Annotated in this window: 52 protein-coding genes (1 of these 52 cut by a window edge); 17 read left to right on the plus strand and 35 right to left on the minus strand. The window is 61.8% G+C overall.

Going from position 1 to position 57,385, the window contains the following annotated elements:
- Together CSQ91_RS26260 and CSQ91_RS26265 are read left to right on the plus strand one after the other, a co-directional pair.
- Positions 1–121, plus strand: the 3' portion of a protein-coding gene (locus CSQ91_RS26260; RefSeq protein WP_225317182.1) for an ice-binding family protein. 1,655 nt of this gene lie to the left of the window's left edge; the window shows 121 of its 1,776 coding nt (coding positions 1,656–1,776); its start codon lies off the left edge, out of view; it ends in the stop codon at positions 119–121.
- A 13-nt stretch (positions 122–134) separates the two neighbouring features.
- Positions 135–1,274: an OmpA family protein gene (locus tag CSQ91_RS26265; protein WP_099390092.1), complete on the plus strand. Its 1,140-nt coding sequence runs from the start codon at positions 135–137 to the stop codon at positions 1,272–1,274.
- 70 nt (positions 1,275–1,344) lie between these two features.
- Here CSQ91_RS26265 and CSQ91_RS26270 read toward each other — a convergent pair whose 3' ends face one another.
- The 11 genes from CSQ91_RS26270 to tyrS all read right to left on the minus strand — a co-directional run bounded on the left by CSQ91_RS26270 (position 1,345) and on the right by tyrS (position 10,607).
- The gene (locus CSQ91_RS26270; protein ID WP_099390093.1) at positions 1,345–1,809 is read right to left on the minus strand and encodes a YaiI/YqxD family protein; all 465 of its coding nucleotides are present in this window, start codon (positions 1,807–1,809) and stop codon (positions 1,345–1,347) included.
- Positions 1,810–1,841: 32 nt separating this feature from the next.
- Positions 1,842–2,897 carry a Holliday junction branch migration DNA helicase RuvB gene (ruvB, locus tag CSQ91_RS26275; RefSeq protein ID WP_034749202.1) on the minus strand — a complete coding sequence of 352 codons (1,056 nt, stop codon included), beginning with the start codon at positions 2,895–2,897 and terminating at the stop codon, positions 1,842–1,844.
- 6 nt (positions 2,898–2,903) lie between these two features.
- Positions 2,904–3,482: a Holliday junction branch migration protein RuvA gene (gene ruvA / locus CSQ91_RS26280; RefSeq protein WP_070278272.1), complete on the minus strand. Its 579-nt coding sequence runs from the start codon at positions 3,480–3,482 to the stop codon at positions 2,904–2,906.
- A 42-nt stretch (positions 3,483–3,524) separates the two neighbouring features.
- Positions 3,525–4,064, minus strand: coding sequence for a crossover junction endodeoxyribonuclease RuvC (gene ruvC, locus CSQ91_RS26285; RefSeq protein WP_099390050.1), 540 nt, complete (start codon positions 4,062–4,064; stop codon positions 3,525–3,527).
- Positions 4,065–4,254: 190 nt separating this feature from the next.
- Positions 4,255–5,841: a bifunctional phosphoribosylaminoimidazolecarboxamide formyltransferase/IMP cyclohydrolase gene (gene purH, locus CSQ91_RS26290; RefSeq protein WP_070253820.1), complete on the minus strand. Its 1,587-nt coding sequence runs from the start codon at positions 5,839–5,841 to the stop codon at positions 4,255–4,257.
- A gap of 96 nt (positions 5,842–5,937) precedes the next feature.
- A complete protein-coding gene (locus tag CSQ91_RS26295; RefSeq protein WP_008445162.1) occupies positions 5,938–6,171 on the minus strand; it encodes a helix-turn-helix domain-containing protein in 234 nt (77 codons plus the stop codon).
- A 191-nt stretch (positions 6,172–6,362) separates the two neighbouring features.
- Positions 6,363–7,415 carry a tRNA dihydrouridine synthase DusB gene (dusB, locus tag CSQ91_RS26300; RefSeq protein WP_099390051.1) on the minus strand — a complete coding sequence of 351 codons (1,053 nt, stop codon included), beginning with the start codon at positions 7,413–7,415 and terminating at the stop codon, positions 6,363–6,365.
- A 161-nt stretch (positions 7,416–7,576) separates the two neighbouring features.
- Entirely contained in the window at positions 7,577–8,221 is a 645-nt protein-coding gene (locus CSQ91_RS26305; RefSeq protein ID WP_034784771.1) for a histidine phosphatase family protein, read from the minus strand.
- A 3-nt stretch (positions 8,222–8,224) separates the two neighbouring features.
- Positions 8,225–8,869, minus strand: a complete 645-nt coding sequence (locus CSQ91_RS26310) for a YbhB/YbcL family Raf kinase inhibitor-like protein (protein ID WP_099390052.1) — start codon at positions 8,867–8,869, stop codon at positions 8,225–8,227.
- A gap of 26 nt (positions 8,870–8,895) precedes the next feature.
- The gene (gene dtd, locus CSQ91_RS26315; protein WP_034784767.1) at positions 8,896–9,345 is read right to left on the minus strand and encodes a D-aminoacyl-tRNA deacylase; all 450 of its coding nucleotides are present in this window, start codon (positions 9,343–9,345) and stop codon (positions 8,896–8,898) included.
- On the minus strand, positions 9,342–10,607 hold the full coding sequence (gene tyrS / locus CSQ91_RS26320) for a tyrosine--tRNA ligase (RefSeq protein ID WP_099390053.1): 1,266 nt from the start codon (positions 10,605–10,607) through the stop codon (positions 9,342–9,344). Before tyrS ends, dtd begins: the two co-directional genes overlap by 4 nt.
- Before the next feature lie 154 nt (positions 10,608–10,761).
- Between tyrS and CSQ91_RS26325 the strand changes: the two genes are divergently transcribed.
- Both CSQ91_RS26325 and CSQ91_RS26330 read left to right on the plus strand, forming a co-directional pair.
- Entirely contained in the window at positions 10,762–12,129 is a 1,368-nt protein-coding gene (locus CSQ91_RS26325) for a M23 family metallopeptidase (RefSeq protein WP_034784764.1), read from the plus strand.
- Between the two features lie 138 nt (positions 12,130–12,267).
- Positions 12,268–13,359, plus strand: coding sequence for an anhydro-N-acetylmuramic acid kinase (locus CSQ91_RS26330; RefSeq protein ID WP_099390094.1), 1,092 nt, complete (start codon positions 12,268–12,270; stop codon positions 13,357–13,359).
- A 169-nt stretch (positions 13,360–13,528) separates the two neighbouring features.
- Here the strand turns inward: CSQ91_RS26330 and erpA are convergent, their stop codons facing one another.
- The 5 genes from erpA to rplM all read right to left on the minus strand — a co-directional run bounded on the left by erpA (position 13,529) and on the right by rplM (position 16,517).
- A complete protein-coding gene (gene erpA / locus CSQ91_RS26335) occupies positions 13,529–13,891 on the minus strand; it encodes an iron-sulfur cluster insertion protein ErpA (RefSeq protein ID WP_029496047.1) in 363 nt (120 codons plus the stop codon).
- A 98-nt stretch (positions 13,892–13,989) separates the two neighbouring features.
- Positions 13,990–14,379 carry a bactofilin family protein gene (locus tag CSQ91_RS26340; protein ID WP_034785332.1) on the minus strand — a complete coding sequence of 130 codons (390 nt, stop codon included), beginning with the start codon at positions 14,377–14,379 and terminating at the stop codon, positions 13,990–13,992.
- A gap of 90 nt (positions 14,380–14,469) precedes the next feature.
- A complete protein-coding gene (gene argC, locus CSQ91_RS26345; protein WP_034784759.1) occupies positions 14,470–15,507 on the minus strand; it encodes an N-acetyl-gamma-glutamyl-phosphate reductase in 1,038 nt (345 codons plus the stop codon).
- Positions 15,508–15,686: 179 nt separating this feature from the next.
- Positions 15,687–16,079 (minus strand): 30S ribosomal protein S9, encoded by a 393-nt coding sequence (rpsI, locus tag CSQ91_RS26350; protein WP_010393285.1) that lies wholly within the window; start codon positions 16,077–16,079, stop codon positions 15,687–15,689.
- 9 nt (positions 16,080–16,088) lie between these two features.
- Positions 16,089–16,517 (minus strand): 50S ribosomal protein L13, encoded by a 429-nt coding sequence (gene rplM, locus CSQ91_RS26355; protein ID WP_010393282.1) that lies wholly within the window; start codon positions 16,515–16,517, stop codon positions 16,089–16,091.
- 225 nt (positions 16,518–16,742) lie between these two features.
- On the opposite strand from rplM, the gene CSQ91_RS26360 reads away from it, so the two are divergent.
- Positions 16,743–17,165: an OsmC family protein gene (locus tag CSQ91_RS26360; protein ID WP_034749235.1), complete on the plus strand. Its 423-nt coding sequence runs from the start codon at positions 16,743–16,745 to the stop codon at positions 17,163–17,165.
- A gap of 90 nt (positions 17,166–17,255) precedes the next feature.
- Here the strand turns inward: CSQ91_RS26360 and coq7 are convergent, their stop codons facing one another.
- On the minus strand, positions 17,256–17,900 hold the full coding sequence (gene coq7 / locus CSQ91_RS26365; RefSeq protein ID WP_099390054.1) for a 2-polyprenyl-3-methyl-6-methoxy-1,4-benzoquinone monooxygenase: 645 nt from the start codon (positions 17,898–17,900) through the stop codon (positions 17,256–17,258).
- A gap of 85 nt (positions 17,901–17,985) precedes the next feature.
- Positions 17,986–18,417, minus strand: a complete 432-nt coding sequence (locus CSQ91_RS26370; RefSeq protein WP_034784755.1) for a hypothetical protein — start codon at positions 18,415–18,417, stop codon at positions 17,986–17,988.
- Positions 18,418–18,565: 148 nt separating this feature from the next.
- On the opposite strand from CSQ91_RS26370, the gene CSQ91_RS26375 reads away from it, so the two are divergent.
- The 4 genes from CSQ91_RS26375 (at position 18,566) to CSQ91_RS26390 (ending at position 25,198) form a co-directional block, all read left to right on the plus strand.
- On the plus strand, positions 18,566–19,345 hold the full coding sequence (locus CSQ91_RS26375; RefSeq protein ID WP_070253857.1) for an ABC transporter ATP-binding protein: 780 nt from the start codon (positions 18,566–18,568) through the stop codon (positions 19,343–19,345).
- A 3-nt stretch (positions 19,346–19,348) separates the two neighbouring features.
- On the plus strand, positions 19,349–20,545 hold the full coding sequence (locus tag CSQ91_RS26380; RefSeq protein ID WP_034784752.1) for an ABC transporter permease: 1,197 nt from the start codon (positions 19,349–19,351) through the stop codon (positions 20,543–20,545).
- 170 nt (positions 20,546–20,715) lie between these two features.
- Positions 20,716–21,609 (plus strand): ABC transporter ATP-binding protein, encoded by an 894-nt coding sequence (locus CSQ91_RS26385; protein WP_099390055.1) that lies wholly within the window; start codon positions 20,716–20,718, stop codon positions 21,607–21,609.
- Between the two features lie 10 nt (positions 21,610–21,619).
- On the plus strand, positions 21,620–25,198 hold the full coding sequence (locus CSQ91_RS26390) for an ABC transporter permease/M1 family aminopeptidase (protein ID WP_099390095.1): 3,579 nt from the start codon (positions 21,620–21,622) through the stop codon (positions 25,196–25,198).
- A gap of 52 nt (positions 25,199–25,250) precedes the next feature.
- Here the strand turns inward: CSQ91_RS26390 and CSQ91_RS26395 are convergent, their stop codons facing one another.
- The 5 genes from CSQ91_RS26395 to CSQ91_RS26415 form a co-directional block, all read right to left on the minus strand.
- The gene (locus tag CSQ91_RS26395; RefSeq protein ID WP_070253828.1) at positions 25,251–25,634 is read right to left on the minus strand and encodes a hypothetical protein; all 384 of its coding nucleotides are present in this window, start codon (positions 25,632–25,634) and stop codon (positions 25,251–25,253) included.
- Between the two features lie 170 nt (positions 25,635–25,804).
- Positions 25,805–27,268, minus strand: a complete 1,464-nt coding sequence (locus CSQ91_RS26400) for a catalase (protein ID WP_099390056.1) — start codon at positions 27,266–27,268, stop codon at positions 25,805–25,807.
- A 92-nt stretch (positions 27,269–27,360) separates the two neighbouring features.
- Positions 27,361–28,008 carry a DsbA family protein gene (locus tag CSQ91_RS26405; protein ID WP_099390057.1) on the minus strand — a complete coding sequence of 216 codons (648 nt, stop codon included), beginning with the start codon at positions 28,006–28,008 and terminating at the stop codon, positions 27,361–27,363.
- Positions 28,009–28,028: 20 nt separating this feature from the next.
- On the minus strand, positions 28,029–28,898 hold the full coding sequence (locus tag CSQ91_RS26410; protein ID WP_180278523.1) for an MBL fold metallo-hydrolase: 870 nt from the start codon (positions 28,896–28,898) through the stop codon (positions 28,029–28,031).
- 88 nt (positions 28,899–28,986) lie between these two features.
- A complete protein-coding gene (locus CSQ91_RS26415) occupies positions 28,987–29,904 on the minus strand; it encodes a LysR family transcriptional regulator (RefSeq protein ID WP_099390058.1) in 918 nt (305 codons plus the stop codon).
- 99 nt (positions 29,905–30,003) lie between these two features.
- Between CSQ91_RS26415 and CSQ91_RS26420 the strand changes: the two genes are divergently transcribed.
- From CSQ91_RS26420 to CSQ91_RS26435, 4 genes are all read left to right on the plus strand, one after another.
- Positions 30,004–30,693, plus strand: coding sequence for a hypothetical protein (locus CSQ91_RS26420; RefSeq protein WP_257217486.1), 690 nt, complete (start codon positions 30,004–30,006; stop codon positions 30,691–30,693).
- A gap of 114 nt (positions 30,694–30,807) precedes the next feature.
- Positions 30,808–32,259, plus strand: a complete 1,452-nt coding sequence (locus CSQ91_RS26425; protein WP_099390097.1) for an alkaline phosphatase — start codon at positions 30,808–30,810, stop codon at positions 32,257–32,259.
- Positions 32,260–32,288: 29 nt separating this feature from the next.
- Positions 32,289–33,713 (plus strand): alkaline phosphatase, encoded by a 1,425-nt coding sequence (locus CSQ91_RS26430; RefSeq protein WP_099390059.1) that lies wholly within the window; start codon positions 32,289–32,291, stop codon positions 33,711–33,713.
- A 74-nt stretch (positions 33,714–33,787) separates the two neighbouring features.
- Entirely contained in the window at positions 33,788–34,513 is a 726-nt protein-coding gene (locus tag CSQ91_RS26435; RefSeq protein WP_099390060.1) for a hypothetical protein, read from the plus strand.
- Between the two features lie 223 nt (positions 34,514–34,736).
- Here CSQ91_RS26435 and CSQ91_RS26440 read toward each other — a convergent pair whose 3' ends face one another.
- From CSQ91_RS26440 to dprA, 3 genes are all read right to left on the minus strand, one after another.
- Complete coding sequence (locus CSQ91_RS26440) at positions 34,737–37,403, minus strand: DNA topoisomerase III (protein ID WP_092612769.1); 2,667 nt, start codon at positions 37,401–37,403, stop codon at positions 34,737–34,739.
- Between the two features lie 283 nt (positions 37,404–37,686).
- On the minus strand, positions 37,687–38,151 hold the full coding sequence (locus tag CSQ91_RS26445; protein WP_034749287.1) for a DUF494 family protein: 465 nt from the start codon (positions 38,149–38,151) through the stop codon (positions 37,687–37,689).
- 94 nt (positions 38,152–38,245) lie between these two features.
- Positions 38,246–39,349, minus strand: coding sequence for a DNA-processing protein DprA (gene dprA / locus CSQ91_RS26450; RefSeq protein WP_034784737.1), 1,104 nt, complete (start codon positions 39,347–39,349; stop codon positions 38,246–38,248).
- Between the two features lie 304 nt (positions 39,350–39,653).
- Here dprA and def point away from each other — a divergent pair, with 304 nt between their 5' ends.
- Positions 39,654–40,196 carry a peptide deformylase gene (gene def / locus CSQ91_RS26455; protein WP_034784735.1) on the plus strand — a complete coding sequence of 181 codons (543 nt, stop codon included), beginning with the start codon at positions 39,654–39,656 and terminating at the stop codon, positions 40,194–40,196.
- A gap of 97 nt (positions 40,197–40,293) precedes the next feature.
- On the plus strand, positions 40,294–41,250 hold the full coding sequence (gene fmt / locus CSQ91_RS26460) for a methionyl-tRNA formyltransferase (RefSeq protein WP_099390061.1): 957 nt from the start codon (positions 40,294–40,296) through the stop codon (positions 41,248–41,250).
- Between the two features lie 86 nt (positions 41,251–41,336).
- Here the strand turns inward: fmt and CSQ91_RS26465 are convergent, their stop codons facing one another.
- Positions 41,337–43,814, minus strand: a complete 2,478-nt coding sequence (locus tag CSQ91_RS26465) for an IPT/TIG domain-containing protein (RefSeq protein WP_099390062.1) — start codon at positions 43,812–43,814, stop codon at positions 41,337–41,339.
- Between the two features lie 640 nt (positions 43,815–44,454).
- Between CSQ91_RS26465 and metH the strand changes: the two genes are divergently transcribed.
- Both metH and CSQ91_RS26475 read left to right on the plus strand, forming a co-directional pair.
- Positions 44,455–48,249 carry a methionine synthase gene (gene metH / locus CSQ91_RS26470; RefSeq protein ID WP_170846497.1) on the plus strand — a complete coding sequence of 1,265 codons (3,795 nt, stop codon included), beginning with the start codon at positions 44,455–44,457 and terminating at the stop codon, positions 48,247–48,249.
- Between the two features lie 112 nt (positions 48,250–48,361).
- Entirely contained in the window at positions 48,362–48,733 is a 372-nt protein-coding gene (locus tag CSQ91_RS26475) for an SPW repeat protein (protein WP_034784732.1), read from the plus strand.
- Positions 48,734–48,890: 157 nt separating this feature from the next.
- Here the strand turns inward: CSQ91_RS26475 and CSQ91_RS26480 are convergent, their stop codons facing one another.
- The 8 genes from CSQ91_RS26480 to rsmB form a co-directional block, all read right to left on the minus strand.
- Entirely contained in the window at positions 48,891–50,171 is a 1,281-nt protein-coding gene (locus CSQ91_RS26480) for an EAL and HDOD domain-containing protein (RefSeq protein WP_034784728.1), read from the minus strand.
- Between the two features lie 137 nt (positions 50,172–50,308).
- Complete coding sequence (locus CSQ91_RS26485) at positions 50,309–51,088, minus strand: class II glutamine amidotransferase (protein WP_071653284.1); 780 nt, start codon at positions 51,086–51,088, stop codon at positions 50,309–50,311.
- Between the two features lie 77 nt (positions 51,089–51,165).
- The gene (locus tag CSQ91_RS26490; protein ID WP_070253841.1) at positions 51,166–51,423 is read right to left on the minus strand and encodes a BTH_I0359 family protein; all 258 of its coding nucleotides are present in this window, start codon (positions 51,421–51,423) and stop codon (positions 51,166–51,168) included.
- A gap of 152 nt (positions 51,424–51,575) precedes the next feature.
- A complete protein-coding gene (locus CSQ91_RS26495) occupies positions 51,576–51,977 on the minus strand; it encodes a hypothetical protein (RefSeq protein WP_052140360.1) in 402 nt (133 codons plus the stop codon).
- A complete protein-coding gene (locus tag CSQ91_RS26500) occupies positions 51,974–52,693 on the minus strand; it encodes a response regulator (RefSeq protein ID WP_034784724.1) in 720 nt (239 codons plus the stop codon). The genes CSQ91_RS26495 and CSQ91_RS26500 overlap by 4 nt, the downstream gene beginning before the upstream one ends.
- Positions 52,694–52,791: 98 nt before the next feature.
- Positions 52,792–55,089, minus strand: coding sequence for a sensor histidine kinase (locus CSQ91_RS26505; protein ID WP_070253843.1), 2,298 nt, complete (start codon positions 55,087–55,089; stop codon positions 52,792–52,794).
- The gene (locus tag CSQ91_RS26510) at positions 55,089–55,595 is read right to left on the minus strand and encodes a DUF4390 domain-containing protein (protein WP_225317180.1); all 507 of its coding nucleotides are present in this window, start codon (positions 55,593–55,595) and stop codon (positions 55,089–55,091) included. The genes CSQ91_RS26505 and CSQ91_RS26510 overlap by 1 nt, the downstream gene beginning before the upstream one ends.
- Positions 55,596–55,692: 97 nt before the next feature.
- Positions 55,693–57,114 carry a 16S rRNA (cytosine(967)-C(5))-methyltransferase RsmB gene (gene rsmB / locus CSQ91_RS26515; protein WP_034784714.1) on the minus strand — a complete coding sequence of 474 codons (1,422 nt, stop codon included), beginning with the start codon at positions 57,112–57,114 and terminating at the stop codon, positions 55,693–55,695.
- Positions 57,115–57,385 lie beyond the last annotated feature (271 nt).

Raw genomic sequence — 57,385 nt, forward strand, 5'->3', positions numbered from 1 at the left:
CAAGGGCAATATCCTGGGCCAGTCGGCTGCCATCACGGTGGGCGACAACACGACCCTGCTCAATGGCCGCGTGCTGACGGCTGCCGCCGTTACCCTGCGCAACAACCAGATCACCAAATAATCGGGACATGACGATGACTATCGCACACACACTGGGCGCCCTGAGACTCATGGCCGGCGCCTTGCTGGCGGCGCAATCGGCGCAGGCGCAGGACAACACTTTCATCAACCCGGACTGGGCCAACAGCGCCTGGTACATCGGCGCGGGCGTGGGCCAGTCGCGCGCCACCATCGACGAACCGCGCCTGCGCGCCAGCCTGGCCGCCAACGGCGAAACCGTCACCGGCTTCAGCAAGGACCAGCGCGACACCGGCTATAAGCTGTTTGTCGGCCGCCAACTGAACCAGTATGTCGCCGTGGAAGCGGGCTACTTTGACCTGGGCAAGTTCGATTTCAAGTCGACCACCAGCGGCAACGGCGTGCTCAACGGACAAGCGGCGTTTCGCGGCGTGAACCTGGACCTGCTGGGCCAGCTGCCGCTGTCGCAGCGCCTGTCGTTGCTGGGCCGTGTCGGCATGCACTACACCAAGACCAACACGGAGTTCAGCGGTAACCGCCTGCTGGGTTCGACCAATACCCATGCCAGCGAGCGCAAACTCAATGCCAAGCTGGGCCTCGGCCTGGAATACAAGTTCAGCGAAGCGCTGGCCCTGCGCGGCGAAGTCGAGCGTTATCGCCTGAACGATGCCGTCGGCAACCGCGGCGATGCGGACCTGTATTCCGTCAGCCTCGTGTATAAACTGGGCCGCCCGGCCAGCGCCACGCCCGCCTACCAGCCGGCGCCCGAAGTCGCCCCTGTCGTCGCCATGCCGGCACCTGTCATCGTGGCCGCACCGGCGCCTGTCCCCGTAGCGGAAAAAGTGTCGTTTGCCTCCGAAGCGCTGTTTGATTTCGATCAATCGACACTCAAGCCGCAAGGCAAGGCGGCACTGGACCAGCTGCTCGGTCAATTGACGGGCATGGATCTGGAAGTCATCGTCACGGTCGGCCATACGGATGCCGTCGGTTCCGACGCCTACAACCAGAAACTGTCGCAGCGCCGCGCCGAAGCCGTCAAGGCCTATCTGGTGGCGCAAGGCGTGGAAACGAGCCGCGTCTATACGGAAGGCAAGGGAGAAACGCAACCGGTGGCCGACAACACGAGTGCCGCCGGCCGCGCCAAGAACCGCCGCGTGACGGTGGAAGTGGTAGGCACGCGCAAAGTTGCACGCTAAGTTGCATGCACATAAAAAAACCGGCTGACGCCGGTTTTTTTTCGTCCACGTTTTTTTCGTCCACCGCTTACTACGCCGGGGCCGGCTTGCGGTGGTGCTTGCTCAGATGCCGGTCCAGGCTATTGGCAAACTGTTGCCGGTCGGACTGACTAAAGGCGGCCGGACCGCCCGTGTCGACGCCGCCGCTGCGCAACTCTTCCATGAAAGCGCGCATCGTCAGTTGCTGGGCGATATTGTCCTTCGTGTAAAACTCGCCGCGCGGGTTCAGCGCAAAACCGCCCTTGCTCAGCACGTCGGCGGCCAGCGGGATGTCGCCCGTGATGACGAGGTCGCCGGGATTCAACAGGCGCACGATTTCCTGGTCAGCCACGTCCGCGCCGGACGGCACTTGCACGGTGCGGATAAAACGCGAGGGCGGCACGCGCAAGCCCTGGTTGGCGACCAGGGTGAGCGGCAATTCCAGGCGGTCGGCCACGCGATACAAGATTTCCTTGATGACGACGGGACAGGCATCGGCGTCGATCCATATCTGCATGCCCGGCGTGGTCTGCTGGCTGCCTTCCGCCATCACAGTTCCCACGCTTCGCCGCCCGGACCCATGCGCGGGGCGCTGACGCCAAAGTGCAGGTAGGCGGCCGGCGTGGCGACACGGCCACGGGGCGTGCGCTGCAGGAAACCTTGCTGTATCAGATACGGTTCCAGCACATCTTCGATGGTATCGGCAGCTTCGCCGATGGCCGCAGCCAGGTTCCCGATGCCGACGGGGCCGCCGCCGAACTTGAACAGCACGGCTTCGAGCAGCTTGCGGTCCATCACATCAAAGCCGGCGGAATCGACGTCGAGCATGGCCAGCGCGCGGTCAGCCACCACCTTGGTGATCTCGCCATTGCTTTTGACTTCCGCGAAATCGCGCACGCGGCGCAGCAGGCGGTTGGCGATGCGGGGCGTGCCGCGCGCGCGCTGGGCGATCTCGTGCGCGCCTTCCGGGTCGATCGGCGCTTTCAGCAAGGCCGCGCTGCGCGTAACGATCTTCGTCAATTCGCCCGTGTTATAAAACTCCAGGCGCGCGACGATGCCGAAGCGGTCGCGCAGCGGATTGGTCAGCATACCGGCGCGCGTAGTGGCGCCCACCAATGTAAACGGTTGCAGATCGAGCTTTACGGAACGGGCGGCCGGGCCTTCGCCGATCATGATATCGATCTGATAATCCTCAAGCGCCGGATACAAAATCTCTTCCACGACGGGCGACAGCCGGTGGATTTCATCGATGAACAGGACGTCGTTCGCTTCCAGGTTGGTCAGGATCGCGGCCAGGTCGCCCGGGCGCTCCAGCACGGGGCCGGAGGTCTGGCGCAAATTGACGCCCATTTCGCGCGCGATGATGTGCGCCAGGGTCGTCTTGCCCAGGCCCGGCGGGCCGAACAGCAGGGTGTGGTCGAGCGCTTCCTTGCGCTGGCGCGCGGCCGTGATGAAGATTTCCAGCTGGTCGCGGATCTTTTCCTGCCCCACATACTCGTCGAGCTGCTTGGGGCGCAAGGCCCGTTCGATGGCCTCTTCGTTGTGCGAAATGGGCGCCGCGTCGATGATGCGCTGTTCCGTGAAGCTGTCGGTCTGGATGCTCATGCGTTATCAGCCTTTCGACAGCGCTTTCAGCGCCAGTTTGATGCCTTCCGACACGCCGCTGCCAGCCGGCACGTTTTTCACGGCGGCCAGCGCTTCCTTGTCCGAATAGCCGAGCGCCACCAGTGCGTTCAAAATGTCCGATTGGGCGTCCGGCGCCGCATGCGCGCCCAGCGGGCCAAGATCGGCACCGATCTTGCCCTTCAATTCCAGCAGCAGGCGCTCGGCCGTTTTCTTGCCGATGCCCGGCACTTTCACGAGGCGCCCGGAATCCTGCAGGGTGATGGCTTGCGCCAGGTCGGCGATCGTCATGCCCGAGAGGATCGACAAGGCCATGCGCGCGCCCACGCCCGTGATCTTGATCAACTGGCGGAACACGGCACGCTCGGCCGCATTGCCGAAACCAAACAGCAAATGCGCATCTTCGCGGATGGCCTGGTGCGTGAACAGCACGACTTTTTCGCCCACGTGGGGCAGGTTGTAAAACGTGCTCATCGGCACGTCGACTTCATAGCCGACGCCCTGGCAATCGACCAGCAATTGTGGTGGATTCTTTTCAAGCAAAATACCGGAGAGACGGCCTATCATCGCGTGTTCCTAATGTTGTGTATATATATGAGGGCCATGCAGCTATCCCACTAAACGGCCGCGCTTCATGCGCAGCCCCTGCAGCTGGGGCGCCAGCGCGCCGAGCATGGCCAGCGCATCGATGCTGTTGGCGTGGCAAATGGCCACGCCCAGGGCATCGGCCGCATCCGTGCCGGGCAAGCCGGGCAAGGACAGCAGCCGCGACACCATTTCCTGCACCTGCTCCTTGGCCGCCTTGCCGTGGCCCGTAACGGCCTGTTTCACTTGCAGCGCCGTGTACTCGGCCACCGACAGGTCGGCATGGACCAGCGCGCAAATGGCCGCGCCGCGCGCCTGGCCCAGCAGCAAGGTCGATTGGGGATTGACGTTGACAAACACTTTCTCGATGGCCGCGCAATCGGGCTGGTAGGTGCCGACGATTTCGCTCACGCCCTGCAGGATGACCTTCAGGCGCGGCGGCAATTCCCCTTCGGAACCTGTCTTGACGGTACCCGACGCGATATAGCGCAGCTTGTTGCCGTGTTTTTCAATGACCCCAAAGCCGGTCGTGCGCAGGCCAGGATCGATGCCAAGAATAATCATCGCCAGATTCTATAATGAATACGGCAGGCACCGGTGAATAACCGGTGCCTGCCGTTTAACCACCTTCAAAGAAGGTGGGATAAACCGTAGCGAGCGGCGATGCGGCGTGGCCGAGAAGCGCAACTGTGCTGTAGCACAGTGAGCATCGCAGGCCGCGCCCCGCGCCGCGCAGTAGGTTTAGACCGCCTTCTTAATGACGGAAGTGACGCGTGCCCGTGTAAAGCATCACGACGCCGCGCTCGTCCGCCGCATCGATCACTTCCTGGTCGCGCATGGAGCCGCCCGGGTGGATGACGCAGGTGGCGCCCGCGTCGACGACAACGTCGAGGCCGTCGCGGAACGGGAAGAAGGCGTCCGACGCCACGACGGAACCCGTCAGCGACAGGCCGGCGTTGTGCGCCTTGATGGAAGCGATGCGGGCCGAGTCGATACGGCTCATCTGGCCAGCGCCCACGCCCAGGGTCATGTTATTGCCGCAGAAGACGATGGCGTTCGACTTGACGAATTTCGCCACTTTCCAGGCGAACATCAGGTCGGCCAGTTGCTGCGGCGTAGGCTGCAGCTTGCTGACCACGCGCAAGTCGCCGATACCGACGTTTTTTGCGTCCGGCGATTGCACCAGCAAGCCGCCACCGACGCGCTTGAAGTCCATGGCGTGCACGCCGCTGCCCAGCGGGATTTCCAGCATGCGCACGTTTTGCTTGCTCGACAGAATCTGTTTCGCTTCTGCGGAGAACGACGGGGCGATCAGCACTTCGACGAACAGCTTGGCGATTTCGCCGGCCGTGGCGCCATCCAGTTCGGTATTAAACGCGATGATGCCGCCGAATGCCGAGGTCGGGTCCGTCTGCAGGGCGCGCGCATACGCTTCCGCCGCATTTTTGCCCAGGGCGACGCCGCATGGATTCGCGTGCTTGACGATGACGCAGGCGGCGCTTTGCTCGAAACCGCCCATGCTCTTCACACATTCCCAGGCAGCATCGGCGTCGGCGATGTTGTTATACGACAATTCCTTGCCTTGCAGCTGGCGGTAGTTGGCCAGCGCGCCATCGGTGGCGACCAGGTCGCGGTAGAAGGCGGCGCTCTGGTGCGGGTTTTCACCGTAGCGCATGTCTTGCACTTTTTCAAAGGCAACGTTCAAGATTTGCGGATAGGCGCCGCGCTCGGCGTGCACTTTCGTCGGACCCAGGCTGGTCAGGTAGTTGGTGATGGCGCCATCGTATTGCGCCGTGTGCGCAAAGACTTTTTTCGCCAGCATGAATTTGGTGTCGTAGCTGACGTCGCCTGCCTTGCCGTCGGCCGCACGCATTTCCGCCAGCACCACGTCATAGTCGGTCGGGTCGCAGATGACAACCACGTCCTTGTGGTTCTTGGCTGCCGAACGTAGCATGGTCGGGCCACCGATATCGATATTTTCGATCGCATCTTCCAGGGTGCAATCGGCCTTGGCGACCGTGCCCTGGAACGGGTACAGGTTGACCACCACCATGTCGATGGTCGGCATGTCGTGCTCGACCAGTTTCGACATGTGCTCAGGGAAATCGCGGCGCGCCAGGATACCGCCGTGCACTTTCGGGTGCAGGGTCTTCACACGGCCATCGAGCATCTCCGGGAAACCCGTGTAATCGGCAACTTCCGTGACGGGAACACCGTTGTCAGCCAGCAATTTGGCAGTGCCGCCGGTGGACAGGAGGTTAACGCCGAGGGCGGACAGGGCGCGGGCGAATTCGAGAACGCCGGTCTTGTCGGAAACGGAGAGGAGAGCTTGTTTGATCATGGCTGTGGCTAGGTGGTTAAGTGTTCTTGGCGAATGGCGCAGGCCCGGTGCCGGGCTGCGGCGGATTCAAATCTTGGCGTCACTTGCATGCCGGCATTACAGCAAACCGTGCTCCTGCAATTTCTTGCGCAGGGTATTGCGGTTGATGCCCAGCATCTGCGCGGCGTGCGACTGATTGCCATCGGCGCGTGTCATCACGACTTCCAGGATGGGCTTTTCCACGGTCAGCACGACCATGTCATAGATATTCGATGCTTGCTGTTCGCCCAGGTCATTGAAGTAATCTTCTAGACTTTTCTGTACGACTTCCTGAATGCTTTCTTTGCTCATTTTTATGCTTCAACCGGCTGAACACCTGGCAATCCGGCGCCGCGCCGCCCATGCGGTCCGCGTGCTGCCCCCTTGCCTCGATGTTGTAATTAATATTGCATGACGCTCTGTATAGGCGCTCGCCCTTGTACTGCTGATCACTCTTGCTTGTCACTATTGCTTATAACTTATATCACTGCCTTGCTATCTGCTCATGCTGCCGTGGCCACAGATTTGATCACATCGATCAGGCCACTTTCACTGGATTCGGAGAGGCGGTATTGTAACCGTTCGCCAAATTTCCATTGCGACTCAAAAAATTGATCGACGGCCAGCAATTGCGCGTCCGTCGATTCCAGCAAGTTCATTTGCTGGCGGAACGCTTCGCCGCCTTCCAGATCCTTGACATACCATCCGATGTGCTTGCGTGCCGTGCGCACGCCGAGGAATTCGCCATAAAATGCGTAATGGGCGCGCAAATGCTCGTCCATCAGGGTACGCACTTCATCCACGTACGGCGCCGGCAGCAAGGTGCCGGTGCCCAGGAAATGGTCGATTTCACGGCAAATCCACGGCCGGCCCTGCGCCGCGCGGCCGATCATGACGGCATCGGCGCCCGTTTGATCCAGCACAAAGCGGGCCTTTTCAGGGCTGGTAATGTCGCCGTTGGCCACCACGGGGATGCCCACCGATGCTTTCACGGCGGCAATCGTTTCATATTCGGCATCGCCCTTGTAGCCATCGGCGCGCGTACGGCCGTGCAAAGTCAGCATCTGGATGCCGGCTTGCTCGGCGATGCGGGCGATGGTCAGGGCATTCTTGTTGGAACGGTTCCAGCCCGTGCGGAATTTCAGGGTGACGGGCACATCGACGGCATTGACGACGGCGTGCAAGATCTTTTCGACGAGGCTTTCATCTTGCAACAGGGCCGAACCGCACCAGCTGTTGCACACTTTTTTGACGGGGCAACCCATGTTGATGTCGATGATCTGCGCGCCCCGGTCCACATTGAACTTGGCGCAGTCGGCCAGGTCTTGCGGATCGGCGCCGGCGATCTGCACGGCCTTCGGCTCCATTTCGCCTTCGTGGTCCGTGCGGCGCGAGCTTTTTTCCGTCGCCCACAGGCGCGGATTCGACGCCGCCATTTCCGACACGGCGTAGCCGGCACCCAACTGCTTGCACAACTGGCGGAAAGGCCGATCCGTCACACCCGCCATGGGAGCGACGAAAACGTTGTTGCGCAGAATGTGAGGGCCGATTTGCACTGAAGAACCTGGAATGGACGGAGGAACCTGCTATTTTAACCGATTCCCTGCCTAATTAATAAGCACTATTTTTTTGCTTCAGTGCGCTTGGGCGGGCGCCGCGCTTGTGCAGCACAGCAAAACAGGGGCTCGGCGAGCCCGTCCGTCGGTTCGCCCGGCTCTTAGCCCAGCTCGTCCATCGCGGGCGCGCTCAAGTGTTCGATATTTCCCCAATGCACCAAATGCAGCTTGCCGTCCGCGTAAGAAAAGCGGTTGACGCTGGCATTTTTGACCTGGAAGTCGCGCGGACTGTCGAGCGTCATGCCGACCGCCTCGCGGTAGGCGCATTCGAGCACGCCGCCGTGGGCGACGATGGCGATCGTCTGGCCGTCATATTTCCCGGCCCAGCGGGCGATGGCACCGTTCGCGCGCGCATAGAACTGGCGGAAACTTTCGGCCTGGCGCTCGCCCGACGGCATCACGGCATCGATCTGGCGCGATTGCCACTGTGCATATTCGTGCGGATAGCGCGCGGCAATGTCCGCATACAGCAAGCCTTCGAAGGCGCCATAGCAGCGCTCGCGCAGCAAGGAATCCGTTTGCACGGGTAAATCTTTCACGTCGGCCACGGCTTGCGCCGTCTGCTGCGCGCGCTGCAGATCGCTGGCGATAATGGCGGCCAGCGGTTCGTCCGCCAGCGCCTGCCCCAGCGCCCCCGCTTGCGCTAGGCCCGCCTCGTTCAGGGCGATGTCGATATGGCCCTGCAGGCGGCGGCCCGCATTCCAGGCCGTCTCGCCATGGCGTATCAGTAAAATCGTGGTGCTCATGCGTTATTTCTTCAGGGTAAGTGCCAATTCGGGGTTAAGCGAATAGGCGACGACGAGCTGGGCTTCATCGAGGATGTGGCCGTACAGGGCTGCATGGGCTTGCTGCCCCGTAAAACGCTCGGGCAGCGCCAGGCGCGGCACGTCGAGCGCGTACAGGCGAAAAATATAATGGTGGATGCGCTCGTCATTCCACGGCGGGCACGGGCCATCATAGCCGTAATAGTCCCCGGCCATGGCGGCGTCGCCGGCAAACCAGGCCGTATAGTCGTTGAGGCCCTGGCGCAATGGCAACGCACCGCCGCTGGCGGCAGGCTTGCCGCGCGGCGTGATGCCACTGGAAAACTCGCCGGCGGCAATCGCGCGCATGGCCAGGGGAATATCAAGCAAGCTCCAGTGATAGAAGTCGCCGCGCGGCGCCGTCAGCGGCAGCGATTGGTCATCGCGGTTGGCCAGGCTGGCGTCTTGCGGCGCATCGGGGTCGATGCAGAACAGGGCCAGCGACTCGGTGCCGTTGGGCACCTCGTCCCAGGCCAGATGAGGATTGCGGTTGCCGGCGAGGCGCACGCGGCTGGCCGGATCGATCTCGGCAAAGGCATGGTCGGCCGGCATCAGGCCGCCATCACGAAACGTCTCGCTCCACAATTTCATCGCTTGCTCCTCTTTATATTTTTTAGTTATTGCTTTGCGTTTACTTGCAGCCAGAAGGTGACGGGCCCGTCGTTCGTCAGCGACACCTGCATGTCGGCGCCGAACTGTCCCGTTTGCACGGTCGCGTGACGGCTGCGCGCCTGGTCCACGAAATGCGTGAACAGGCGCAAGCCGTCCTGCGGCGCGGCCGCCGGCGTAAACGACGGGCGCGTGCCGGACTTGGTGTCGGCCGCCAGCGTAAACTGCGGCACCAGCAGCAAGCCGCCGGCCACGTCCGTCACGCTGCGGTTCATCTTGCCCGCCTCGTCGGCAAACACGCGATAGCCCAGCAACTTGGCCAGCAGGGCGTCCGCTTCCTTCTCCGTATCGCCCCGCTCCGCGCATACGAGCACCATCAGGCCGGCATCGATGGCGCCGATAGTGGCGCCGGCCACGTCGACCTTGGCCTGCGTAACGCGCTGCAGCAGCGCGATCATGCCGTCAAGGTGACGCGCGCAAAGCTGCGCTTGCCAACTTGCAAGACGAACTGGCCAGCCGCCACTTGCAAGCCCTTGTCGCTGATGACGGTGCCGTCGATGCGCACGCCGCCCTGGTCGATCTTGCGCATGGCTTCCGACGTCGATGGGCACAGGCCTGCCTGTTTCAGCAGTTGCGGGATGCCCAGCGGTGCGCCAGCCAGCGTCACTTCCGGGATATCGTCAGGGATGCCGCCCTTCGAGCGGTTGACGAAGTCGGCCAGCGCCTCTTCCGCCGCCTGCTGCGAGTGGAAGCGGGCAACGATCTCTTGCGCCAACGCAACTTTGGCATCGCGCGGATTGCGGCCTTCCTCGACTTCGCGCTTCAGCTGGGCCAGTTCGGCGATCGAGCGCCACGACAGCAGCTCGTAGTAGCGCCACATCATGACGTCGGAAATGCTCATCAGCTTGGCGAACATGGTGTTGCCCGGTTCCGTGATGCCGATGTAGTTATTCTTCGACTTGGACATTTTTTCCACGCCGTCCAAACCTTCCAGCAGAGGCATGGTCAAAATACACTGCTGCTCCTGTCCGTACTGCTTTTGCAGTTCGCGGCCCACCAGCAGGTTGAACTTCTGGTCCGTGCCGCCCAGTTCCAGGTCCGACTTCAGGGCCACCGAGTCGTAGCCCTGCATCAGCGGGTACAGGAATTCATGCACGGAAATAGGAATGCCGCCCTGGAAGCGCTTGGTGAAGTCGTCGCGCTCGATCATGCGCGCCACCGTGTAGTGGGAAGCGAGCTGGATGATGCCGCGCGCGCCCAGCGGATCGCACCACTCGGAGTTATAGCGGATTTCGGTCTTGCTGGCGTCCAGCACCAAAGATGCTTGCGCGAAATACGTCATCGCGTTAATCTCGATCTGTTCCTTGGTCAACGGCGGGCGCGTGACGTTGCGGCCCGAAGGGTCGCCGATCATGGACGTGAAGTCGCCGATGAGGAAAATGACTTGATGGCCGAGGTTTTGCAGCTGGCGCATCTTGTTCAGCACGACAGTGTGGCCCAGATGCAAGTCGGGTGCAGTCGGGTCCAGGCCCAGTTTGATGCGCAGCGGAACACCGGTTTTCTCGGAGCGCGCTAATTTTTGCGCAAATTCGCTTTCGATCAAGAGTTCGTCGACGCCACGCTTGGTAATCGCGAGGGCTTCTTGTATTCTGTCCGACAGCGGAAGCGCGGTCTGAGCGGCGTTAGCCTTTGTAGGCGATGCGGTGGTGTTGATTTCCATAAAATTTGACTGTAGATCTCAAAATGGTAGTAGGTTTGCGGAGTTTGCTATAATGCTCGATCCCATCAATCTTGCCGTATGAAAACGAACCAAAATAACAATAACAAAGAGCATTAGTTCAGGTCACGTTCAAGGGCAAATTTTAACTGATTGCATGAACCCTATACATAAAATCACAGGCTCACGCTTGTACACACAGCTGACGACGACACGCAAGGCACGCATTATCGGTGCCTCCGCAGTGCTGCTCGCCGTGGCCGCCTTCGGCGCGGTCGCTGTGTCGCCCATGGCGCCCGACGCATCCGACTTGCCGGTCACGTCCATCGCCCAGAACCTGGAAATGCCTGATCTCGCCTCGCAAATTTCCGCGATGGAACAGGTAGACCAGAATTTCACCCACGAAGAAAAAGTCCGCGCTGGCGATACCCTCGCCACCCTGCTGACCCGTCTCGGCGTGGATGATGCGGCGGCCGCCAATTTCATTAAAACCGACAAGATCGCGCGCGGCGTGATGTTGCTGAAATCGGGCAAGCGCGTGCAAGCGCAAACGTCCGAAAACGGCGACCTCAACTGGATGCGCGCCACGCTCGTCGACGGCACGGACAAATCGGTCAAGAACATCCTGATCACCCGCAAGGGCGACAAGTTCGTGGCCACGGAAGTAGCTGCCCAGCTGGAACGCCGCGTTGAAATGCACGCGCGCAAGATTACCTCCACCCTGTTCGCCGCCACCGACTCCAGCCTGGACGGCACCCGCCTGCCAGATTCGATTTCCGCGCAAATCGTGGAAATGTTCTCCACCAATATCGACTTCCGCTCCGACCTGAAACGCGGTGACTCGTTTAATGTTGTCTACGAAACATTCTGGCAAGATGGCGAATTTGTCCGAGCGGGCCGCATCCTGGCCGGTGAATTCACCAACCGCGGCACGACTTACCAGTCCGTTTGGTTCGAAGACCCAGCCAGCAAGCAAGGCGGCGGTTACTACAGTTTCGACGGCAAGTCCCTCAAAAAAGCCTTCCTGAAATCCCCCCTCGAATTTTCCCGCATCTCGTCCGGCTTCTCCATGCGCGTGCACCCGATTTCCGGCAACTGGAAAGCGCACAAGGGTATCGATTTCGCTGCAGCAACGGGCACCCCTATCCGCGCTTCGGGCGATGGCGTGGTCGATTCCGTCGGCAGCCAAAACGGCTATGGCAATGTTGTTGTCCTGAAACACTGGGCCAACTATTCCACCGCCTACGCACACATGAGCCGCTTCGCTTCGGGCCTGAAAAAAGGTCAAAAAGTCAGCCAGGGCGATGTGATCGGCTATGTCGGCACCACCGGCTGGTCGACGGGCGCCCATTTGCACTATGAATTCCGCGTCGGCGGCGTGGCACAGGATCCAAGCAAGCTGAACGTACAAGCCCAGGCGCCGTTGACGGCCGCCGAGCTGAGCCGTTTCCGCATGGTGTCGGCCGACATGATGCACCGCTTCACCCTGCTGCGTCCGAACGACACGGCACTGGCTGCGCGCTAAGCAACACTGCCTTCGGGCAACATATAAAGGCACCGCCCATGCAAATGGCCGGTGCCTTTGTTTTTCCCCGTGCGCTTCTGCGGCCGGCACAAATGCGGCACAATGCACCTCACCACTTACGCATTCAAGGAATACCCCATGCTGTATATCGGTTTAATGTCAGGCACGAGTCTCGATGGCGTCGACGGTGCGCTGGTCGACTTTTCCGACGAGGGCACGCGCAGCCTGGGCGACGCGTACATTCCCTTTCCCGCCAGCCTGCGCGCCGACCTGATGGCGCTGCAAAGTGCGGGCCAGAATGAAATCGAACGCGAAGCGCTGGCGGCAAACCGACTCGTGCACCATTACGCCGATTGCGTCGCCATGCTTCTGAGCAACGCGGGTATCGGCCCGGACGCCATCGCTGCCATCGGTGCGCATGGCCAGACCATCCGCCACCGCCCGGAGCTGGGCTTTACGCGTCAGCTGAACAACCCGGCCCTGCTGGCCGAACTGACGGGCATCGACGTCATCGCCGACTTGCGCAGCCGCGACGTAGCGGCTGGCGGCCAGGGCGCGCCGCTGGTGCCCGCCTTCCACCAGGCCATCTTCAATCTGCCGGGCCACACGCGCGTGCTGGCCAATATCGGCGGCATCGGCAATATCAGCGTGCTGCACGCGGACGGCACGGTGACGGGCTACGACACGGGTCCAGGCAATGCATTGATGGATGGCTGGGTCTTGCAGCACCTGGGCCAGCCCTACGACGCCGACGGCGCCTGGGCCGCCACGGGCCAGGTCATCCCTGCCCTGCTGGCGGATTTGCTCAACGATCCCTATTTTGACTTGCCTGCGCCGAAAAGCACGGGACGCGACCTGTTCCATGCCGACTGGCTGGGCGCCAAGCTGGCCAGCTATCCGCAAGCCAAGCCAGCCGACGTGCAGGCGACCCTGACCCAGCTGACGGCCGCCAGCCTGGCGCACGCCATCCTGCGCGACGGCGCACGGGCGGAAACCGTGTATGTGTGTGGCGGCGGCGCGCAGAACGCCAGCCTGATGGCGGCGCTGGCCCGTGAATTGCCGGGCATGGCGGTGGAATCGACGGCAGCATTGGGCGTGGCGCCCAGCCAGGTCGAGGCCTTGGCGTTCGCCTGGCTGGCCTGGCGTTTTAACCAGCGCAAGCCGGGCAACTTGCCGGCCGTGACGGGTGCGCAGGGCTTACGCGTACTGGGCGCGCTGTATCCGCGCTGAGCCGGCGTAGAAACACAAATAGCGGATCGAAGATCCGCTATTGTCTTGCTTGCCCAACATTTTTACAAGCGTGCCTGAAAAATGTTCAGGGCAAGGCGCATGGGCGCAGACAGTACGACTAGTACGGAAAGCCCATGCAACGCCGCCATGGACGTTTTCTCAGGTGCGCTTAAACGGAGAAAGACGAACCGCAACCGCAAGTAGACGTCGCAGTTGGGTTTTTGATCACGAACTGCGCGCCTTCCAGGTCATCCTTGTAGTCGATTTCCGCGCCGACCAGGTACTGGTAGCTCATGGAATCGATCAACAGCTGGACGCCGTTCTTGACCATGGTGGTGTCATCTTCGTTGACGATTTCATCGAAGGTGAAGCCATACTGGAAACCGGAGCAGCCGCCACCCTGCACGAACACGCGCAATTTCAGGTCGGGATTGCCTTCTTCTTCGATCAGCTGCGCGACTTTTTCGGCGGCGCTATCGGTAAAGATAATAGGGGAAGGGATCACATCTTGCATTTCAGCGACGGCATTCATATCAGGCACTCCTACTAGAAAACATTAAGTCATTATAGACTGTTGGCGCAACTCGCGCTGCGGCCGCCGCTGATGCGGCTGGACGGTGTTGTTCCTGCTCACATTTCCGATACGGCCAGGTGCAGCACGGGGTCGGCGCTGTCGTGGCGACTCAACTTACCTTGCACCAATGCGCCGCTGTGCATTTCCAGCACTTTGTAATAGACCTCTCCTACAATGCGGGCTTTTGGCTGGATTTCAAGCATTTCCGACACATACACGGGGCCATTGATCTCGCCGCTGACGACCAGACTCGAACAGCGCACTTCGCCATCGATGCGGCCCGCCTCGCCCAGCACCACATACGTGGGCTCGCCCGGCTCGCCCGTGACGTTGCCGCGCACATGGCCATCGATGCGCAAGCCGCCGCAAAACAGCAGGTCGCCCTCGATCCGCGTGGAAGCACCGATCAGGGTGTCGATGGGGTTTTTCGCATTGCGCTCGAACATGAACGTCATCCTGTCGGGGTACGTGGCAGTCCAATTTATCACAGGTCCGGCAAAAAGGCGCCGGACCCGCGCAAGCAGCGGCGCCGATAATTACGGCAACAGGGCGATATGTTGCAAACCGGCCGTTTCTTTCAAGCCAAACATCAAGTTCATGCACTGCACGGCCTGACCCGACGCGCCCTTGACCAGATTGTCCTGCACCACCAGCACGATGACGGTATTGCCGCCTTCGGGACGGTGCAAGGCCAGGCGCAGCATGTTCGAGCCGCGCGTGGAGCGGGTTTCCGGGTGCGCGCCGAACGGCATCACGTCGACGAAAGGCTCATCCTTGTATTGCTCTTCAAACAAGGATTGCAATTCTTCATTGCTGACATCCTTGTTCAGCTGCGCGTACAGGGTCGAATGCATGCCGCGGATCATCGGCACCAGGTGCGGCGTGAAGGTCAGCGCCACTTTCTCATCCGTGAAACGCTGCAATTGCGCCGTCGTTTCCGGCAGGTGGCGGTGGCCGGCCACGCCGTAGGCCTTGAAGCTGTCGCTGCTTTCCGAAAACAGGATGCCGATTTCCGCCTTGCGGCCGGCGCCCGACACGCCCGACTTGCAGTCGGCGATCAAGCCGCCCGCGTTGACCAGGCCAGCCTTGAGCAGCGGGTAAAAGCCCAGCTGCATGGTGGTCGGGTAGCAACCGGGGTTGGCGATCAGCTTGGCTTGCTTGATGTCTTCGCGGTTCAGTTCCGGCAAGCCATACACGGCCTGTTCGATCAGCTCGGGAGCCGTATGGGGAATCTTGTACCACTGCTCGAACTTGGCCTGGTCTTTCAGGCGGAAATCGGCGGCCAGGTCGATGACTTTCACGCCGGCGGCCAGCAAGGCTGGTGCTTGCGCCATGGCAACGCCATGCGGGGTGGCAAAGAAGACCACGTCGCACTGCTCCAGATTCGCCTTGTCCGGCGAGGAAAACGCCAGTTTCACATGGCCGCGCAGGGAAGGATACATGTCAGCAACGGGCAAGCCATCTTCCTTGCGCGAAGTAATCGCCGTCAACTCGACATCTGGATGGGTAGCGAGCAAGCGCAGCAACTCCACGCCCGTGTATCCAGTGCCGCCGACGATGCCAACTTTGATCATGTTCTTTCCTTGTGTATAGATTGCATAAGATTGCATAAAGAAGAGGGGAAACGCTCCCCCTGCGGGTTTTCGCGTATTTTACAGCGCAACGGCGCATCCCGCTGAAATGCAAAAAAGCCGCGGGACCGAAGTCCAGCGGCTTTTCGACCAGCACCCCGGAAGGTGCCGTAGCGTAGAAATTAACGCTTCGAGAATTGCTTTGCGCGACGTGCTTTGCGCAGACCAACTTTTTTACGCTCGACTTCACGTGCATCGCGGGTAACGAAGCCGGCTTTCGCCAGTTCCGGTTTCAACGCTGCATCGTAGTCGATCAGAGCGCGGGTGATGCCGTGACGAACTGCACCAGCCTGGCCCGACTCACCGCCGCCATGGACGTTGACTTTGATGTCGAAACGCTCGACATTGCCGGTCAGTTCCAGTGGTTGACGGATGACCATCAGACCCGTTTCGCGCGAAAAGTATTCGTTTGCTGGTTTGCCGTTAACAACGATCAAGCCTGTGCCAACTTTGATAAAAACCCGAGCCACTGCACTTTTGCGACGGCCGGTTCCATAATTGTAATTACCGATCATGTCAGTTCCTTAGAGAACAAGTGCTTTAGGTTGCTGAGCAGCGTGCGGATGGGAACCTTCCGCGTACACTTTCAGCTTCTTGATCATTGCGTAGCCGAGTGGGCCTTTAGGCAGCATGCCTTTGACCGCTTTCTCAAGCGCGCGACCTGGAAAACGCTGTTGCATTTTCTGGAAGTTGGTTTCGTAGATGCCGCCTGGATAGCCAGAGTGACGGTAGTAAATCTTCTCAGTAGCTTTGGTACCGGTCACACGCAGTTTGCCTGCGTTGATGACGACGATGAAGTCGCCGGTATCGACGTGAGGAGTAAATTCTGGTTTGTGTTTGCCGCGCAGTCGGAGTGCCACTTCGCTGGCAACACGTCCGAGGACTTTGTCCGTCGCGTCAACCACGAACCAATCGCGCTGGACTTCATGTCCTTTAGCGGAAAATGTTTTCATGTTGACTTCCTAATAGATTACACGCTCAAATGGTGGTTCCGACTATGCTGCCGTGCGGACTCTGCCTTATTTACTTTTCCTGAGCGAACGGAAAGCCGACAAGTATAAGCGGCTTTGCCTTGCCGCGTCAAGCCGCAATCGAGGCCGGCTGCGGGCCGGCGGGCGGCACATGGACAGGCATTCCTCTATTACAATACAAAACGCTTACAATTTTCGGAGAGTACGATGGAATGCAAAGTCAGCTGGAATGGCCCGTCGGGCATGAGTTTTCGGGCAGAAACGGGTTCCGGCCACCTGGTGACCATGGATGGCGCGCCCGATGGCGGCGGCCACAACCTGGCGCCACGCCCCATGGAAATGGTCTTGCTGGGCACGGGCGGCTGCACCGCCTATGACGTGGTGCTGATCCTGAAACGCGGGCGCGAAGCCGTCAGCGGCTGCGAAGTGACCCTGAAGGCCGACCGCGCCGACACCGACCCGAAAGTATTTACCAAGATCCACTTCCACTTCACCGTGCGGGGCAAGGCTCTGAAACCGACGGCCGTGGAACGGGCCGTGGCCTTGTCGCATGACAAATACTGCTCGGCGTCGATCATGCTGGCGAAGACGGCAGAGATTACCCATTCCTTCGAGATTATCGAAGAGTAGGTCGGATTAGCGCGCCAGCGCGTAATCCGACAACAGCAGTAACGTCAACAATATGTCGGATTACGCGCGGCATTGCCGCGCTAATCCGACCTACAAGTAATACGCCGTCTTCGTCATGACCTTCCCCATGATACCCATCAACGCCTTCACAGGCGCCGGGGTATCGATGGCGCCCAGCCGCTGGGCGGCGGCGCCGTGCTCCACTTCGTCGATGGCCATCTGCTTGACGATGGCGCGCGACTTGGCGTCCTGCGGCGGCAATTCCTGCAAGTGACTGGCCAGGTGCGCTTCCACCTGGCGCTCCGTTTCCACCACAAAACCCAGGCTGCGGCCGTCGCCCATGCGCGCGGCGATGGTGCCCAGCGCAAACGAACCCGCATACCACAGGGGATTGAGCAGGCTCAGACGCGAACCCAGCTCCGTCAGGCGCTGCGCCGTCCAGGCCAGGTGGTCTTCCTCTTCGCGTCCCGCTTCGTCGAACTGGGCGCGGATGGCCGGGCTGTGCGCATAGCGCGCCTGCGAGTTGTACAGGGCTTGTGCGCACACTTCGCCCACATGGTTGACGCGCATCAAGCCGGCACTGTGGCGCTGCTCGGCCGGGCTCAGCTCCGCATCGGGCGCATGCGCGGCCGGCGTGGGGCGCGAGGCCGAGGCTACGCCCGCCATGACGCGCAGGGCCTTGTCGGCGCCAACAATCAAACGATCCAGGGGGGCAAAATGGCGGTTCGCGGTCATCGTGGCTATTCATGTAAGGGAAAACATGAATTATAGGACGATCAGGGCCAGCCGTCCCCACGCTGCGCGCAGGGTGAACGGGGCTTTATTGACTTGTGCGCGCTTTTTCCTGCTCGATCCAGTCCACCACGGGGCCGACGGCATCCAGGCCGGACAGGCTTTTTGCCACGCCCAGATTCAGTGAAATCAGGAAAGAAATGCTGTCGACGGGGATGTCCGGGCAGTATTCGGCAAACGCGGCGCGAAAACGCTCCGATTGCAGCACGCGCAAGACTTTCTCGCCGCTCATGAATTGCAGCACGCTGGCGATGCTGTGCCCGCCACCTATCGAGTGGTAGATAAACCGGTTGTACTTCGCGTCGATCTGCTTGAAATCGAGGGTTTCCTCCGTCATCAGGCCGGCCAGGTAGTACAGCCCCAGGCTGACGCGGAAGAAACCGATGGCTTCGGCACTGGTCATGCCGGCGCGCGCCACGGCCAGTACCTTGTCCTGCATCGCCTGATCGATCGTTTGCATTGCGCTCTCCCGCGCCGTCCGCCGGCGCCCACCGGGCCAGCTTGCATGAAGATGCTGTTTTTTTCAATAGACCAAACGATATTTCCACCTTGCAAGTTACATTTTTTGCATGCTACTCTCGTTCTTCACCGTCGAATGGATGAAGCACATGATTGAAGTCAAGCACCTGGCAAAACGTTTTCGCCTGCCGCCCCATAAGGGCAAGGGCGTGCACGTCAGCGATCCGCGCGAACATGAAGGCTGGTTTCACGCCGTACGCGACGTCAGTTTCAGCTGCGCCCCCGGCGAAGTGCTGGGCCTGCTGGGCCCGAATGGCGCCGGCAAGACCACCACCCTGCGCCTGCTGTCGACGGCCTTGCAAGCGGACGCGGGCAGCGCCCTCGTCAACGGCGTCGACGTGCTGCGCCAGCCGCTGGTGGCGCGCCAGAGCATCGGTTTCCTGTCCGGCTCGACGGGGCTGTACGGCCGCCTGACGGCGCGCGAAAACGTGGAATATTTCGGCCGCCTGCATGGCATGCCGGCCGACAAGCTGAAACGCCGCTGCGACGAACTGTTTGCACTTCTGCAGATGGAGGAATACGGCGGCAAGCGGGCCGATCAGTTGTCGACGGGCATGAAACAGAAGTGCGCGATCGCCCGCACCGTCGTGCACGAGCCGCAGGTGGTCATCCTCGACGAACCGACGACGGGCCTGGACGTGATGTCGGCCAAGATCCTGCTCGACTTCATCGCCAGCTACAAGGCGCTGCGCGTGCCGTTGATCTTTTCCACGCACCACCTGCACGAGGTGGAAAAGCTGTGCGACCGCGTCTGCATCATCAACCGCGGCACCACCGCCTTCAATGGCACGGTCAACGAACTGCGCCACCTGGGCGGCAGCGCGGACTTGTACGACGCCTTTGTCAGCGTCATCAACCAGGGAGCCTGAGCCATGTGGACCATTTATCTGAAAGAGTTGCTGGAACTCACGCGCGACCGCAAGACGCTGATCTTCACCATCCTGATCCCCATCTTTGCCATGCCGCTGATCTTTGGCGGCTTCGCCTATGTCTCGAACAATATGTTCAAGAATGCCAAGACGGCGGAAATGCGCTACACGCTGTTCGGCAAGGACCATTCGCCGGGCTTGAGCGCGCGTTTTACCCAGCAGCACAACCTGCGCGAAGTGCCACTGGCCAGCGAGGGCGATATCCGCCGCGCCATCGGCGATGACACCATCAAGTTTGCCGTCGTCATTCCGCCCCGTTTCGAAGAGGCGCTGCAGCAACAGCAACAAGCCAAGGTGGTGCTGCACTACAACAGCGCCAGCACCGTCGACGTGACCCAGCAGCGGGTGCGCGAGATCGTCGAAACCTATAACGCCAGCCTGCGCGAAGGGACGCTGTCGGCCCTGAACCTGAGTCCTGCCCAGCTGGCCTTTGCCCTCAATCCTATCGTGCTCGACAAGCAATCGACGGCCAACGAACGCGAGCAGATGGGCGCCATCGTCGGCGGCATGCTGCCCTATCTGCTGCTGATGGTGTGCCTGACGGCGGCCATGTACCCGGCCATCGACCTGGGCGCCGGCGAAAAGGAGCGGGGCACCCTGGAAACCCTGCTACTGGCGCCCGTGCCGCGCAGCGCCATCGTGCTGGCCAAGTTCCTCGTGCTGTTTACGGTCGGCATGACCTCGGCAGTGCTGATGGTGGGCAGCATGGGCGCCCTGCTGGCCATCTTCGGCAGTTCGCTGGAAGGCAACATGGCCGTCATGGTGCGCAGCATCGGCTTGCCCGACCTGGCCATGGTGACCCTGATGCTGGTGCCGACCGCCGCCATCTTCGCCTCGCTGCTGCTGTCGATCTCGATCTACGCGAAAAGCTACAAGGAAGCGGCCGGCATGATCACGCCATTGATGCTGTTCGTCATCCTGCCCACGGTGGCGGCCATGCTGCCCGGCGTCGAGCTGAACTGGATGTGGGCCATGGTGCCGCTGACCAACGTGTCGCTGGCCATGAAGGAACTGGTCAAGGGTACCATGGATTACCGCATGTTCGGCGTGATCCTGGCCTCGACCACGGTGATCGCGGGCGCACTGCTGATGCTGTGCCGCTGGTGGTTCAACCGGGAATCCGTATTGTTCCGCAACTAGACACGCCAGCCAGGGTGAAGCGGGGTGCCGTCCACCCCGCCCATCTGCACTCTGGCCACGCGAAAATGCCGTGTATCGCATGTAACTGCCCAGTACGTCTTAAATTCAATACAATGCCAGCATAGAGAAGCCCTGCACCATCGGGCTGCAACGCATGAGTTAGGAGTTGTATGGAATTGCAAATTCGCAAATTGTCGAAGACCTACGCGAATGGCGTGGCGGCGCTGGATAACGTGTCGCTGACGATACCGCCCGGGATGTTTGGCTTGCTGGGCCCGAATGGCGCCGGCAAGTCGACCCTGATGCGCACCCTGGCCACCTTGCAGGAATGCGATTCCGGCTCCATCTTCTTCGGCGACTACGACGTGCTCGACGACAAGGACGAGATCCGCCGCATGCTGGGCTACCTGCCGCAAGACTTCGGCCTGTACCCGAAAGTGACGGCCTACGAACTGCTCGACCACTTCGCCACATTGAAAGGCTTGTCGCAGCGGGCGCGCCGGCACGAGGTCGTCGATGGCCTGCTGCAGCAAACCAATCTGTTCGACGTGCGCCACCAGCGCCTGGGCAGCTTTTCCGGCGGCATGCGCCAGCGCTTCGGCATCGCGCAAGCCCTGCTGGGCGACCCGAAACTGATCATCGTCGACGAACCGACGGCCGGCCTCGACCCGCAGGAGCGGGTGCGCTTCCATAATCTGCTGTCCGACATCGGCGAAGACAAGACGGTGATCCTGTCGACCCACATCGTGTCCGACGTGGCCGACCTGTGCGCCAACATGGCCATCATCAACAAGGGCCATTTGCTGCTGTGCGGCAAGACCCAGGAACTGATCGACGAAGTCAGCTGCAAGATCTGGGCGCGTTTCGTCGAAAAGAAGGAGCTGGCCAGCTTCCAGCAGCGCCACGCCGTCATTTCCACGCGCTTGCTGTCGGGCCGCACCTTGATCCACGTCTACAGCGACGACGATCCGGGCGACGGCTTCGAGGAAGCCATCGGCGACCTGGAAGACCTGTATTTCGCCACCATTGCCGGGCGCCACCGCGTCGCCCCGCAGTGCGACTGAGGGGACGGCCATGCTTGCCATCGCCCGCTTTGAAGCGCGACAGCGGCTCAAGCTGCTGTCCACCTGGGTGTATTTCGCCATGTTTCTGGCGCTGGCCATGCTGTGGATGGCTGCCGCCGGCGGCGTCTTCAAGGAAGCGAGCATCAGTTTCGGCGGCAAGTTCCTGATCAACGCGCCCCGCTCGCTGGCGTTCACGTGCAGCCTGCTGGGCTGCTTCGGCGCCGTGGTGGTAGCCGCCATGATGGGCCGCTCGGTGCAGCAGGATTTCGAATACGGCATGCAGCATTTCTTCTTCAGCGCGCCGATCAGGAAATACCAGTACGTTTTCGGCCGCTTCCTGGGCGCCTACCTGGTGCTGGCCGTGGTGTTTTCCAGCATCGTCATCGGTGCCTGGCTGGGCGCCTGGCTGCCCGGCATCGATCCGGAGCGGCTGGGGCCGCAACGGACGCTGGCCTACCTGATGCCGTATGTGTTTACGCTGCTGCCCAACCTGTTCATCTTCGGCGCCATCTTCTTCGTCATCGCGGCCCTGACGCGGCGCATGCTGCCTGTATACATCAGCTCGGTGGTCATGCTGATCGGCTACCTGGTGGCCCCGTCGCTGGCGCGCGACCTCGACTACAAGACCCTGGCCGCCCTGATCGATCCTTTCGGCACGACGGCGCTGATACGCCTGACGGAATACTGGCCAAACGCGGAGCGCAACACGCGCCTGGTGACGCTGGAAGGCGTGTACCTGCTGAACCGCGCCATCTGGTCCGGCCTCGCCCTGGTGGCATTGCTGCTCGGCTACTGGCGCTTCCAGTTCCACGCCACGACGGACGCGGGCGCCGGCAAGCGCCGCAGCGAGGGCGACGTCCCGCTGCGCCTGTCGAACGCCTCGCTGTCCACGCAGGAAACACCGGACTTCGCGCAGCGCAGCCTGGCCGCCCTGCTCGTCAAGATGAGCTGGCTGAACTTGCGCGAAACCATCAAGAACATCTATTTTGTCGTCATCGTGCTGGCCGGCGTGCTAACCATGTATGCGGGCGCGCTGGACATGGGCTCCATCTACGGCACGAATACCTATCCGGTGACGGAAAAGGTGCTGGACATGGTCAACGCTTCGTTCGCCCTGTTCATGCTGATCATTACCACCTTCTACGCGGGCGAGCTGGTGTGGCGCGAACGGGAAGCGGGCACGTATCAGATGCTCGACGCCCTGCCCGTGCCGAACTGGCTGCCCCTGCTATCGAAACTGTTTGCGCTGGTCGGCCTGCAAGCACTGCTGAGCCTGGTCATCATGCTGTGCGGCATGTCGATCCAGGTCTTCAAGGGCTATTACCGCCTCGATCCCGGCCTGTACCTGGAATCGCTGTTCCTGTCGCACTTGCCGTCCTACGCGCTGATCGCCGTGCTGGCCATCTTTTTGCAGGTCTTGATCAACCACAAGTACCTGGCGTATTTCGCCATGATTCTGTACCACATCGCCAGCATCAGCTTTTCCTCGCTGGGCCTGGGCGACCCGCTGCTGCTGTATGGCAACACACCAGACTTCGTGTATTCGGCCATGAACGGCGCCGGCCACTATGTGTTGCGCGAGCGCTGGTACTTGCTGTATTGGAGCGGTGCGGCCGTCATGCTGACGGTGCTGTCCCTGCTGTTCTGGCCCCGCGGCGCGCAGGATAGTTGGCGCATCCGTCTGCGCCTGGCGCGCCATGGCCTGACGCACGGCGTACTGGCCAGCTTTGCCGGCGGCGCCCTGCTCTTCCTCGGCACCGGCACGGTGCTGTTCTACGTCTTCCACGTGGCCAACGATTACAAGTCCGAATTCGCCCGCGATGCGGACCGCGCCAGTGTCGAGCGCCAGTACCGCAAGTTTGCCGCCACGCCGCAGCCGAGAATCACCGACGTGAAACTCGACGTGGCCATCTATCCGGCGCAGCGCACCCTGGCCGTCACGGGCCGCTATGTGCTGCAAAACAAGACCAGCCTGCCGATCAGCCACATTTTTGTGCAGCAAGACCCGACCTCCACCATGCGCCTGCGTTTTGACGCGCGCGTGCATCCCGGCCTCGATGATGGCAAGCTGGGCTTCTACAGCTACCGCCTGGCCGCGCCACTGGCGCCGGGCGCCACCCTGGGCCTCGATTTCGACGTCCGCTATGCGCCGCGCGGCATCTTCGGCCTGGGCCAGGACACGCCCGTGGTCGCCAACGGCACCTTCTTCACGAATGCCGTGCTGCCGCACATCGGCTACCAGGCGCAGCAGGAATTGACGGACCCGCGCGACCGCAAGAAACACGGCTTGCCCGCGCGCGAACGGGCCTTGCCGCGCGACGATGCGAAGGGATTGGCCGACAATTACGTCAGCAACGACGCCGACCGCATCAACTTCGACGCCACCGTCAGCACCGTCGATGGCCAGACGGCCATCGCGCCTGGCATGCTGGACAACGACTGGATCGCCAAGGGCCGCCATTACTTCCACTACACGATGGAGCAGCCGATCCTGAATTTCTACGCGTTCCAGTCAGCCCGCTACTCCGTCAGGCACGAGCGCTGGCAAGACGTGGCCATCGACGTGTATTACCACCCGGGCCATGAATACAATCTGGACCGCTTCGTGCGCGGCAGCAAGGAAGCGCTCGAGTACTACACGAAAAACTTCGGCCCTTACCAGCACAAGATCCTGCGCATCGTCGAGTTCCCCCGCTACGCCACGTTTGCGCAATCGTTCCCGAACACGATACCGTACTCGGAAGGGCTGGGCTTCATCGCCAAGGTGGATGACAAGAACCCGAAAGACATCGATTATCCGTTCTACGTCACAGCGCATGAAGTGGCGCATCAGTGGTGGGCGCATCAATTGGTGGGCGGCAATACGCGCGGCGCTACCGTGCTCAGCGAAACCCTGGCCGAATATTCGGCCCTGATGGTGATGAAGAAAACCGTGGGGCCGGCCAAGATGCGCCGCTTCCTGCGCTATGACCTGAATCAATACCTGATGGGGCGCAGCGAAGAGCGCAAGAAGGAATTGCCGCTGGCCGAGAATGAAAACCAGGCGTATATCCACTACAACAAGGGCAGCCTGGCCATGTACTTGCTGCAAGACATCATCGGCGAAGACAAGGTCAACGGCGTGCTGCGCGACTTGCTCAAGACCTACGGCCAGAAAGGCCCGCCGTATGCGAGCGTGACAGCCCTGATTGCCGGCTTGCGCCAGGTCGCGCCGCCCGAGCAGGCTTACCTGATCGACGACCTGTTCGAGAAAATCGTGCTGTTCGACAACCGCGCCCTGTCGGCCACGGCCACGAAACGCAGCGACGGCAAGTACGCCGTCACCATCAAGGTGCAGGCGAGCAAATTGACGGCCGGCGAACAGGGCGAGGAACACGACGCGCCCCTGCACGACTGGATCGAGATCGGCGTCGACGACGCGAATGGCCATCCGCTGCTGCGCGAACGCCTGCGCATGACGAAGCGCGAAGCGAGCTATACCGTCATCGTCGGCAGCCGCCCCGACAAGGCGGGCATCGATCCCGACAACAAGCTGATCGACCGCAAGCCGGACGACAATATGGTCACCGTCGACATCGCCGAAGCATGACAAAAAATGGCCACCCAGAACAGGTGGCCATTTTTTAAGTGTCAGGCGCTCATCAGGCTGCGGCGGAACGCGTTACCAGACTCAGGCTGATGCCCATTTCCGTCAGGTGCTGCATGTCGGCCAGCGAGAGGTCGAGCGGCGCATCGAGCGTATCGTCGCCATTCAACTCCAGTTGCAGTTCGGCCACGATGCGCGGCATGCTGAAGCTGACGCCGCGCGAGCGGCATTCGGCCAGGTAGCTGCGTATGCGCGAGGGCAACACTTGCGATTTGGATGCCTGCGCGATCAGCACCTCGAAGCCGGAATCGAGATGCACGCGGCCCGCGCCCTTCGCCTCGCCCTTGCGCCATTGCCGTTCCGGATCGGTGGGCAAGACTTCAAGGATGGATTTGAGCGTGGGGTCATCCCCATGCACCGACAGCTTCGCCATATTCATATTGCAAGACTTTCTAGTCAGGGCGCCGCCAGGAAGACGGCGCGATCATCAGACCGACAAGTCTACGCATGGGCGGCAAATATGTCCATACGGCAATATTTGGTATTCATCTCTAATTTGTGCTGGATCAACAACAGGCGGAACCAGCTTGTTCCGCCTGCAATACACGCTTACAGGGTCACACCACGCGCCTGCAGGGCGGCGCGCACGCCGGCGCCGTAGGCGGCATCGGCCCGGTCGAAGTGGCCCAGCTGACGTTGCAATGTTTCCGCGCGCACCTGGCTCAAGGGACCGGCCAGGTTATCGAACAGGTTCTGCTTGGCCTGTGCCGACATCAAACGGAACAGATTGCCGGCCTGCGTAAAGTCGTCTTCCACGCTGCGGCCATCGTAGCGCGCCGCGCCGCCATCGAGCGCCAGCGCCCCCTCGCCATGGCCCAGGCCTTGCGGTTGCGTGCCCGCCGCCGCCACGTTCGCATAGTTGCGCGCCGCGCCGCCATTGTGGATCGCCATGCCGCCGTCGCGCTGCTGGTTATGGAAGGGGCAGCGGGCCGCATTCACGGGCAGATGCTGGTGGTTGGTGCCGACCCGGTACAGCTGGGCGTCGTGGTAGGCGAACAATCGGCCTTGCAGCATCTTGTCCGGCGAGTATCCCATGCCCGGCACGGCGTTGGCCGGAGAAAAGGCCGCCTGCTCGACTTCCGCGTGGTAATTGTCCGGGTTGCGGTTCAGCTCGAAGATGCCTACCGGCAGCAGCGGGAAGTCCGCATGCGGCCATACTTTCGTCAGGTCGAACGGGTTCCAGCCCGTGCGCTGCTCCCATGCATCGAGCTGCTCCTGCGTCGCCACCTGCAGCTTGACTTCCCACTGCGGGAAATCACCGCGTTCGATGGCGCCGAACAGGTCGCGCTGGGCGTAATCGGGGTCGGCGCCGGCCAGGCGGCCCGCTTCCGCGGCAGGCAGATTCCTGATGCCCTGGCGCGTCTTGAAGTGCCATTTCACATACACGCGCTGGCCGTCGGCATTGATCAGGCTATACGTGTGGCTGCCGAAGCCATCCATGTGGCGGTAGCCATCCGGCGTGCCGCGGTCCGAGAACAGCATGGTGACCTGGTGCAGGCTTTCCGGCGCATGGCTCCAGAAATCGAACATCATCTCGGCCGATTTCAGGTTGCTTTGCGGATCGCGCTTTTGCGTGTGGACGAAATCGGGGAACTTGATCGGGTCCTTGATGAAGAACATGGGCGTGTTGTTGCCGACCAAATCCCAGTTGCCCTCTTCCGTATAGAAGCGCACGGCGAAGCCGCGCGGGTCGCGTTCCGTGTCTGCACTGCCGCGTTCGCCGCCGACGGTGGAAAAGCGCGCAAAGGTGGCCGTCTGCTTGCCCACTTCACTGAACAGCTTGGCCTTGGTGTAACGCGAAATGTCGTGCGTGACGGTAAAGGTGCCGTAGGCGCCCGAACCTTTTGCGTGGACGACGCGCTCGGGGATACGCTCGCGGTTGAAATGCTGGAGTTTTTCGATCAGGTGGAAGTCTTGCAGCAGCAGCGGGCCACGGGGACCGGCGCTGATGGAATTCTGGTTGTCGGCGACGGGGATGCCCGAGGCGGTACTGAATGGCGGCTGTTGGCTCATGCTGCTTTTCCTTCGTTGTTGACTAATGGAAGCAGTGTAACGAGGTCAACAACAAAGGAAAAGTTAATTGATTTTATCGAATCGATAGCTATTTACAATGCACACCCTTGCGCATCGCACACGCCACCCAGTTGCGCCTGCAACTTCGCGGGCTGGCCCAGGAAGCCGCCGATATCGATCACGGACAGCGTGCCGCTGCCATCGTCGAGCACGAACGTGGGAAAGCCCTGCCCGCCCACCTGCGCCAGCAAGGCGCGGCTGGCATCGATATGCCGTTGCGTGGCAGCACCCGCCTGTTGCGCATACGCGGCCTGGAATGCCGCGCCGTCCATGCCCAGCTCTTGCGCCAAGGTCACCAGCACGGGCAGGTCAGCAATGCGCAAGCCGTCCACGTAATGGGCGCGCTGCAGCATGTCCAGGCCCTTGCCGGCCAGCGATTCGGCCGCCAGGATGGCCGTGATCGGCGGTTCCGAATCCAGCATGGCCGTCGTGTCGTTCAGCAAGCCATTGATATAGGCGTCGCCAAACGGCTGGCCCGACAATTGCTCGATGCGCCGGTCGTGCGGCAGCACATAGCCGCGCCAGGCGGGCGTGATCTGGCGGCGATTACTGCCCGTCATCATGCCGCCGCCGTGAAACGCCAGCGTCAGTCCGGGCACGGCGCGCGCCGCCTCGACCAGCGGCGCGGCGCCGTAGCACCAGCCGCACAGGGGGTCGAAAATGTAGTGCAGTGTGGGCATGCTTGACTCCTTGTTGCCGCTTACCATTTCATTTCGCCTTTAGCGACCTTCGCGCTGGTCTCCAGGGCGCCATCGAGACCCAGCTTCGGATAGCGCATTTTCATCGCTTCGATCAGGGCGGCCGAATTGGCGGCCTTGGCCGTTTCCGCTTCAAACGTCACCAGATAGTCGCGCGTAAAACTGATGCTGTCCGGCGTCAGGGGCGAACCCACCTTGAAATGACCGGGCACGACGGTGACGGGTTTCAGGGCGGCGATGCCGTCCAGTGTCTTGAGCCAGTCCTGGCGCGATTGCAGGCTTTGCGTATCGGCCGTCCATACGTGCAGGTTGCCAAACAGTACCACGCCGCCGACGATGGCCTTGATCGATGGAATCCACACATAGGTGCGCGCTGGCGTCGGGCCGGCGATGTCCAGCGACTGGCCTTCCAGGCTGATGCGCTTGCCTTGCAACGCTTCGGGAATGACGATGCTTTTCGGCGCATTGTCTTTCAGAATAGGACCCCAGTAGGCGACCTTGGCGTCGGCCTTGCGGCGGATTTCAGCAACAGTTTCCGGCGTGGCAACGATTTTCGCCTGCGGGAAAGCGGCCTTGATCACGTCGAGGCCAAAGTAAAAATCGGGATCGCTGTGGCTGATGTACACGGTCGTCAGTTTCTTGCCGCTGGCGTGTATCTTCTCCACCAGCTTTTGCGCTTCGGCGCGCGAGAATTGCGCATCGATCAGCACGGCGTCATGCTTGCCCGCAACCAGCACGGAAGCGACAGGGAAGATCGCCGCTTCGCCCGGGTTGAAGACTTCCAGGGTCAAGGGAGCGCTGACGGCGGCCGACGCGGCGCCGGCGGCGAACAGGGTGGAAACAAGAACGCTGCTGATGGATTTGGAGAACATGCTGTGCCTTCACAAGATGATTGGGATGCATGCATCTTACGTTGCTCAATCCGGTAGAAAAACCCATTAAAGCGCAATAGTTTGTTGCTTATTTCGGATGAATAGACAGCTGCCGCGCCAATGCATGCAGCCACTGCCCCGCCAGCGCGCCATCCCACACGAGCAGCACCTGTTCGCTGCAATCGACGCTGCCGGCCAACTCGACCTGCAGCAAATCGTGCGCGCGCACGGCGAAGTCGGGCAGGTAGGCCAGCGCCCGGCCGGACTGCACATAGCCCAGCAGCAACTGCACATCGTCGCTCCAGTAGCGGATGGTGCGCCCGGTCACCCCGCGCCAGCCATCGGCATGGCGGCCCCGCTCCTCGCCGCACAGCAGGGAGTGGGCAGGGCTGGCAAACGCGTGCGGCAAGACGTCCTGCATGGCGCAGCGCACGGATGCGCAGGCTGCCGGCACGCCGCGCGCCAGCACATGGCCGCGCCCGGCCGCCAGCAGCATGCGCATGCTGCCCAGCGCCGTGCTGTGCCAGGTGGCAGGCCAGTCGGCGCCGCGCTGGGCGATGGCGTCCTGCGTCACCAGTGCCGCATGGCAATCGCCGCGCGACAGGGCCGCCAGCGCAGCATCCTCGAAAGCCGGTTGCAAACGCACGCTGGCCTGCGGATAGGCGTCCAGCGCCGCCGCTAGGGTCTCCGCGTGGCGCCACAGCAGCAAGGCAGGGCCGGCGATGCGGCCATCGATGGCGCCCCGTTCGCCCATCACGTCCAGGCGCGCCTGTTCGGCCAGCGCCAGCAAGGTGCGCGCACGCTCGAGCAGCAAACGGCCGCTGTCGTTGAGCAGCAATTGCTTGCCGCTCCGGTCAAACAGGGGCGCGCCCATGTCCCCCTCCAGGCGGCGCAAGGCTTTCGACACGGCCGATGGCGTCAGGTGCAATTCCAGCGCCGCCGCGCCCAGGGTCGGCTGGCGCGCGGCGCTGCAAAACACGCGCAGGTCGGCAAGGCTCATGTGCATGATGATTTCCAAATGGGACACGAAAGGTGAAAAATGGTTGCTGTACCGTCCATGATACCGCCCCTATCATCCTGGTATTAAAACTCATCAATTCCTCCCATGCTACGTTTCTTCCTTCCCGCCCTGCTCCTGATGCTGTCCAGCCTCGCCCACGCCGCGCCCCCGACCTGGGGCCTGCACGGCATGGTGCTGTTTGGCGGCAAGCAAGGGCTGTATGCCTCGCACCTGCCGATGTTCCATGCGCCGCACGATTACCAGGTGGTGCTGCAAGTGCGGCTGGCCGACCCCGCCCTCGATGCGCGGCTGCGCCAGCAGCTCGATGGCCGTACGGCGCTGTGGACCCTCGAACCGGAACATTTCGAGCTGGCGCGCTTGCTGCCCGCCGCGCCGCTGCCGCTGCGCCAGTTCCGCGCGACGGTGGTGCGCGGGCACTTCGAGAAGGCTGGAAAGGCCGAACCCGGCTACGGCGCTGCCGCCATCATCGTCGAGCGCGTCCTGCTGATGCGCCAGCTGTCGCCGGCACCCGCCGCGCACGCCAGCGCGCGCTATCTGCAGGTGGGTGACGGCACGCAGCGCTTCCTCGTCAAGCGCATCGACAGCCGCCCCGATTTCGAACATATCGTCGCCTTGACCAGCCCTGCGCAGGCGCCGCATGGCGACATCGTGGCGGCCAAGCGGGGCGTGCAGGAAACTCCGGCCGCCGCCTTGCAAGCGGCCTTGCGCGCGCAGCTGGGAACAACGGCACGCTTGCGCGGCACGGTGTACTTTTCCACCGAGGACGTGCGCTAAAACAACACGCCAGGCGGACGCGCACCGGCGTGGCCAAATGTGTCACAGCGTCATGAGGGCGTCACATTGGATTGTTATCTTGCTAGCTCTTTCAAACCTAGCCGGATGAACCACATGACACGCAGAAAAATTTCCGTCGCTGGCTGCAGCGTCGCCATCACCCTGATGCTGGCCGCCTGCGGCAGCGACGCCAAAAAAGAAGAGGTAGTGGCTGAAGCACCGCCGAAAAACGTCATCTTCTTCCTCGGCGACGGCATGGGCCTGACCACCATGACGGCCGCGCGCATCTATTCGGTGGGCGAAGAGGGTGCGCTGACCATGGACACCCTGCCGGAAACGGCCTTCGTCAAGACGTTCTCGAACGATGCGCAAGTGACGGACAGCGCGCCATCGATGGCCGCCTACATGACGGGCGTCAAGATGAACAATGAAGTCATCTCGATGTCGGCCAACACGGTCGCCATCGATCCGGGCACGGATGCGAACGGCAACAAGCTGGTCAACAAATGCGGCACCGGCAACGGCACGCCCGCCACCACCCTGCTGGAACTGGCCAAGGCCAAGGGCTTTGCCGCCGGCGTCGTCAGCACGGCGCGCGTGACGCACGCCACGCCGGCCGCGACCTATTCGCACATCTGCCACCGCGACCTGGAAAACGATATCGCCGCGGCCCTGGTGCCTGGCGGCACGGGCTACAACAGCGCGCTGGGCACCGCCGGCCTGGACGTGGTCCTCGGTGGCGGCGCGCAATTCTTCAAGCCGTTCAAGGATGGCGGCAAGCGTTCCGACGGACGCGACCTGCTCGCCGAACTGAAAGCGAAGAGCTACACGGTCGCCAACACGGGCGCCGACTTCAAGGCCGTCGATGCGGCCAAGACGGAGCGCCTGTTCGGCGTGTTCACGTCCAGCCACATGAGCTACGACCTGGACCGCGATGCCGCCAAGGAACCGAGCCTGGCGGAAATGACCACCAAGGCCATGGATGTATTGGCCAAGAACAAGAAGGGTTATTTCCTGATGGTCGAAGGCGGCCGCATCGACCATGCGCTGCACGAAACCACGGCCAAGAAAGCGCTGCAAGATACCGTCGCATTCGATAACGCCATCAAGGCGGCCATCGACAAAGCCAAGCTCACCGACCCGACCCTGGCCAATACCCTGATCGTCGTCACGGCCGACCATGACCACACTCTGGTGCTGAACGGCTACGCCAAGCGCACGGGCAAGACGGCTGCCGGCAACCCTGGCGTGCTGGGCGTGGTGAAGAACTACGTGACCGGTGCAATCGAGAAAGACCTCGATGGCGCACCGTATTCGATCATCGGCTTCGGCAATGGCGAAAACCGCACCCAGTCGAGCCGCGCCGCCATGGCCAGCCTCGATGAAACCGTCACCAGCGCCAACACCTACCACCAGGAAGCGGTGATCCGCACCACGGCGGGCAATGAAACCCACGGCGGCACCGACGTCTTCCTGGGCGCCATCGGCAAGGGTTCGGAAACCTTCCTCGGCACCATCGACAACACCAAAGTATTCGGCCTGGTCAAGACCGCCGGCGGTCTGTAATCCCCAAGAGACAAGAATTGGACAAGCACATGAAACTTGCATCGACACCCGCCGTACTGAAATCGGCCCTGAAACTCTCCTTGCTGACCACGCTCGTGGCCGCCAGCGTTGCCAGCGCCTACGCCGCCGACGCCAAGAACGTCATCTTCTTCCTCGGCGACGGCATGGGCCCGTCCGTCGTGACGGCGGCGCGCATCTACCAGTACAAGGAAGATGGCAGCCTGACGATGGACACGCTGGAACGCACGGCGCGCATCAAGACGTTCTCGAACGATGCGCAAACGACGGACAGCGCGCCATCGATGGCCGCCTACATGACCGGCGTCAAGATGAACAATGAAGTCATCTCGATGGCGCAGGACACGATCGCCAAGGAACCCAGCCGCGATGCCAACGGCAACCTGGGCGTGGACAATTGCCCGGCCGGCGGCAAGAGCGCGCCGACCATCCTGGAGCTGGCAAAAGCCAAGGGCAAGGCCGTGGGCGCCATCACCACCACGGAACTGACGCACGCCACGCCGGCGACGACTTTCTCGCACATCTGCAACCGCAATGCGCAATACGCGATCGCCGCGCAAACGGCGCCGGGCGGCGCGGGCTACAACGCGGCCCTGGGCGATGGCGTCGACGTGCTGATGGGTGGCGGCCGCAACCACTTTACGCCTTGGTCGGCAAGCAACAAGTATGGCCGCGCCGATGGCCGCAACCTGTTGACGGAATTTGCCGCCAAGGGCTACACCGTGGCCGCGACGAAAGCGGAAATGGCGGCAGCGCCGAGCGGCAAGAAATTCATCGGCCTGTACAGCACCCGCAGCCACCTGGAATATGAACTGGACCGTACGGCCACGCCACCGCTGGGCGAAGGCGCGACCCAGCCTAGCCTGTCGGAAATGACGCTGAAAGCCATCGACTTGCTGTCGAAAAACACGAACGGCTACTTCCTGATGGTCGAAGGCGGCCGCATCGACCACGCCTTGCACGGCATCAACGCCAAGCGCGCGCTGACGGACACCATCGCCTTCGACGACGCCATCAAGGCCGCCATCAACAAGATCAAGGAAACCGATCCGAAGCTGGAAAATACCCTGATCGTCGTCACGGCCGACCATGACCATACCCTGGCCTTCAACGGCTACGGCAAGCGCGGCAACCATATCCTCGACATCAACCGCGGCTACAAGGATAACCAGCCGAGCAAGGATGCCGATGGCAATACCTACACCACCCTGGTGTTCGGCAACGGCCCGAACCGCCCTGCCCTGCGCAGCAATGTCGACAGCGCCACGGCCCTGAAAGACAACTACCTGCAGGAAACAGGCGTGCGCCTGGCCAGCGAAACCCACGGCGGCGGCGACGTCAAGCTGCTGGCCACGGGCGCCGGCTCCAAGACCTTCAAGGGCACCCTGGACAACACCAAGGTGTTTGACTTGCTGAAGGCGGCCTTCGGCTTCTGATCCACATCAACACGGCAACCCCACCGGGGCGGATGGCGTATGCCCTCCGCCCCTCTGCACGTAAAGGCAACACCATGAAATCGTCCCTGATCGCCGTCCTCCTCGCCGCCGGCTTTGCCGCCAGCGCGCAAGCCGCTCCTGCCACGCCTTCCGCTCCTGCCGACCTGGACCTGGGCATCACCTACTACAGCCGCGTCCTGACGCCGGAAGGCGTGACGCGCGAGAGCCGTTACGAAGAAAAGATGCTGCGCCGCCCCGGCCACGTGTGGGTCGAGCGCGTGCTGGCGCCGTCGACCGATGCACATGCGGGCCACAAGCACGGAGACAACACCAAAGTGGCGCTGAAGGCCACGCAGCATGAGCACAAGCACTTCAATCCCGTTTTGATACCGCGCCACGTGATGCTGGAAAAGAACACCGTGCGCGTGGAATACATCGATGCGCATGACAAGGTGGTGGTGGCGATCCCGAAAGCGGAATACGAAAACGTCAATTTCGACGGCTCCTGGGAAAACAGTTTCTATCTGCTGGACCCGAAACTGGTGGCCGCCATGCCGCTGTCGAAACAGGCATCGAACGTGACGGGCGCGCGCTGGCGCGAAGTGGAAAAGAATGGCGTGTTCCAGCGCATCCTGTGGGATGAGCAAAAGCAGATTCCCTTGATCATCGAAAGCGGCGACCGCGCGAATACATTCTATCGCCGGGTCGACGTCAAGCTGCAGCCGACCGTCAGCAAGGCGCAGCCGTGGGCGAATCTGCAGAATTACGCGCAGCGCGAGTATTCCGACTATCTGGACTAAGAGCCTCTCCCAGTAGGGAGCGTCTTCTGCTGGCAGCACATCAGGAGCGCGGACAAGGCGTGAGGAGGACGCGTGGCGAGCCACGCGACGACGAGCAACGCAGTCCCCGCTTCTGAGGCGCGCCAGCGGGGGATGTATTCATCTACTGGGACAGGCTCTTAGCTATCCTCGGGACGTAAAAAAAGCCAGGGACATCCCTGGCTTTTGTTTGGCTGGCGCCGGATTACTCCGCCGCTGCCGCCTTCTTCGCCGGCGCCTTCTTGGCGGCCGGCTTTTTCACGGCCGTGGCTTTCTTGGCTGGCGCCTTTTTGACGGCTGCCGCTTTCTTGACGGCCGTTTTCTTCGCTGGCGCCGCGCCTTCTTCGCCTTCGGCCTCGGTCGCTGCCGCCTTGGTCTTCGCGCCCGGCTTGGCCTTGCGCTCTTCAAACTCGAAGCTCACCTTGCCATCCTTGCCGCGCACGAGGAAGGCCTTGAACGGACGGCGGGTACGCTGCGAAACAAAGCCCGGCAGCAAGTCCGTCTTGCCATCGTTGAGCAGTTTTGCCATTTGTTCCGGCAAGATTTCCTGCTGCAAGATGATGCGGCCGCTGCGGAAATCGCACGTCTTCGGCTTGGCCACGCTGTGTTCGCACACATAGGCCAGGCCCATTTCGTACACGCCGGCGTTGCACTTGGGGCACGGTCCCACGGGCGTCTGGCCCGTGAAATCGACGCCTTCGCCATCTTCGCTCTCGTCGTTCTGGCCGAAATCGAATTCCAGCTTGAAATTCTTGATCTCTTCATCGCGCACGATGCGCAGGATGGCGGCGAACGGACGGCCCATCTTCGAGCGGAAGCCTTGCAGCGGGCCGATGGTGCGGTCCTTCAGCAATTGCTCCACTTCGGCGATTTCAAACTGGCGCGAACCCGGCGTCTTGCTCATCGAGAATTCGCACTTGGTGCAGGCGAAACGACGGTAGTTTTCCTTCACCACGCCGCTGCAATTCGGGCACGGCGTTTCCAAGGTCGCGTAGTCGCCGGGAATCGTGTCGTTATCGTATTCCTTGGCGCGCTTGACGATGATTTGCGTCATCTGCGCGATTTCGCGCATGAATTCTTCGCGCGAAATCTTGCCTTTTTCCATCTGCGACAGCTTGTATTCCCACTCGCCCGTCAGCTCCGGCGCCGTCAATTCGTTGACGCCCAGGCCCTTGAGCAAGGTCATCAGCTGCGACGCCTTCGCCGTCGGAATCAGTTCGCGGCCTTCACGGATCAGATAGCGTTCCGTCAGCAAACCCTCGATGGTGGCCGCGCGCGTCGCTGGCGTGCCGAGGCCCTTGCCAGCCATCGCATCGCGCAGCTCGTCGTCGTCGATCAGCTTGCCGGCGCCTTCCATGGCCGACAGCAACGTTGCCTCCGTGAAGCGCGCAGGCGGCTTGGTGACCAGGCCGTTGGCGTTGACGCTTTCCGTCTGTACTTTCTCGCCCTTGGCGACCGGCACCAGATTGCCGTTGCCATTGCTTTCCTTGTCCGCGTCCGTCGATGCTTCCTTGCCGTAGATGGCCAGCCAGCCCGGATTGGTCATGACCTTGCCTTCAGTCTTGAACTGATGGCCGGACACTTCCGTGTAGCGCGTGGTGACCTGGAATTCAGCAGGCGGGAAGAACACGGCCATGAAACGGCGCGTGACCAGGTCGTACAGCTTCTGTTCCGGCTCGGACAGGTTCTTTGGCGCGATCGTCGTCGGGATGATCGCGAAGTGATCCGAGATCTTGGTATTGTCGAAGATGCGCTTGTTCGGCTTGACCCAGCCCTTGTCGATGATCTGCTTGGCGAACTGATGGTAGTTGCTGTTGTCCTTGACCGTTTCCAGCGCCTGCAGCACGGTCGGCATGTAGTCTTCCGGCAGGTGGCGCGAATCGGTACGCGGATACGTCAGCACCTTGTGCTTTTCATACAGCGCCTGGGCCAGGCCCAGGGTGTTCTTGGCGGAGAAGCCGAAACGCGAGTTCGCTTCGCGCTGCAGACTGGTCAGGTCGAACAGGCCCGGCGCCATCGAAGTGGTCGGTTTCGACTCTTCCGTGACGATGCCTTGGCGGCCGCGGCAGGCGGTGGCGATCGAGTCGGCAGCCGTCTTGCTCCACAGGCGCTCGGCGCGCTTCTCGGGGTCGTTCTCGTCCTTCTTGAACTTCGTGTCGAGCCAGCGGCCTTCATAGATACCGGCCGCGCAAACGAATTCAGCGCGCACTTCCCAGAAGTCGCGCGGCACGAATTTTTTAATTTTATCTTCGCGTTCGACCACGATCGAAAGGGTCGGCGTCTGCACGCGGCCCACGGTGGTCAGGTAAAAGCCGCCTTCTTTCGAATTAAACGCCGTCATGGCACGCGTGCCATTGATACCGATCAACCAATCGGCTTCCGAACGGCAGCGGGCCGCATCGGCCAGCGGCAGCATTTCTTCGTCGCTGCGCAGGTGCGAAAAACCGTCGCGGATGGCGCCCGGCGTCATCGACTGCAGCCACAGGCGCTTGACCGGTTGCTTGGCTTTCGCGTTCTGCGCGATCAGGCGGAAAATCAGCTCGCCTTCGCGCCCCGCATCGCATGCGTTGATGAGGGTGGTGACGTCTTTGCGTTTGATCAGCTTGTTTAATACTTTGAGGCGCGCTTCCGTCTTGGCGATCGGGTTCAGCGCGAAATACGGTGGAATCATCGGCAAGTGCGCGAAACTCCATTTGCCGCGCTTCACGTCGAATTCTTCCGGTACGGCGATCTCCAGCAAGTGGCCGACCGCCGACGACAGGACGTATTCATCCGATTCAAAGTACTCATCGTGCTTGGTAAAGCCGCCAAGCGTCTTCGCGATATCGTTCGCGACAGAAGGCTTCTCGGCGATGATGAGGGTTTTTGTCATATTTTTTAGTCTCGAAAAATGCTCTAGGATAGTTTCAGCATGCGCATCATACAGTGCATTGCCAGGCGCCGACGCTTTTGTCTGCGCAAGGCCGTGTGACTTGTGGTCTTGTCAAGCGGCCAATGATAAGCGCCTATTGAAGAATTCGGCAAGTTATCTGCAAGCAAGAATGCGCAAGCGCAAACACAACAGGCTGGCGGGCGCGCTGGTGCAACACATGGTAAAGGGGATGGCGCGGCAGCGGCGCCAGGGTCGGGCAGACAGCGAAGAATACGGCTATATATTAGTGCAATAAGCGCGGCGGGAGGTCTTCATCGTCGACGAACAAGTCGTCGAACATCAGGGCATCCGGTTCCTTGCCCTGGCTCCACAGCAGCATCAGCACGATGACTTTCAGCTTGCCCAGCGAGACGGGTGCCTCGTCGAGCGCCAGCGCCCGTTCGATGACGATTTCGCGCTGCAGCGGCGAGAGTACCTTGGCGCTTTCCAGGAACTGGATGAAGCCGATGGCGGCCGTGCCCAGCACGTCGCTTTCCTGCTGTACATAGAAACGCGTGCCCGTGGAACTGGCCGTCAGGGTTTGCTCGACGCCAGCCATGGCATTCAAATCCGTCAGCCAGACAAGCGCTTCGGAAATCTCCACGTCGTCGAAACCGACGGCCGACAGTTTGCGCGCCAGGACTGCCGGCTCGGGGCAGGCATCGGGGCGATAGTAAGTCTCGTAGAGGTACACCAGGATATCGAACATGGCTCTACTCTATCAGCTAAGTTCGCTGCGACACAAGGGTGCGCGCCGACAAAGCGCCGCCGTGCGGCAAGGCCGCCACACAAGTGACAAGCTGTCATTTACAGCGTTGAAACAGTCCTCCTGGCAAGCGCTCCACCCGGCCCGCCAGCTCCAGCGCCAGCAGTTCGCCCATCAGCGCGCCCATGGCCAGACCGCTGCGCGCGGCCAGGGTATCGGCATCGAGGGGATCATGGCCCAGCGCGGCCAGCAGCGGCGGTTCGTCTTCCACCACTGCCGGCGCGCCGGGGATGCCGCCCAGCCACTGCAGCTCTTGCAGCACGTCATCGGCTGACTCGACCAGCTTGGCGCCCTGCTTGATGAGCGCATGGCAACCCTTGGCCAGGGTGGCATGGATCGAGCCGGGCAAGGCATACACATCGCGTCCCTGCTCGCCGGCCAGGCGCGCCGTGATCAGGGAGCCCGATTGCGCGGCCGCCTCGACCACCAGCACGCCGCGCGCCAGGCCGCTGATCAGGCGGTTGCGGCGCGGAAAGTTACCGGGCATGGCGGGCAGCCCCAGTGCATATTCGCTGACGATGCAACCCTGTTCGGCAATTCTTTGCGCCAGATCAAGGTTACGTCGCGGATACACCAGATCGGCGCCCGTGCCGATCACGGCGACGGTTGCCCCCGCGCCGCGCAAGCCGCCCTCGTGCGCGTGCGTATCGATGCCCAGCGCCAGCCCGGAAATGATGGTCAGGCCTGCCGTGCTGAGGGCTTGCGCAAAGGCGGCCGCATTCTGCATGCCTTGCGCGCTGGCATTGCGGCTGCCGATGATGGCCACGCCGGGACGCGACAGCAGTTCCACCCGCCCCCGTACATATAACAAGAGCGGCGGATCGGCGATCTCCAGCAGCAGGGGCGGATACGCGGCATCGGCCAGGGTCAGCACGGCATTGCCGGGGCCTTGCAGCCACTGCAGAGTGAGCTCGAGCTGGCTGTTGGCCACCGGCCTGGGCGGCTGCACGATGGCGCGCGCCACGCTGGCCGGCACCACTTCGCGCAAGGCCTCGAATGACGCGCTGAAGATGGCCGGCGGCAAGCCGAAGCTGACCAGCAAGGCACGCGCCGCCACCGGCCCCACGCCGGGCAGATGCTGCAGGCGCAGCCAGCCCGCCAGTTCCGTGGCCGCGTCTGCCGTCGTGGCAATTGCATGCATGACAACCTCGCTGTGTACTGTGCCATCCCATGCTAGCGCCATGGCGCGCACGCGATACCGACGCGCGCAACAATGCGTGCAATGGCCGGGCAAAACGGCCCGTCATCCACAGGAGCATGGGCGTCTGTGATAAAATTTCCCTTTGCAGCAGACGAATAGCGCACTGGCAAACGCATCTGCCGCGCCGTTGTGCCATACGCGCCCAACCGTAGCGTACTCAAATAAAATAGCCCTGCCATCGTTCGCATGGCCCAGGCATGAATAATCCGGCGCACCGGCGCCCACCTTAACCAGTCGAATCCGTATGTCCATATTAAATATCCTGCGTTACCCCGATCCTCGCCTGCACACGATCGCCAAGCCCGTCACCGAATTTGACGCGCGCCTGCAAACCCTGATCGACGACATGGCCGAAACCATGTACGACGCCCCGGGCGTCGGCCTGGCCGCATCGCAAGTGGACGAGCATATCCAGATGATGGTGATCGACATCACCGAAGAGAAAAACCAGCTGCAAGTGTTCATCAACCCGGAAATCACCTGGGCCAGCGAAGAAAAGCAGGTCTACGATGAAGGCTGCCTGTCCGTGCCTGGCGTCTACGATGGCGTCGAGCGCCCGGCCCGCATCAAGGTGCGCGCCCTGGACCGCCACGGCAAACAGTTCGAACTGGAAGCCGATGGATTGCTGGCCGTCTGCATCCAGCATGAGATGGATCACTTGCTGGGCAAGGTATTCGTCGAATACCTGTCGCCGCTCAAGCGCAACCGCATCAAGACCAAGATGATCAAGGAAATCCGTGGTCTCGAGCGCGAAGCGAGCCTGCGCGCTCAGAACCGCCGCTTCTAAGCCACTGCTGATAGACTAAGCCGCAACAGAAGTCGTCACACCACGCCAGCCTGGCGCATTTGGGCGCGGGCCTGTACACCTCACGTCAAGGAACCATATGAAAGTGATCTTCGCAGGCACGCCTGAATTTGCCGCCACGGCCCTGAAAGACTTGCACGAAGCGGGATTCGAGATTCCGCTGGTGCTGACCCAGCCCGACCGCCCTGCCGGACGCGGCATGCAATTGCACGCCTCGGCCGTCAAGCAATATGCGCAGCAGCATGGCATCGAGGTGCTGCAGCCCTTGTCGCTGCGCATGGACAGCAAGGACCCGCAGCGCGCCGCCGAGGCCAAGGCAGCCCACGCGCGCCTGCTGGCCACCGACTACGACGTGATGGTGGTGGCGGCCTACGGCTTGATCTTGCCGCGCAGCACGCTAGACATCAAACCCTGCATCAATATCCACGGTTCCTTGCTGCCGCGCTGGCGCGGCGCGGCGCCCATCCACCGCGCCATCGAAGCCGGCGACGACGAGACGGGCGTGACCATCATGCAGATGGAAGAAGGCCTCGATACGGGCCCCATGCTGGCCATCGAGCGCACGCCCATTGAAGCGGGCGACTCCACCGCCACCCTGCACGACAAGCTGGCCGCCCTGGGCGGCAAGATGATCGTCGAAACCCTGCGCAAGATGCAGCAGCAGCCGCTGGAAGCCGTGCCGCAGCCGGAAGCGGGCGTCACCTATGCGGCAAAGATCGCCAAGGAAGAAGCGGCACTCGACTTCAGCCTGCCGGCGCTGGAACTGGGCCTGAAGATCCGCGCCTTCAATCCGTTTCCCGGCGCCTGCGGCCAGGTCGATGGCACCACCATCAAGATCTGGGCCGCCGACGTGCTCGAAGCGGACAGCAAGGAAGCGCCCGGCCAGGTACTGGCGGCCGACGCCCAGCACGGCATCGTCGTGGCTTGCGGCAATGGCTCGCTGCGCCTGACAGAACTGCAGAAACCGGGCGGCAAGCGCCTGCCCGCGGCCGAATTCATCAAGGGCTTCCCCCTCGAAGGCAAGCGCTTCGCCTAAGTTCACTGGATCGCACCGCGCCATCTCCCGATGGCCATAAAAAAAGGCTTGCCGCGGCAAGCCTTTTTTGTATCCAGCCACAGCGCTTAGCGGCGCTGCACCTTCATCAGGCGTGCGCCCACGGACGACGACAGGCTGACTTCGAAACGGCCACCGGCCGGCACGGCGCTCACGTCGACATTGGCTTTGCCACCCGTCAAGTCACTGGCAACCACCGTCTTGCGGCCATCGGCAGCCACGTGCATGACGGCGGCATACGGTTCCGCCTCGGCATTCCAAACCAGCGCCAGTTGGCCGCCGCTTTGCGTCGCATCAAAGGTGGCATCGTTGGCGGCCGCCTTGCTGCGGCGCGCCGGGCGTTCCAGCTTGGCCAAAGCCTTGCCATTTGCCAGCACTTGCACATCGCTGATTTCGCCCGGATTGGCGAAGCTGACGCGGAAGTGGCTCATGGCGTTGCCGCCATGGTCGGCCACGGAGACGCCATCGAAGGGCAAGTCGATAGTCTGTCCGGACGCCGTCAACACGCGCAAGGTATAAGCATGGCCACTGCCGCTGGCAGCGGCGCCGATGCGCGCCGACGAGGCAACGGCTGGGCGCAAGGCCACGCCGGCTGGCGTGATGCGGCCGGAAATGGTCAGGTAGCCGTTCTCGGCCACGGACATGCTGGCGGCCAGCACATTGCTGCCCGTCCCCTGCGTGCTGCGTTTTTCCAGGAATTGCTGCACCCGCGCATAGCTGTAGTCGGAGAACCAGGCGCCGCTGCAATAGCTCATCACGTCTTTCATCGGCGTGCTGCCATAGACTGCCTTGCTCAGCTGGCCGATGCTGCCCGCATAGTTGCTGTTATACAGGGGTTGCGGGCCCAGATTGCCATCCGCATACGGGTAGTCGGCAGCGGCGCCGGCCGGGCCGCCGCAGGCAACGTGCTGCAGCGAGTGGTTGTGGCCCAGCTCGTGCACGAGCGTGGTCAGCCATTCAGGCCATTGATTGCCGAATGGATCGACCGATGCGATGCTGTTGAAGCGGGCATCCAGGCCGATGGCCGACGTGAAGTCGCTGCCGCTGCTGCGCTGGTTGATGTAGGCCAGGCCGGCGGCGCGGGTGGAGGACATTCTCGGCACGAAACCATAGTAATAGGCACCGCTGTCTTCCAGCGCGCGCTTGTTTTCCAGCTTGCCCAGGGTATCGCTCCACCAGCTGTCGGCCGTGCTGCTGCCTGGCATGCTCAGCGCGGCGCGCGTGGTGATGCTGATATTTTCCGTCGCATACGGATACACGCGCAACAGCGCAGCGCGGATCACCTCGGCGTCCGGCAGTTGCGCCACGCCATCGTCGGTGCTCAAGGGAACGAGTACCAGACGGATCCTGGCCAGGCTGGCCACCATGGGTGCCGCTTCCTGGCTCACTTGCACGCCGTCATTGCCGACGGCCGTCACGCGCACGCGCACGCCGGGCAAGATCCAGCCGGAGGGCAGGACGGCACTGAAATTGCCATTGAAACTGTCATCGCTCTTCGTCGTCGGCAAGAGCGCCGGCCCCGTCATCGCGATGCTGCCCAGATTGCTGCCATTGGCGGCGGTCGCATTCAAGGTCACGGCCGGGCTGGCCTGGCCCGCCTGCGTGGCCAGCACGGACACGCGCACGGCGGCCGGCTTGCCGCGCGTCAGGCGCAAGGCCGTATTGCTGGCGTTCAAATTCAGTACTTGCGCGAAATCAATGCTGCCCAAAGTAAAGGCCGACACCGTGCCCGCATTCACGGCGATGCGCGAAGCGGCCGACAGCATCACATTACCCGTTGCCGAGGCTGGCGCGGACAGCAGCAGCTGGCTGGCGCTGGCGCTGACGATGACGGCCGGCGTATTGCCCACCGAAGCCGAGCTGACCTGGTCAAGATTGCTGCCCTGCACCGTCACCGACAAGGTCGCGCCGTTAACGGCCGACGTGATCGACGTCACTGCCACGCTGGCCAGGACCGTGTACGTATCGCTGCTGATCACATCGTTGTAGGGACCGCGCACCGTCAGCGCGCCTGTCGCCGCGCCCGCAGGCACCACCACTGTCACGCTGCTGGCCGTCTGGCTTTGCGGCGTTGCCGCCGCGCCATTGCCAAACTGTACCGCCGTCACGGCGCCCATGCCGCCGCCCGTGATCGTCACGCTGGAACCGACACCGCCCGTCGCCGGTGCGACGCTGCCCACGCTCAACGGCAGGTACACATTGACGTTATAGCTGGTGGCCGCCGTACCGCTGGCGCTGACCAGGCTCAAGGCACCCGTGACGGGCACGCCAGGCATGGCCAGGGTCACGCTGGTCTCGCTGGCCGCACTGGTGGCAACGGTCACGCCGCCCACCTGGAAGGCCGTCACGCGGCTCAGATTCGTGCCCGTGACCACCAGGCTGCCGCCCACGGCAACATTCGCCGCCGAGACGGCCGTCACGGCAGGAATCAAGACGGGTGTACCCGAGGTGGTCGCCACCACCGTGTCGCCACCACCGCCACCACCGCCACCGCAGGCGGACAGGCCCAGCACGACAAACAATGCTACGAGCAGATGGTTTTTCATGGCTGGCAACCATGTTTGTGCAGCGCGATGCCGGGGAGGACACGAGATAAATGTGACATATTGGTGACTTTTGGTGAGAATTTAATTTCCAAGAACCAATATTATGGGTTAATTCGATTCCCAAAGACAACTATTAATGCTTTTGATTCAATTGGTTTTGATAATAGTTAAAATATCTGCTTGGCAAACTTTATTCTCAGCACTATTCCCCTCACTCTGTATTGCCTTAAATCAAAATTAATTTCCTTTGCAGCTATTGCCATTCAATTCATTAAAAATATGCTGAGGCGGCACAAATAATGTGGAAATTTTTCCACAGCCTAGAGGCCATGCCTTCCTGCCAACTTTGGCGGAAGAATTAACGTTTTGAGTAAGATTTTCAGGAATGTAATTTTCAGAGGCTGGCGTGGCGGCAGGCGATGTGTTGCAAGAAGGCCAGCCGCGGGGCGAACGGCCGCTTTTGCTTAAAACCAAAGCAGCCTGATGCCGTATAATTTTAGACCCGGTGAAATCAGGCGATTGCCACCTTCTGCCTGCCCTACCCGGCCGGCACTCTCCGTCAGCTGATCCTGCTGACCTGCAACCGCCTCGTACTGTCTTGTCGCCGCGCCGCCGCCCGTTTGCCTATTGAAAGCATGAAATGAACGATACCGTGATCCCCGCCATGTCCCCGACCGAAGCCACCTTGCGCGCCATTCTGGCGCAGCGGATCATGATCCTCGACGGCGCCATGGGCACGATCATCCAGCAATACAAGCTCGACGAAGAAGCCTACCGTGGCGGTCCCGCCGGCCGTTTCATCGATTTCGCCGCGCCGGCCGACAGTGGCGCGCGCGAACTGTTCGTCAAAGGCAATAACGAGCTGCTGACCCTGACGCAGCCGCACATCATCCAGGAAATCCACGAGCGCTACCTGGCGGCCGGCGCCGACCTGATCGAAACGAATACCTTCGGCGCCACGACCATCGCGCAAGACGATTACCACATGGCCCACCTGGCCTATGAAATGAACGTGCAGGCAGCCAAGCTGGCGCGCGCCGCCTGCGACAAGTATTCCACCCCGGACAAGCCGCGCTTCGTCGCCGGCGCGCTGGGCCCCACGCCGAAGACGGCATCGATCTCGCCCGACGTCAACGACCCGGCAGCGCGCAACGTCACCTTCGACCAGCTGGTGGCCGCCTACCTGCAGCAGACGCAGGGCCTGGTGGAAGGCGGCGCCGACGTGCTGCTGGTGGAAACCATTTTCGATACCCTGAACTGCAAGGCGGCCCTGTTCGCCATCGACCTGTTCTACGAGCAAAACCCGGATGTCGTGCGCCTGCCGCTGATGATTTCCGGCACCGTCACGGACGCCTCGGGCCGCATCTTGTCGGGCCAGACCGTGCCCGCCTTCTGGAATTCCGTGCGCCACGCGAAACCGCTGACCATCGGCCTGAACTGCGCGCTGGGCGCCGCCCTGATGCGCCCGTACGCGGAAGAGCTGGCCAAGATCGCCGACACCTTCGTGTGCATCTACCCGAATGCGGGCTTGCCCAACCCCATGAGCGACACGGGTTTCGACGAGTTGCCAGCCGACACGTCCGCCCTGCTGCGCGAATTTGCCGACGCGGGCTTCTTGAACATGGCGGGCGGCTGCTGCGGCACCACGCCCGAGCACATCGCCGCCATCGGCGAATTGCTGTCGAAAAACACGCCGCGCACCGTACCGGCCCCATCGCACGACTTGCGCCTGGCGGGCCTGGAGCCATTCGTCGTCAATGACGAGTCGCTGTTCGTCAACGTGGGCGAGCGCACCAACGTCACGGGCTCGAAAGCGTTCGCGCGCATGATTCTCAACGAGCAATACGATGAAGCGCTGTCGGTGGCGCGCCAACAAGTGGAAAACGGCGCGCAGGTGATCGACATCAATATGGATGAAGCGATGCTCGATTCGCTGGCCGCCATGACGCGCTTTTTGAACCTGATCGCCTCGGAACCCGATATTTCGCGCGTGCCCATCATGGTCGACTCGTCGAAATGGTCCGTCATCGAAGCGGGCCTGAAATGCGTGCAAGGCAAGGCCATCGTCAACTCGATTTCCATGAAGGAAGGCGAGGAAGAATTCCTGCGCCAGGCAAAACTGTGCCGCCGCTATGGCGCGGCCGTCATCGTCATGGCCTTCGATGAGAAGGGCCAGGCCGATACCTTCGAGCGCAAGATCGAGATTTGCGCCCGCGCATACCATTTATTGATCGATGCGCTGGACTTCCCGCCGGAAGACATCATTTTCGATCCGAACATCTTTGCCGTCGCCACCGGCATCGAAGAGCACAACAACTACGCCGTCGACTTCATCAACGCCACGCGCTGGATCAAGGAAAACTTGCCGTACGCGAAGATCTCGGGCGGCGTGTCGAACGTGTCCTTCAGTTTCCGCGGCAACGATCCAGCCCGCGAAGCCATCCACACCGTCTTCCTGTACCACGCCATCAAGGCCGGCATGACCATGGGCATCGTCAACGCCGGCATGGTGGGCGTGTACGACAACCTGGACCCGGAATTGCGCGAGCGCGTGGAAGACGTGGTGCTGAACCGCCGCGAAGACTCGACCGAGCGCATGATCGAATTTGCCGGCACCCTGAAGGCGGGCGGCAAGGCCGAGGCGCAAACCCTGGCCTGGCGCGAAGGCACCGTACAGGAGCGCCTGTCGCACGCGCTGGTGCACGGCATCACGCAATTCATCGTGGAAGACACGGAAGAGGCGCGCCAGGAACTGCTGCACAATGGCGGGCGCCCGATCCACGTGATCGAGGGTCCCTTGATGGCCGGCATGGACGTGGTCGGCGACCTGTTTGGCCAGGGCAAGATGTTCCTGCCGCAAGTGGTGAAATCGGCGCGCGTGATGAAACAGGCCGTGGCCCATCTGATCCCGTTTATCGAGGAAGAAAAGCTGCTGGAAGAAAAGCGCACGGGCATCGTCGCCAAGCCGAAAGGCAAGATCATCATGGCGACCGTAAAAGGCGACGTGCATGACATCGGCAAGAATATCGTCACCGTCGTTCTGCAGTGCAATAACTTCGAAGTGGTCAACATGGGCGTGATGGTGCCGTGCTCGGAAATCCTCGCGCGCGCCAAGGTGGAAAATGCGGACATCATTGGCCTCTCGGGCCTGATCACGCCATCGCTGGAAGAAATGGCGTATGTCGCCAAGGAAATGCAGCGCGACGAACACTTCCGCATGCTGAAGATCCCCCTGCTGATCGGCGGCGCCACCACCAGCCGCGCCCACACGGCCGTGAAAATCGCGCATAACTACGAAGGCCCCGTGATCTACGTACCGGACGCCTCGCGTTCCGTGTCCGTGGCGCAATCCTTGCTGACGCCGGAACAGCGCGACAAATACGTGGAAGACATCGAAATCGATTACGCGCGCATCCGCGAGCAGCACGCCAACAAGAAGGCCCTGCCGATTTTGCCGCTGGCGCAGGCGCGCGCCAACAGGATGGTCGTGCCGTTCGACGGCCCCTGCACGCCCGTGAAACCGAAGTTCATCGGCCGCCGCGTGTTCAAGAATGTCGACCTGGCCACGCTGGCCAACTATATCGACTGGGGTCCGTTCTTCCAGACCTGGGACCTGGCAGGTCCCTTCCCCGCCATTTTGACGGATGAAGTGGTGGGCGACGCGGCCACCAAGGTGTACGCGGAAGGCCAGGCCTTGCTGAAAAAACTCATCGACGGGCGCTGGCTGACGGCCAATGGCGTCGTGTCCTTGCTGCCGGCCAACAGCGTCAATGACGACGATATCGAGGTGTACACGGACGATACGCGCAGTACCGTGGCGTTCACCTATTACGGCATGCGCCAGCAAGGCGTCAAACCCGTGGTCGACGGCGTGCAGCGTCCGAACCAGTGCCTGGCCGACTTCATTGCACCGAAGGCATCGGGCGTGAAGGATTACATCGGCATGTTCGCCGTCACGTCCGGCCTGGGCATTGAAAAATACGAAAAACGCTTCGAGGATGCGCACGACGATTACTCGTCCATCATGCTCAAATCCCTGGCGGACCGCCTTGCCGAGGCGTTTGCCGAATACCTGCACGAGCGCGTGCGCAAGGATTTGTGGGGCTATGTGCCGGATGAACACCTGGGCAACGACGACATGATCGCCGAAAAGTATGTCGGCATCCGCCCCGCGCCCGGCTACCCGGCTTGCCCGGAGCACACGGTCAAGAAACAGATGTTCGAGGTCATGCAAGCCGAGGAAATCGGCATGCAGCTGACGGAATCGTATGCCATGTTCCCCGGCGCGGCCGTCTCCGGCTTCTATTTTGCCCACCCGGAGTCGAAATACTTCGTCGTCGGCAAGATCGGCATGGACCAGGTGGAAGACATGGCCAAGCGCCGCAACGTCAACATCGAGGACGTGGAACGCTGGCTGGCACCCAATCTGTCATAATATATGCACAAGGCGCGCGGAACTTATCGCGCGCCGAAGCGCACTAACGCAGTATGCCGGCTGGCATGCTGCATGCCCGCTCCGGCCCGTTCCCAACCGGCAAGGAGGATATATGGCAACCAATTTCAAACTGAAACGCTGGCAGGATCAAGTGATCCTGTTGCTGGGCCTATGGCTGGTCGTCTCGCCCTGGGCCTTTTCCTATCCCGAGGGTTCACCGCAGATGATCAACGCCTTTGTCTCGGGACTGGTGATCGCCGTACTGGCCGCCTTCGACCTGTACAAGACCTACTTCTGGGCCGTCGTCGTCAACCTGCTGGTCGGCGTCTGGGTGGCGGCCTCGCCATGGGTACTGCGGCTGGCCGATCAGCCCGTCATCATGTGGAACGAGTTGCTCGTCGGTATCGCCGTCGTCGTGCTCGCCCTGTGGGAATTGCGCACCGACCCCGAGCTGCACAAGCACTGGCCCGGCGCCGCCGCGTAGCGGCGTAAAAAAGCCCTGCCACGGCGACGCCGTGCAGGGCTCTTTTAGATAAATCGGGTAGGTCGGATTAGGCCGCAGGCCGTAATCCGACATCACTACGATCAGCGTCAACAATGTCGTCGGATTACGCGTGGCCTGACGGCCGCGCTAATCCGACCTACAGCGCGTAGCGGACTACGTTATCGCTCCATTCGTAGGCAGCCATTTCCAGCTCCACCAGGTCGTCCGGCGACATGGCCAGGTCGCGCAGGGTCGGCACGATCTCGCCTTCCATGTCTTCGATGCGCTCGATGCACTCGGCCAGGCGCAGCAGGTCGCCGTAGAAGCCCTCGCGCGACAGCAGCGCTTCGGCCACTTCGTCGATCACTTCGATCTGGCTGAGGATTTCCGACATCGGCACGCCGAACAGGGTATCCATCAGGGACATGATGCCGACCGTAAAGGCGATATCGGCCGAATGGGCGTGGTTCGGGCGCAGTTTATGCGCCAGCAATTCCAGCAGGCGGCCGCGCGTGGTGGCCAGCATCAGCAGCGGCGTCATGCTATGGCCGCGCTTGCTTGGTTCCGCGTACAGCATGATTTGCAGCCAGCGCTGCAATTGGCGGCGGCCCAGCACGGTCACGGCCTGGCTCAGCGAATCGATGCGCTGGCGCGCGCCCACGGCCGGCGTATTAACCAGGCGCAACAGGTTCAGGGCCAGCGACACGTCGCGCTTGATGGCGCGCTCGATATCCATGTTGTCGGCGTCGGACGTGACCAAGGTCATCAGTTCCATGACGGCCAGTTGCGACGGCGACAGCTTCTTGCCCGTCATGATGGCCGGCTTGGCAAAGTAATAGCCCTGGAAGTAATCGAAGCCCAGATCCAGGCCCGACTTGAATTCTTCGCGCGTCTCGACCTTTTCCGCCACCAGTTTCTTGTTTTCCTGCTTGAAACGGGGCGCCAGCGCTGCCAGCACTTTCGGGTCGACCGTGCTCATGTCCATCTTGACGTACTGCACCAGTGGCAGCAGTTCCTGCACTTGCGACGTATCAGAGACGACGTTTTCCAGCGCGAAGGTGAAGCCATGGCCCACCAGTTCGCTGATGCGCGCGCGCACTTCCGGCGTGACGGGCATCGATTCGACGATTTCCAGCACGACTTTTTCACGCGGCAGAAACACGAAAATGTCGCTCATGATCACGTCGGCATCGACGTTGACGAAACCGAGCGCGTCGCCGATGACCTTTTCCATGCCCAGCTGGGAGGCGTGGGCGATGACGGATGCCGTGGCGGACAGGTCGCTGGTGATGTTGGCGGGACCGACCGGAGCGTTGCGGAAAAGCAACTCATAGCCAAACAAGGCTTGATTGCGGTCAAGGATAGGTTGTCGCCCCAGATAGAACTCGCGCACGCGCAAGGGTTTCGGGGTGATGTCGTTGCTGGAAATATCGATCATTAACTCTTCATCAATCACGTCGAGTGACACCGGCCGCGCCGCGCCCGCATCAAGGTTCACTATTGACAATACTTTAGCTGAATTCCGCCCGCGCTGTGGGTATTTTGGCAGCAATCCAGTTTATTGTCGTCAACAAATTAGGGCGCAGGGGGTTCTTGCACCATCCCGTCGACAAATAATTTCAATTCACCCGGCGCAAACGCCGTCCATTGCTCATTCGTCGTCAGCGGCTGGGTAACGATCACGGCCACTCTGTCCTGGGGGGTCGTCACCTGGGAAAAGTCCACGCTCAAGTCTTCATCGGAGAGTTTAGCAGTTGGAAACGGATGTTGTCGCACCAGATAGTGCAAGCTGGTCGAGCAATGGGCAAACAGCGCCTCGCCGCTCGACAGCATCATGTTGAAGGTGCCGTGGGCGGCAATGCCAGGCAACAACTCCGCCAGGGCGGCATGCAGTTGCGGCAACGCCGGCGGGGCATCGCCAAAGCGCGCATGCAACTCCTGCAGCAGATAGCAGAAAGCCAGCTCGCTGTCCGTGCAGCCGACGGGGCGGTAACTGCCCGTCAGCACGGGGTGAAAATCCTTCAAATCGCCATTGTGGGCAAAGACCCAGTAGCGGCCCCACAGTTCGCGCACGAAGGGGTGGCAGTTTTCCAGCGCCACCTGGCCTTGCGTGGCCTTGCGGATATGCGCGATGACATTGCGCGACTTGATGGGGTAGCGTTTGATCAGTTCGGCCACGGGCGAGGCGATGGCCGCCTGGTGGTCGACGAAATGGCGCACGCCGGCGCCCTCGAAAAAGGCGATGCCCCAGCCGTCATGGTGGGTATCGGTATGGCCGCCACGCATGGCGAAGCCGGTAAAACTAAAGACAATGTCCGTAGGGACATTGCAATTCATTCCAAGAAGTTGGCACATGGTCTGTTTGCAGCGGGATAACACGGCCACCATACCACGCCGCCTGGCGGATTGGTATGGCGGCGATAGCCATCACCCTAATGCAACAGCACGGGCTGGCTCATGAGGGAATCATAGCTGCCCAAAAATTCATCGATCTCTTCCATGCTGGGTTCGCTGGCGATCAGCTCCGTCACGTCGCGGCGGAAGTTTTGCGCAAGGATGCCGGCGATAAACGTTTCCCGCTTGCCCCCCTTGTCGACGATTTCATAGCCGCCAAAGCGCAAGGCTTCCAGGTTGCCATCGACGCCGAATTCCACGACGCTATATTGTTCGCTGTTATAGATCAGGTTCATTTTGCATCCTTCGCTCAAGCAGGAGAAGCTCCTGCGGTGTCAGAACAGAGGTGGGGTTACACGGCGCCATTTCAAGCGGCCATGCCACCCTGCGGGCTACAGAGTTGTAACGAGATGCAAACTGCGCTTGCGGTAAGTCGATCAGGAAATCGTCAGGAAACCACCATGTCTGCTTGCAGCGCCAGCAGGGCATCGTAGGGACTGGCGGTGAGCCAGGTGCGCAATTGTTCGATGTGCGAGGCGTCGGCCAGGCTGATGAACAAGCGCGCGGGTGGATGGCGCAGCAGACGATTCAATGTTACACGCAATACGAGATTGCCGCTGCAGCACAGGCAACCGGGCGCAATGCGCAACAGTTGCAATGGAAATGATGGGGATGGAGAAACTTGCTCGGCCAAGTCGGCCAGGATGCCGTTACCGTCAGCCAATCCTTCAAGGATCACGGCGGCCGGCTGGTCCGGCGGCAAGGCTTGCGCGATGGCCGCCTCGCGCCCGGCGGCACGTCCACCGCTGACCAGGGTCAGCGGCGTCGGACGCCGCACGGCTGCCGTCACAGGCTTTTCTTGGCCAGCTTGCCCGGTTCGACGCCCAGCTGTTTCAGCTTGCGGTACAAATGGGTGCGTTCGAGGCCCGTTTTTTCCGCTACGCGGGTCATGCTGCCGCCTTCGCGCCCCAGGTGGTGTTCGAAATACATGCGCTCGAACGCGTCGCGCGCCTCGCGCAGGGGCAAGTCGAACGACAGGTTGTAGCCATGGCCTTCGGCCACCGCCGGTACGGCGATGCCCGGGCGTACCATCAGCTGTTGCGGCGCGCTGCCGCCAAAGCTGGGCACGGGATGGCTGCTTTCCTCGGCCACCACGGGTGCCACGGGACGTGGCGCCACGCTCGGCGCGCGCACGGTTTCCTGTGCCCGCGTCAAGCCTTGCTGGACCGCCTTCAGCAGTTTTTGCAGGGCAATCGGTTTCTCCAGGAAGTTCATGGCGCCGATGCGCGTCGCCTCGACCGCCGTATCGATGGTGGCATGGCCCGACATCATGATTACCGGCATGGTCAGCAAGCCGTCGCGCTGCCACTCCTTGAGCAGGGTGACGCCGTCGGTGTCGGGCATCCAGATATCCAGCAATACCAGATCCGGCGCACCGGCGGCACGCGCTTCGCGCGCCTGCTGCGCATTTTCGGCCAGCTGGATAGCATGTCCTTCGTCGCCCAAAATTTCCGAGAGCAACTCACGGATACCCATTTCATCATCCACTACGAGTATGTTTGCCATTCGTGTCTTGCCTTCCTCATTTCGCCGGCCGTCGCGCACAAGATGCACGCGGCGGACAACTATGATTTTATTAGTGTTTTAAATACTAAACCAGACCCTCACGCCAGGAATTCCTGGGCAGGAGTGTCGGGAGCTAACTTTAACAGCAAAATGACCACCGAAGCGCCATTGCCGTCGACCCGGTTCTCGATATCGATGCGTCCGCCGTGTTCATCGATAATTTTCTTGACCATCGCCAGGCCCAATCCCGTGCCGCGCGCCTTCGAGGTCACATACGGCTCGAAAGCCCGCGCCAGAATTTTTGGCGCGAAACCAGGGCCATTGTCGCTGATGGCCAGCCGCACGGCGATATTCACGCCGCCGTCCGCACTGCGATAATGAATTGCTTCCGTCCTTACGTCAATCCGCGGATGCGGCGAGTCCGGCGGCAAGTCGGTCATCGCGTCCTGCGCATTCTGCAGCAGGTTATGGATCACCTGGCGCAATTGGGTCGGATCGCCCATCACCATCGGCAGATTCGGCGCCAGCAGCGGGTGGATGATGTCGCCATCGTCGCCGCGCAGGTACAGGTTCAGTATCTCTTCGATCAGCTCGTTCAGGCGCAGCGGCGTGAGCACGGCCGGCGGCGTGCGCGCATAGTCGCGGAAGTCGTCGACCATGCGTTTCATCGCATCGACCTGCTTGACGATGGTGGTGGTGGCGCGACTGAGCAGGTCGGCGTCCGGCTGCTCCAGCTTGCCTTCGAGCTTCATCTGCAGGCGCTCGGCCGACAGCTGGATCGGCGTGAGCGGATTCTTGATTTCATGCGCCAGGCGGCGTGCCACTTCGCCCCAGGCGATCGAGCGCTGCGCGGAAATCACGTCGGAAATATCATCGAACACGACGATGTAGCCGCTGCCGGACTCCAGCGGCAGGCGCGAGCCCCGCGCCAGCAAGGTGATGTCATGCTCGTCGGCACTGCTGCCCAGGCGGCGGGGAATCTCGATCTGGCGCTGCCAGTGCAGGCGCTGCTGGTTGCGGCCCGACGCCGATTGCGCGCTTTGCGCCGTGAAGGCGCTGATGATGGCGCCGCCAAATTCTTCCATTCCAGCAATATGCGCCAGCGGCTGGCCCACCATGCTCATGCCCGAATGCTGCAGGATGCGCTCGACCGACTCGTTGCAGGTCACCAGCTTGAAATCGCCGTCGAGCACCATCACGCCGGCCGACATGTTCGCCAGCACCGATTCCAGGTGGGCCTTGGCGTTTTGCAGGGCGGCGCGGTTGCTTTCCACGGCCGTGCGCGCATCGAGCAGCTGGCGCGTCATGATGTTGAACGACTGCGTCAGGGTACCCAGTTCATCCTTGGTGGCGACGATGGGGCGCGGCGACAGGTCGCCCTCGGCCACGGCGCGCGTGCCTTCGGCCAGCAGCAGCAGGGGCTGGGCCAGGTTGCCCGCGATCAAGAAAGCGCTGCCGATGGCGCCAAAGATGGCCAGCAGCAAGGTCAAGGTGAGGATTTCCATGTACATCTTGCGCAGTCCCACGCGCGCGACGAAACGTTCCTTGTATTCGCTGTAGGCGGCGCGCAGTACTTCGCCATTCGTCGCCAGCTTGGGCGGCACCGATTGCAGCAATTGCAGGTAGCGGGGCGAGACGGAAGGCCCCGGCACGGCCACCAGCACGCGCAGGCGCAGGCTGGCCGCCGTTTCCACCGACGCCGGCAAGCCAGAGCGGAATCCGCCGCCGCCCGACTCCGTGCCATCGTCGTGCAGCTCCAGCCCGCCCTCGGCGGAGGCATAGCCGGCCGGCAAGGCCGCCTGCACCAGCATGGCCGGCGTCGGCAAGTCGGCTGCGCTATGCGGCCCGGCGCTGGCCAGCAGCACGCCGTCGCCGCTGACAAGCATGACATTTTGCATGCCCTCTTCGCGCAGCAGGCTGGTCAGCACGGCCGGGCCGGCCACCGGGTCGGCGCCCAGTTCTTCGACGGCCTTGCGGCCCCGGTGGTCGAGCTCGACCAGGGCCGCATCGAGGCCGGCACGGCCCAGCTCAATCCCCGATTCCAGCGCCGCTTCGATCTTGACGTTGAACCAGGATTCGATGGAATGGGAGACGAATTGCACGGAAACAAGGAAAATCACCAGGCCCGGCAGGATGCCGACGGCGGCGAACAGCATCACCAGGCGCGTCATCAGCTTGGAGCCGAACTTGCCGCTCTTGTAGCGCGCGTACAGGCGCGCCAGGGAAATGCCGACCAGCGCCAGCAGAGACACGGCCACGGCCGCGTTCAAGCCCAGCAGCCAAGTGTAGTAGCGGTCGAAAAAGCCGGAATTATCGGAAGCCGACGCCAGCAGGAACAGCAGGATACTAACGATGCCGCCGCCTACCACCAGCAGATAGCGCAATGCTTGACTCACTACTCCGCCGTATACAAGAAGGTTTTTTTATTCGAAGCCAGGCGCCAGTCGCTGTTATTGAAGGCATTGACCTGTATCGGCTTGGGCAGGTAGTCGCGGTCCATGCCCATGCGCAAGGTAACGTTATATGTCTGCCCCACTTTCAGCTCGCCGCGCCGCGCCACCAGCCAGCGGCTGGGACGGCGGATCAGGAACAGCGCATCGTCGAGGGTGGGGAAACTTTGCTGCAAGCCCACGCCCGACACGTGATACTGGCGCGTGAGCACGTTGTAGGACAGCTTGCTGGTCTGGCGCGCCACGATGGCTTTTTCATCGAACCAGTACCAGCGGGGCCGGGTCAGTTCGATTTCGGTCGTGAAATACAGCGGCACGCCATGCTGTACCGCATCATCGAGGTCGTGATTGAGCTCGAAGGAATACGTGGCGGCCAGCTTGTAGCCCTCTTCGCTCGACTCGATGTAGGCACGGGTGATCTCGACCATATCGGCGGCATGCGCGCGTGGCATGGTACATGCCAGCATCAGCAGCAGGGCCAGGAGTCGGAAGAGTCGTGTTGTCACAAGTGTGCCGGTGTAGTCCGTAGGATAAGTATCGACGAATCGCTCAAGCCGCATTTTTTTGGAATAGCGCATAGAACAAACCGTCGTGGTCCTGCTCCGCGCTGCCAGTCGGCAACAGCTGGCCAGGCGCTGTCAATCGGGTTGCATTATTGCGTACCGCAAATGCCGCCGCCTGTGCCTCGGACTCTTGCGGCCACAATGAACATGTCACGAACAGCAATTTACCATCGGGGCGCAGCATCTGCCACAGGTTGTCCAGAATTTTGGATGAAAGTGTTGCAAGTTGGAACGCATCGCCCTTGCGGCGCAACCAGCGGATATCAGGATGGCGGCGCACGATGCCCGAAGCCGTGCACGGCACGTCGGCCAGGATGCGGTCGAACTGCTGCCCGTCCCACCACGCGCTCGATTGCGCATCCTGCGCCTTCAAGGTGGCGTCCAGGCCCAGGCGCTCGAGGTTTTCCGCGATGCGCGGCAGGCGCTTGGCGTCCGCATCGATGGCAGTCACCTGCACGTCGGCCAGCTCAAGGATATGGCACGTCTTGCCGCCCGGCGCCGCGCAGGCGTCCAGCACGCGCATGCCATCCTGCAAATCCAGCAGCGGCGCAGCCAATTGCGCGCCAGCATCCTGCACAGAAACGACGCCCTGCTCGAAGCCGGGGATCAAGGCCACGCCGATCGGCTTGTCCAGGCGCACGGCGAACGGCCCCACCTGGCGCGCGGCAATGCCCGCCTCGGCCAGCACGGCCAGATACGCTTCGACCGTGCTCTTGCGGCGATTCACGCGCAAGGTCAATGGCGGCACGGCATTGCCGGCCGTCAGAATGGCTTGCCAGTCGCGCGGATAGGCCAGGCGCAGCGAGTCGATCCACCACTGCGGATAATTCCATTGCGCCAAAGGTTGCTGCAGGGCCGCTTCCAGCAAGGACTTGCGCTCGCGCAAGAAACGGCGCAAGACGGCATTCACCATGCCCTTGGCATGCGCCAGGTCGGGGTGCGAGGTGGCGACCGTGACGGCCTGGTCGACCACCGTGAATTCTTCGTACGGCTGTTCGCCCGGCTCGGCGGACATCAGCGACAGCGCGCAGCACAGCAGGGCGGCCAGCATCGGCGGCTCGGGCGCCTTCGACGTCATCAGGCCGACCAGGGTTTCGCTGCGGCCCAGCTGGCGCATGGTACGGTAGGAAATATCCTGGATGGCGCCGCGCGCCTGCGGGCTGGCGTTCGATTGCGCAAACACCTTGGCCAGCGCCTGCGGCAGGGCCGTGCCCGTGCGCACTTGCGCCACGGCATTGGCCGCGCCCAGCAGGCAAAACGCCAGCGAATCGGCACGCAAATCGGGTTGGAAGCCTGGCTGCAAGACCGGTTTCAGGTCGGGATGGTAGCTGGGACGCAGTTTCGGTGCGGCAGGAGCCTGGCCTGGCGCCGGCTTGGTTTTCAATTTCAGCGTGGGGCGCTTGTTCATAGTTATCCGGTGTGGCTGCGCGCGGCGGGCTGCATGGTGGCAAAGTCGCGGCCGCGCGTCATCAATAAAGGGTCGATTGTAGCGTTTGTGGCGCCCTCTGACCCAAGCGATTGCAGCGATACATGTAAATTGCGGCAAAAAACTGCATATATACAAGCAGAATGTCCCATGCTGATGTTTTCGTGCACCAACATGGGCATGCTGTCCTGATAATATCGTGAAACGCGCCGGCACGGGGACACTGCCGGCTAGCGTATTGTTCCCGGCAGCA

The organism is Janthinobacterium sp. BJB301 (assembly GCF_002735685.1).
Classification (GTDB): domain Bacteria; phylum Pseudomonadota; class Gammaproteobacteria; order Burkholderiales; family Burkholderiaceae_D; genus Janthinobacterium; species Janthinobacterium lividum.

Excerpts from the sequence above, each read along its gene's own strand:
- CSQ91_RS26375 (WP_070253857.1), top strand. The coding sequence starts at position 18,566 with ATGATTGAAGTCAAGCACCTGGCAAAACGTTTTCGCCTGCCGCCCCAT.
- CSQ91_RS26340 (WP_034785332.1), bottom strand. The coding sequence starts at position 14,379 with ATGTTCGAGCGCAATGCGAAAAACCCCATCGACACCCTGATCGGTGCT.
- ruvC (WP_099390050.1), bottom strand. The coding sequence starts at position 4,064 with ATGATTATTCTTGGCATCGATCCTGGCCTGCGCACGACCGGCTTTGGG.
- CSQ91_RS26430 (WP_099390059.1), top strand. The coding sequence starts at position 32,289 with ATGAAACTTGCATCGACACCCGCCGTACTGAAATCGGCCCTGAAACTC.
- CSQ91_RS26265 (WP_099390092.1), top strand. The coding sequence starts at position 135 with ATGACTATCGCACACACACTGGGCGCCCTGAGACTCATGGCCGGCGCC.
- ruvA (WP_070278272.1), bottom strand. The coding sequence starts at position 3,482 with ATGATAGGCCGTCTCTCCGGTATTTTGCTTGAAAAGAATCCACCACAA.
- dprA (WP_034784737.1), bottom strand. The coding sequence starts at position 39,349 with ATGCATGCAATTGCCACGACGGCAGACGCGGCCACGGAACTGGCGGGC.
- CSQ91_RS26500 (WP_034784724.1), bottom strand. The coding sequence starts at position 52,693 with ATGGCAAACATACTCGTAGTGGATGATGAAATGGGTATCCGTGAGTTG.
- CSQ91_RS26480 (WP_034784728.1), bottom strand. The coding sequence starts at position 50,171 with ATGATCGATATTTCCAGCAACGACATCACCCCGAAACCCTTGCGCGTG.
- CSQ91_RS26390 (WP_099390095.1), top strand. The coding sequence starts at position 21,620 with ATGCTTGCCATCGCCCGCTTTGAAGCGCGACAGCGGCTCAAGCTGCTG.
- coq7 (WP_099390054.1), bottom strand. The coding sequence starts at position 17,900 with ATGACCGCGAACCGCCATTTTGCCCCCCTGGATCGTTTGATTGTTGGC.
- rpsI (WP_010393285.1), bottom strand. The coding sequence starts at position 16,079 with ATGATCGGTAATTACAATTATGGAACCGGCCGTCGCAAAAGTGCAGTG.
- CSQ91_RS26485 (WP_071653284.1), bottom strand. The coding sequence starts at position 51,088 with ATGTGCCAACTTCTTGGAATGAATTGCAATGTCCCTACGGACATTGTC.
- dtd (WP_034784767.1), bottom strand. The coding sequence starts at position 9,345 with ATGATCGCGCTGCTGCAGCGCGTTACGCAGGCCAAGGTCGACGTGGCC.
- CSQ91_RS26435 (WP_099390060.1), top strand. The coding sequence starts at position 33,788 with ATGAAATCGTCCCTGATCGCCGTCCTCCTCGCCGCCGGCTTTGCCGCC.
- CSQ91_RS26445 (WP_034749287.1), bottom strand. The coding sequence starts at position 38,151 with ATGTTCGATATCCTGGTGTACCTCTACGAGACTTACTATCGCCCCGAT.
- CSQ91_RS26380 (WP_034784752.1), top strand. The coding sequence starts at position 19,349 with ATGTGGACCATTTATCTGAAAGAGTTGCTGGAACTCACGCGCGACCGC.
- CSQ91_RS26415 (WP_099390058.1), bottom strand. The coding sequence starts at position 29,904 with ATGCACATGAGCCTTGCCGACCTGCGCGTGTTTTGCAGCGCCGCGCGC.
- CSQ91_RS26440 (WP_092612769.1), bottom strand. The coding sequence starts at position 37,403 with ATGACAAAAACCCTCATCATCGCCGAGAAGCCTTCTGTCGCGAACGAT.
- CSQ91_RS26310 (WP_099390052.1), bottom strand. The coding sequence starts at position 8,869 with ATGAAATTGTGGAGCGAGACGTTTCGTGATGGCGGCCTGATGCCGGCC.
- CSQ91_RS26465 (WP_099390062.1), bottom strand. The coding sequence starts at position 43,814 with ATGAAAAACCATCTGCTCGTAGCATTGTTTGTCGTGCTGGGCCTGTCC.
- CSQ91_RS26270 (WP_099390093.1), bottom strand. The coding sequence starts at position 1,809 with ATGCAGATATGGATCGACGCCGATGCCTGTCCCGTCGTCATCAAGGAA.
- CSQ91_RS26325 (WP_034784764.1), top strand. The coding sequence starts at position 10,762 with ATGAACCCTATACATAAAATCACAGGCTCACGCTTGTACACACAGCTG.
- tyrS (WP_099390053.1), bottom strand. The coding sequence starts at position 10,607 with ATGGAAATCAACACCACCGCATCGCCTACAAAGGCTAACGCCGCTCAG.
- CSQ91_RS26425 (WP_099390097.1), top strand. The coding sequence starts at position 30,808 with ATGACACGCAGAAAAATTTCCGTCGCTGGCTGCAGCGTCGCCATCACC.
- CSQ91_RS26330 (WP_099390094.1), top strand. The coding sequence starts at position 12,268 with ATGCTGTATATCGGTTTAATGTCAGGCACGAGTCTCGATGGCGTCGAC.
- metH (WP_170846497.1), top strand. The coding sequence starts at position 44,455 with ATGAACGATACCGTGATCCCCGCCATGTCCCCGACCGAAGCCACCTTG.
- ruvB (WP_034749202.1), bottom strand. The coding sequence starts at position 2,897 with ATGAGCATCCAGACCGACAGCTTCACGGAACAGCGCATCATCGACGCG.
- CSQ91_RS26295 (WP_008445162.1), bottom strand. The coding sequence starts at position 6,171 with ATGAGCAAAGAAAGCATTCAGGAAGTCGTACAGAAAAGTCTAGAAGAT.
- CSQ91_RS26395 (WP_070253828.1), bottom strand. The coding sequence starts at position 25,634 with ATGAATATGGCGAAGCTGTCGGTGCATGGGGATGACCCCACGCTCAAA.
- argC (WP_034784759.1), bottom strand. The coding sequence starts at position 15,507 with ATGATCAAAGTTGGCATCGTCGGCGGCACTGGATACACGGGCGTGGAG.
- CSQ91_RS26360 (WP_034749235.1), top strand. The coding sequence starts at position 16,743 with ATGGAATGCAAAGTCAGCTGGAATGGCCCGTCGGGCATGAGTTTTCGG.
- fmt (WP_099390061.1), top strand. The coding sequence starts at position 40,294 with ATGAAAGTGATCTTCGCAGGCACGCCTGAATTTGCCGCCACGGCCCTG.
- CSQ91_RS26385 (WP_099390055.1), top strand. The coding sequence starts at position 20,716 with ATGGAATTGCAAATTCGCAAATTGTCGAAGACCTACGCGAATGGCGTG.
- CSQ91_RS26405 (WP_099390057.1), bottom strand. The coding sequence starts at position 28,008 with ATGCCCACACTGCACTACATTTTCGACCCCCTGTGCGGCTGGTGCTAC.
- CSQ91_RS26410 (WP_180278523.1), bottom strand. The coding sequence starts at position 28,898 with ATGTTCTCCAAATCCATCAGCAGCGTTCTTGTTTCCACCCTGTTCGCC.
- erpA (WP_029496047.1), bottom strand. The coding sequence starts at position 13,891 with ATGAATGCCGTCGCTGAAATGCAAGATGTGATCCCTTCCCCTATTATC.
- CSQ91_RS26510 (WP_225317180.1), bottom strand. The coding sequence starts at position 55,595 with ATGCCACGCGCGCATGCCGCCGATATGGTCGAGATCACCCGTGCCTAC.
- CSQ91_RS26490 (WP_070253841.1), bottom strand. The coding sequence starts at position 51,423 with ATGAACCTGATCTATAACAGCGAACAATATAGCGTCGTGGAATTCGGC.
- CSQ91_RS26400 (WP_099390056.1), bottom strand. The coding sequence starts at position 27,268 with ATGAGCCAACAGCCGCCATTCAGTACCGCCTCGGGCATCCCCGTCGCC.
- CSQ91_RS26305 (WP_034784771.1), bottom strand. The coding sequence starts at position 8,221 with ATGAGCACCACGATTTTACTGATACGCCATGGCGAGACGGCCTGGAAT.
- rplM (WP_010393282.1), bottom strand. The coding sequence starts at position 16,517 with ATGAAAACATTTTCCGCTAAAGGACATGAAGTCCAGCGCGATTGGTTC.
- CSQ91_RS26475 (WP_034784732.1), top strand. The coding sequence starts at position 48,362 with ATGGCAACCAATTTCAAACTGAAACGCTGGCAGGATCAAGTGATCCTG.
- def (WP_034784735.1), top strand. The coding sequence starts at position 39,654 with ATGTCCATATTAAATATCCTGCGTTACCCCGATCCTCGCCTGCACACG.
- rsmB (WP_034784714.1), bottom strand. The coding sequence starts at position 57,114 with ATGAACAAGCGCCCCACGCTGAAATTGAAAACCAAGCCGGCGCCAGGC.
- CSQ91_RS26420 (WP_257217486.1), top strand. The coding sequence starts at position 30,004 with ATGCTACGTTTCTTCCTTCCCGCCCTGCTCCTGATGCTGTCCAGCCTC.
- purH (WP_070253820.1), bottom strand. The coding sequence starts at position 5,841 with ATGATCAAACAAGCTCTCCTCTCCGTTTCCGACAAGACCGGCGTTCTC.
- CSQ91_RS26370 (WP_034784755.1), bottom strand. The coding sequence starts at position 18,417 with ATGCAAACGATCGATCAGGCGATGCAGGACAAGGTACTGGCCGTGGCG.